The sequence below is a fragment of the Nocardia sp. NPDC023852 genome (assembly GCF_040639505.1).
Lineage (GTDB): Bacteria > Actinomycetota > Actinomycetes > Mycobacteriales > Mycobacteriaceae > Nocardia.
Genome location: NZ_JBFAAB010000003.1, coordinates 343,272 through 400,942, shown reverse-complemented (window position 1 = coordinate 400,942; position 57,671 = coordinate 343,272). Strand labels below are relative to the sequence as shown.

The 57,671-nt window shown below is 65.9% G+C and carries 47 protein-coding genes (1 of these 47 only partly in view); 21 read left to right on the top strand and 26 right to left on the bottom strand.

The window, feature by feature from the left end; genetic code table 11:
- Positions 1-115 precede the first annotated feature (115 nt).
- Complete coding sequence (locus AB0H00_RS09405) at positions 116-370, bottom strand: hypothetical protein (RefSeq protein WP_357263370.1); 255 nt, start codon at positions 368-370, stop codon at positions 116-118.
- Between the two features lie 166 nt (positions 371-536).
- On the opposite strand from AB0H00_RS09405, the gene AB0H00_RS09400 reads away from it, so the two are divergent.
- From AB0H00_RS09400 to AB0H00_RS09385, 4 genes are all read left to right on the top strand, one after another.
- Positions 537-2,468, top strand: coding sequence for a hypothetical protein (locus tag AB0H00_RS09400; protein ID WP_357263367.1), 1,932 nt, complete (start codon positions 537-539; stop codon positions 2,466-2,468).
- A gap of 83 nt (positions 2,469-2,551) precedes the next feature.
- Entirely contained in the window at positions 2,552-4,132 is a 1,581-nt protein-coding gene (locus tag AB0H00_RS09395) for a class I SAM-dependent DNA methyltransferase (protein WP_357263364.1), read from the top strand.
- Entirely contained in the window at positions 4,125-5,294 is a 1,170-nt protein-coding gene (locus tag AB0H00_RS09390; protein ID WP_357263361.1) for a restriction endonuclease subunit S, read from the top strand. Before AB0H00_RS09395 ends, AB0H00_RS09390 begins: the two co-directional genes overlap by 8 nt.
- Positions 5,294-8,500 (top strand): type I restriction endonuclease subunit R, encoded by a 3,207-nt coding sequence (locus tag AB0H00_RS09385; RefSeq protein WP_357263358.1) that lies wholly within the window; start codon positions 5,294-5,296, stop codon positions 8,498-8,500. The genes AB0H00_RS09390 and AB0H00_RS09385 overlap by 1 nt, the downstream gene beginning before the upstream one ends.
- A 114-nt stretch (positions 8,501-8,614) precedes the next feature.
- On the opposite strand, the gene AB0H00_RS09380 is transcribed toward AB0H00_RS09385, so the two are convergent.
- The 4 genes from AB0H00_RS09380 to AB0H00_RS09365 form a co-directional block, all read right to left on the bottom strand.
- On the bottom strand, positions 8,615-10,795 hold the full coding sequence (locus AB0H00_RS09380) for an N-6 DNA methylase (protein ID WP_357263354.1): 2,181 nt from the start codon (positions 10,793-10,795) through the stop codon (positions 8,615-8,617).
- A complete protein-coding gene (locus tag AB0H00_RS09375) occupies positions 10,792-10,989 on the bottom strand; it encodes a hypothetical protein (RefSeq protein WP_357263351.1) in 198 nt (65 codons plus the stop codon). Before AB0H00_RS09375 ends, AB0H00_RS09380 begins: the two co-directional genes overlap by 4 nt.
- Positions 10,990-11,998: 1,009 nt before the next feature.
- A complete protein-coding gene (locus tag AB0H00_RS09370) occupies positions 11,999-12,433 on the bottom strand; it encodes a PIN domain-containing protein (protein ID WP_357263349.1) in 435 nt (144 codons plus the stop codon).
- Positions 12,430-12,681, bottom strand: coding sequence for a ribbon-helix-helix protein, CopG family (locus AB0H00_RS09365; protein ID WP_357263346.1), 252 nt, complete (start codon positions 12,679-12,681; stop codon positions 12,430-12,432). Before AB0H00_RS09365 ends, AB0H00_RS09370 begins: the two co-directional genes overlap by 4 nt.
- A gap of 671 nt (positions 12,682-13,352) precedes the next feature.
- Between AB0H00_RS09365 and AB0H00_RS09360 the strand changes: the two genes are divergently transcribed.
- The 3 genes from AB0H00_RS09360 to AB0H00_RS09350 all read left to right on the top strand — a co-directional run bounded on the left by AB0H00_RS09360 (position 13,353) and on the right by AB0H00_RS09350 (position 15,593).
- Entirely contained in the window at positions 13,353-13,589 is a 237-nt protein-coding gene (locus AB0H00_RS09360) for a hypothetical protein (protein ID WP_357263343.1), read from the top strand.
- 800 nt (positions 13,590-14,389) lie between these two features.
- Positions 14,390-14,887 (top strand): hypothetical protein, encoded by a 498-nt coding sequence (locus AB0H00_RS09355; RefSeq protein ID WP_357263340.1) that lies wholly within the window; start codon positions 14,390-14,392, stop codon positions 14,885-14,887.
- 31 nt (positions 14,888-14,918) lie between these two features.
- Complete coding sequence (locus tag AB0H00_RS09350; protein ID WP_357263338.1) at positions 14,919-15,593, top strand: RNA polymerase sigma factor; 675 nt, start codon at positions 14,919-14,921, stop codon at positions 15,591-15,593.
- 3 nt (positions 15,594-15,596) lie between these two features.
- On the opposite strand, the gene AB0H00_RS09345 is transcribed toward AB0H00_RS09350, so the two are convergent.
- The 6 genes from AB0H00_RS09345 to AB0H00_RS09320 form a co-directional block, all read right to left on the bottom strand.
- Positions 15,597-19,778 (bottom strand): serine protease, encoded by a 4,182-nt coding sequence (locus AB0H00_RS09345; RefSeq protein ID WP_357263335.1) that lies wholly within the window; start codon positions 19,776-19,778, stop codon positions 15,597-15,599.
- Positions 19,779-19,951: 173 nt separating this feature from the next.
- Positions 19,952-21,343, bottom strand: a complete 1,392-nt coding sequence (locus tag AB0H00_RS09340) for a hypothetical protein (protein WP_357263332.1) — start codon at positions 21,341-21,343, stop codon at positions 19,952-19,954.
- Positions 21,344-21,681: 338 nt separating this feature from the next.
- Positions 21,682-22,107, bottom strand: a complete 426-nt coding sequence (locus tag AB0H00_RS09335; protein WP_357263329.1) for a HEAT repeat domain-containing protein — start codon at positions 22,105-22,107, stop codon at positions 21,682-21,684.
- 37 nt (positions 22,108-22,144) lie between these two features.
- Positions 22,145-22,945 (bottom strand): crotonase/enoyl-CoA hydratase family protein, encoded by an 801-nt coding sequence (locus AB0H00_RS09330; RefSeq protein WP_357263326.1) that lies wholly within the window; start codon positions 22,943-22,945, stop codon positions 22,145-22,147.
- Positions 22,938-25,109 carry an acetate--CoA ligase family protein gene (locus tag AB0H00_RS09325; RefSeq protein ID WP_357263324.1) on the bottom strand — a complete coding sequence of 724 codons (2,172 nt, stop codon included), beginning with the start codon at positions 25,107-25,109 and terminating at the stop codon, positions 22,938-22,940. Before AB0H00_RS09325 ends, AB0H00_RS09330 begins: the two co-directional genes overlap by 8 nt.
- Positions 25,110-25,111: 2 nt before the next feature.
- Positions 25,112-25,885, bottom strand: a complete 774-nt coding sequence (locus AB0H00_RS09320; RefSeq protein WP_357263321.1) for an enoyl-CoA hydratase/isomerase family protein — start codon at positions 25,883-25,885, stop codon at positions 25,112-25,114.
- 239 nt (positions 25,886-26,124) lie between these two features.
- Here AB0H00_RS09320 and AB0H00_RS09315 point away from each other — a divergent pair, with 239 nt between their 5' ends.
- Positions 26,125-27,504 carry an amino acid permease gene (locus AB0H00_RS09315; protein WP_357263318.1) on the top strand — a complete coding sequence of 460 codons (1,380 nt, stop codon included), beginning with the start codon at positions 26,125-26,127 and terminating at the stop codon, positions 27,502-27,504.
- A gap of 15 nt (positions 27,505-27,519) precedes the next feature.
- Here AB0H00_RS09315 and AB0H00_RS09310 read toward each other — a convergent pair whose 3' ends face one another.
- Positions 27,520-28,425: a MurR/RpiR family transcriptional regulator gene (locus AB0H00_RS09310; RefSeq protein ID WP_357263316.1), complete on the bottom strand. Its 906-nt coding sequence runs from the start codon at positions 28,423-28,425 to the stop codon at positions 27,520-27,522.
- Positions 28,426-28,602: 177 nt separating this feature from the next.
- On the opposite strand from AB0H00_RS09310, the gene AB0H00_RS09305 reads away from it, so the two are divergent.
- Both AB0H00_RS09305 and AB0H00_RS09300 read left to right on the top strand, forming a co-directional pair.
- A complete protein-coding gene (locus tag AB0H00_RS09305; protein WP_357263493.1) occupies positions 28,603-29,607 on the top strand; it encodes an adenylate/guanylate cyclase domain-containing protein in 1,005 nt (334 codons plus the stop codon).
- A gap of 154 nt (positions 29,608-29,761) precedes the next feature.
- The gene (locus AB0H00_RS09300) at positions 29,762-30,523 is read left to right on the top strand and encodes an RNA pseudouridine synthase (RefSeq protein WP_357263490.1); all 762 of its coding nucleotides are present in this window, start codon (positions 29,762-29,764) and stop codon (positions 30,521-30,523) included.
- Between the two features lie 10 nt (positions 30,524-30,533).
- On the opposite strand, the gene AB0H00_RS09295 is transcribed toward AB0H00_RS09300, so the two are convergent.
- A complete protein-coding gene (locus tag AB0H00_RS09295) occupies positions 30,534-31,130 on the bottom strand; it encodes a TIGR03086 family metal-binding protein (protein ID WP_357263314.1) in 597 nt (198 codons plus the stop codon).
- A gap of 51 nt (positions 31,131-31,181) precedes the next feature.
- On the opposite strand from AB0H00_RS09295, the gene AB0H00_RS09290 reads away from it, so the two are divergent.
- Positions 31,182-31,616, top strand: coding sequence for a MarR family transcriptional regulator (locus tag AB0H00_RS09290; protein ID WP_357263311.1), 435 nt, complete (start codon positions 31,182-31,184; stop codon positions 31,614-31,616).
- Between the two features lie 122 nt (positions 31,617-31,738).
- A complete protein-coding gene (locus tag AB0H00_RS09285) occupies positions 31,739-32,398 on the top strand; it encodes an SRPBCC domain-containing protein (RefSeq protein WP_357263308.1) in 660 nt (219 codons plus the stop codon).
- A gap of 78 nt (positions 32,399-32,476) precedes the next feature.
- Here the strand turns inward: AB0H00_RS09285 and AB0H00_RS09280 are convergent, their stop codons facing one another.
- A complete protein-coding gene (locus AB0H00_RS09280; RefSeq protein WP_357263305.1) occupies positions 32,477-33,451 on the bottom strand; it encodes a WYL domain-containing protein in 975 nt (324 codons plus the stop codon).
- Between the two features lie 62 nt (positions 33,452-33,513).
- On the opposite strand from AB0H00_RS09280, the gene AB0H00_RS09275 reads away from it, so the two are divergent.
- From AB0H00_RS09275 to AB0H00_RS09265, 3 genes are all read left to right on the top strand, one after another.
- The gene (locus AB0H00_RS09275; RefSeq protein ID WP_357263302.1) at positions 33,514-33,867 is read left to right on the top strand and encodes a nuclear transport factor 2 family protein; all 354 of its coding nucleotides are present in this window, start codon (positions 33,514-33,516) and stop codon (positions 33,865-33,867) included.
- Between the two features lie 317 nt (positions 33,868-34,184).
- Positions 34,185-34,970 (top strand): metallophosphoesterase, encoded by a 786-nt coding sequence (locus AB0H00_RS09270; RefSeq protein WP_357263299.1) that lies wholly within the window; start codon positions 34,185-34,187, stop codon positions 34,968-34,970.
- A 69-nt stretch (positions 34,971-35,039) separates the two neighbouring features.
- Positions 35,040-35,717 carry a phosphodiesterase gene (locus AB0H00_RS09265; RefSeq protein WP_357263296.1) on the top strand — a complete coding sequence of 226 codons (678 nt, stop codon included), beginning with the start codon at positions 35,040-35,042 and terminating at the stop codon, positions 35,715-35,717.
- Here the strand turns inward: AB0H00_RS09265 and AB0H00_RS09260 are convergent.
- Positions 35,714-36,775 (bottom strand): AraC family transcriptional regulator, encoded by a 1,062-nt coding sequence (locus AB0H00_RS09260; protein WP_357263294.1) that lies wholly within the window; start codon positions 36,773-36,775, stop codon positions 35,714-35,716. The two genes, AB0H00_RS09265 and AB0H00_RS09260, sit on opposite strands and share 4 nt — an antisense overlap.
- Positions 36,776-36,858: 83 nt before the next feature.
- On the opposite strand from AB0H00_RS09260, the gene AB0H00_RS09255 reads away from it, so the two are divergent.
- The 4 genes from AB0H00_RS09255 (at position 36,859) to AB0H00_RS09240 (ending at position 42,375) form a co-directional block, all read left to right on the top strand.
- Positions 36,859-38,331, top strand: a complete 1,473-nt coding sequence (locus AB0H00_RS09255) for an NAD(P)/FAD-dependent oxidoreductase (protein WP_357263291.1) — start codon at positions 36,859-36,861, stop codon at positions 38,329-38,331.
- A gap of 70 nt (positions 38,332-38,401) precedes the next feature.
- Entirely contained in the window at positions 38,402-40,528 is a 2,127-nt protein-coding gene (locus AB0H00_RS09250; protein WP_357263288.1) for an ATP-binding cassette domain-containing protein, read from the top strand.
- Between the two features lie 108 nt (positions 40,529-40,636).
- Positions 40,637-41,374 (top strand): energy-coupling factor transporter transmembrane protein EcfT, encoded by a 738-nt coding sequence (locus AB0H00_RS09245; protein WP_357263285.1) that lies wholly within the window; start codon positions 40,637-40,639, stop codon positions 41,372-41,374.
- A gap of 356 nt (positions 41,375-41,730) precedes the next feature.
- The gene (locus AB0H00_RS09240; RefSeq protein ID WP_357263282.1) at positions 41,731-42,375 is read left to right on the top strand and encodes an ammonium transporter; all 645 of its coding nucleotides are present in this window, start codon (positions 41,731-41,733) and stop codon (positions 42,373-42,375) included.
- A gap of 197 nt (positions 42,376-42,572) precedes the next feature.
- Here AB0H00_RS09240 and AB0H00_RS09235 read toward each other — a convergent pair whose 3' ends face one another.
- On the bottom strand, positions 42,573-43,847 hold the full coding sequence (locus AB0H00_RS09235; RefSeq protein ID WP_357263279.1) for a lipase family protein: 1,275 nt from the start codon (positions 43,845-43,847) through the stop codon (positions 42,573-42,575).
- Between the two features lie 254 nt (positions 43,848-44,101).
- Between AB0H00_RS09235 and AB0H00_RS09230 the strand changes: the two genes are divergently transcribed.
- Complete coding sequence (locus AB0H00_RS09230) at positions 44,102-44,746, top strand: isochorismatase family cysteine hydrolase (RefSeq protein WP_357263276.1); 645 nt, start codon at positions 44,102-44,104, stop codon at positions 44,744-44,746.
- Between the two features lie 67 nt (positions 44,747-44,813).
- On the opposite strand, the gene AB0H00_RS09225 is transcribed toward AB0H00_RS09230, so the two are convergent.
- The 4 genes from AB0H00_RS09225 to AB0H00_RS09210 are packed head-to-tail and all read right to left on the bottom strand — an operon-like array spanning position 44,814 to position 49,297.
- On the bottom strand, positions 44,814-47,123 hold the full coding sequence (locus AB0H00_RS09225; RefSeq protein ID WP_357263273.1) for an ATP-dependent DNA ligase: 2,310 nt from the start codon (positions 47,121-47,123) through the stop codon (positions 44,814-44,816).
- A gap of 47 nt (positions 47,124-47,170) precedes the next feature.
- Complete coding sequence (locus AB0H00_RS09220; RefSeq protein WP_327112347.1) at positions 47,171-47,386, bottom strand: antitoxin; 216 nt, start codon at positions 47,384-47,386, stop codon at positions 47,171-47,173.
- Between the two features lie 40 nt (positions 47,387-47,426).
- Positions 47,427-48,569 carry an MBL fold metallo-hydrolase gene (locus AB0H00_RS09215; protein ID WP_357263487.1) on the bottom strand — a complete coding sequence of 381 codons (1,143 nt, stop codon included), beginning with the start codon at positions 48,567-48,569 and terminating at the stop codon, positions 47,427-47,429.
- Positions 48,569-49,297 (bottom strand): enoyl-CoA hydratase, encoded by a 729-nt coding sequence (locus tag AB0H00_RS09210; protein WP_357263269.1) that lies wholly within the window; start codon positions 49,295-49,297, stop codon positions 48,569-48,571. Before AB0H00_RS09210 ends, AB0H00_RS09215 begins: the two co-directional genes overlap by 1 nt.
- Positions 49,298-49,387: 90 nt before the next feature.
- Between AB0H00_RS09210 and AB0H00_RS09205 the strand changes: the two genes are divergently transcribed.
- Positions 49,388-50,491 (top strand): NAD(P)-binding domain-containing protein, encoded by a 1,104-nt coding sequence (locus AB0H00_RS09205; protein ID WP_357263266.1) that lies wholly within the window; start codon positions 49,388-49,390, stop codon positions 50,489-50,491.
- A gap of 25 nt (positions 50,492-50,516) precedes the next feature.
- On the opposite strand, the gene AB0H00_RS09200 is transcribed toward AB0H00_RS09205, so the two are convergent.
- From AB0H00_RS09200 to AB0H00_RS09175, 6 genes are all read right to left on the bottom strand, one after another.
- Positions 50,517-51,374 carry an aldo/keto reductase gene (locus tag AB0H00_RS09200; protein WP_357263263.1) on the bottom strand — a complete coding sequence of 286 codons (858 nt, stop codon included), beginning with the start codon at positions 51,372-51,374 and terminating at the stop codon, positions 50,517-50,519.
- Positions 51,375-51,571: 197 nt separating this feature from the next.
- Positions 51,572-53,203, bottom strand: coding sequence for a carboxyl transferase domain-containing protein (locus tag AB0H00_RS09195; RefSeq protein WP_357263260.1), 1,632 nt, complete (start codon positions 53,201-53,203; stop codon positions 51,572-51,574).
- Positions 53,204-53,254: 51 nt separating this feature from the next.
- Complete coding sequence (locus AB0H00_RS09190; RefSeq protein ID WP_327112337.1) at positions 53,255-53,857, bottom strand: ATP/GTP-binding protein; 603 nt, start codon at positions 53,855-53,857, stop codon at positions 53,255-53,257.
- Entirely contained in the window at positions 53,838-54,212 is a 375-nt protein-coding gene (locus AB0H00_RS09185; protein ID WP_327112335.1) for a DUF742 domain-containing protein, read from the bottom strand. Before AB0H00_RS09185 ends, AB0H00_RS09190 begins: the two co-directional genes overlap by 20 nt.
- 7 nt (positions 54,213-54,219) lie before the next feature.
- Positions 54,220-54,633, bottom strand: coding sequence for a roadblock/LC7 domain-containing protein (locus AB0H00_RS09180; RefSeq protein ID WP_327112333.1), 414 nt, complete (start codon positions 54,631-54,633; stop codon positions 54,220-54,222).
- Positions 54,630-57,671 carry the 3' portion of an ATP-binding protein gene (locus AB0H00_RS09175; RefSeq protein WP_357263255.1) on the bottom strand. The gene runs 699 nt beyond the window's last position, so 3,042 of the gene's 3,741 nt are visible here — the last part of the coding sequence; the start codon falls outside the window, past its right edge; its stop codon occupies positions 54,630-54,632. Before AB0H00_RS09175 ends, AB0H00_RS09180 begins: the two co-directional genes overlap by 4 nt.

The following is a 57,671-nucleotide window of genomic DNA, read 5'->3' as shown; positions in this document are numbered from 1 at the left end:
GCACCGCATGGTGATAAGTGGACTTCTCGATCTAGGACAGGCCGAGGGTGAATGTTGTTCTTAGACTGAATCTTCCGTCGCTGCCGCCCGGTCATGGCGGTCCTGGCTGGTGAGATCAGCCAGGACACAGCGGGCACGGATAGACACGCTGTTCGCGCCTGTTCGGGTTCGATGCGTCGATACCGGCGAGCGCGAGGTCGGCGTCGGCGAAGGTGAAGTACTTCAGCTTCCCCGACCCACATCGAGCGATCCGGACCAGCGGCGGCAGCTGCGCCAGATCCGCGCCGGTGTGCAGGTCGAGCCTTCGGCGCACCGCCGCCAATCGGGGCGGGTACTGCTGACAGGGACGGTATGTGCGATGTCCGCTCATGGTGACTTCCTCGCTCGGTGTGCGGTGTGAGATCACCATGAGCTAGCCCACAACAACTGTCGATGCATTTCACTGATAAGCCCGTTTATCAGTGTTCTAGTTTTATGCCATTCACCGCAGGGGCGTAGTGTCGGTGCCGATCCACGAGGAAGATGAAGGGGTACCCATGGACCAGCCGACCAGCGAACCAACGCTCACGCTGCAAGACATCGCCGACCTGGCAAAAGTCGAGCGGGCTGTGGTGTCGATGTGGCGTAACCGGGAGTCGGTTCGTGGGCAGCTCATCCCGTTTCCGCAGCCGGTCGCCGAGGTCGGCGGCATCGCTCGCTTCGACCGATCCGAGGTGGTCGACTATCTCGAACGCACTGGCCGGGGCAAGAACGCCGAAGCCCGCTTGGACGCCGCGACTGTCGGCGCTCCCGAAGGCTGGTCCTTGGAAGACCTGGTGACGTTGCTGTGCGTGCGACACCTGGTCGGCGACCTGGCTCACCTGACCGACGAGGAATGCGTCAACCTCGCCTGGGAGCTCGATCCCGCCGACGAGTCCTTCGCCAGCGAGATCGCGGCCCTCGGCGACACCGGCGCGGCACGGGTGTTCATCGACGGCTTGATGGCGGCAAGCTTCGGTGGGGCGGACGCCCTCGCCAAGCTCGAATCCTCCCGTGCCGGACGTGAACTCGCGCTTCGGGACCTCACCTCGGACGCGATCGAACTGCTTGGCACCATTATCGGCGCGTGTCGAGCCGAACTGGGTACCGACGGTGTGCAACTGGTCTCCGGCGGTGACGCACCGGCGGTGGTACTGGCTCTGTCCGACGCGGACCCCGAACTCGAGATCCGCGCGATCGGCGATGGTCGCGACGCACGTGCTTTGCGACGCCGCATGGTGATTCGCGAACGGGAACACACCGTCGCGGTCGGTCCCCGAGTCCGGCTGCTGTCGGTGGTCGGCACCGAGTCAGCGCAGGCCGTCGACGACGTCGACTACACGCTCCTTGGGCTTGAACGGGACGAGATCGCGGTGATCATTGGCTCGGCCGCGGTATTGTGCGACGCGATTCCGCGCGTCGGGAGACGGCAGGACACCCTGGCGGGTAAGCGGGCGGAGACTCTGGGTTCTGGTGGTCTGATCGCCGCGTTCAAGCTGCCGCGCGGGCTGTGGAAGGAAGCACACCGGCAAGCACTCGGCGTCTGGGTATTCCACGGCGGCGCCAAGACCAGCCTTCCCATGGTCGCCGACCTCGGCACCATCCGGCCAACTGATCTCGACCACCACGCTCTCGCCGCTGACTTGGCCGCAGCGTTCGGCGATCGCACCGACCGGGAAGCGCGTGCCTACCGTTACGGCAAGGAAGTCCCGCTCAGCGACATCCGAGCTGGACGCGAGGTTGTGGCACCGGGCGCTTTGGCGGTGCGGCTGCGCACGCCTGAGACGATCGACGACCTGAACCGCGTGTATACCGCCACCTTGGTCACCTCCGAACTCGATCCGGGTTTCGACGTGCACGCCGGGGCCGCGGCGAGCTCACGCGAGATCGTCCAGCGACCACTCAGCGAGCTGTCGAGACTTGGGCTGATACACCTTCGTACCGGCAATCGGATTGACCCGTCACACGGCAGTCCGGAAGGCACTGTGACAGTGTTGTCAGCACACCACGGTGTCGAAGCGTTCCGGCTCGACCCGTTGGACGCGCAACGTCTTTATCCGCGCGCAAATCGCACCGAACCCGGCGATGTCGTCTTCAGCGATCACCCGCCGCGCGCGATCGTCGACCCCACTGGCGGGAGTCGGGTGCTGTCGCCGTCGCGGATCCTCCGACTGGCACCGGGGGCCGGGATCGGGCCGTATATCTTGGCCGCGCTGATCAACGATGTGCCGGCCCACCACACCGACTGGCGTGCCTGGGTAGTGCCACTTCTGCCCGCCGAGGAATCCGAGCGTCTGGAGTCGGTGCTCGCCGATGCCGCCGATTACACCAGACGCCTGCGCGGGCGGCAGGATGCGATGGAGGATCTGTGCCGCGCCCTGATCAGCGGGATCGGCGCTGGCACGGTGAGCCTGGATGTCCCGGCAGCAACGGCTGAAACCCGGGCGTGAAAGACATTGTCGGACAACGAGGAGAGGAGTCCCGGGTGCCCCCGAGGACGCGGAAAAACAATGTGGCGCAAGCACCGTCGACCATGAAGGAGCTCAAGGACACGCTATGGAAGGCGGCCGACAAGCTCCGCGGGTCGCTGTCGGCGGCCCAGTACAAAGACGTGATCCTCGGTCTGGTATTCCTCAAGTACGTCTCCGACGCCTACGACGAACGCCGTGAGGTCCTGCGTACCGAACTCGGCGGCGACAATGCCGATCCCGTGCAACTCGAGATGGACCTCGACGACCCCGACGAATACCAGGGCTACGGGGTGTTCCTAGTGCCCGACAACGCGCACTGGGACTACCTGTCGAAGTACGCGAAGGGCCGCAACGAGCCCGGCGAGTCGCCGAAGTCGATCGGCCTGCTCATCGATGAGGCGATGGACGCGATCATGGGAGCCAACGAATCCCTGCTCGGTACCCTCCCCCGCATCTACAACCGCGACAACATCGACCAGCGACGCCTGGGCGAGCTGGTCGACCTGTTCAACAGCGCCAAGTTCAGCCGCCACGGCAACCAGAAGGCCCGCGACCTGATGGGCGAGGTGTATGAGTACTTCCTCGGCAACTTCGCCCGCGCCGAAGGCAAACGCGGCGGCGAGTTCTTCACCCCACCCAGCGTGGTCCGCACCATCGTGGAAGTACTCGAACCGAGCAGTGGCCGCATCTACGACCCCTGCTGCGGATCGGGCGGCATGTTCGTGCAGTCGGAGAAATTCGTCGAATACCGCCATGGCGACGCTCAAGACCTCGCCGTCTACGGCCAGGAAGCCATCGAGGAAACCTGGCGGCTGGCGAAAATGAACCTCGCCATTCACGGCATGGACAACAAGGGCCTCGGCGCCCGCTGGGGCGACACCTTCGCCCGCGACCAACACCCTGGCGTAGCCATGGACTACGTCATGACCAACCCCCCGTTCAACATCAAGGATTGGACCCGCAATATCGAAGACCCCCGCTGGGTCTTCGGCGTGCCACCGGCCAACAATGCCAACTACGCCTGGATCCAGCATGTGCTCTACAAGCTTGCCCCGAACGGGTCCGCCGGCGTGGTGATGGCGAACGGGTCGATGGCGTCGAACTCCAACGGAGAGGGCGACATTCGCGCTCGAATCGTCGAAGCCGACCTGGTGTCGTGCATGGTCGCGATGCCCACCCAGCTGTTCCGGTCGACCGGGATTCCGGTGTGCGTGTGGTTCTTCGCCAAGGACAAGAAGGCCGGGCACGGTGGGGCTGTGGACCGGACCGGGGAGGTGTTGTTCATCGACGCCCGGGAGCTCGGGTACATGGTGGATCGGGCCGAGCGGGCATTGTCGGACGAGGACATCGCGAAGATCGCGGATGCGTACCACGCTTGGAGAGGGACGCGGTCGGCTGCGGTGCAGGGGCTTACGTATGAGGATGTGCCGGGATTCTGCAAGTCGACGACTGTGGAGGAAATCAAAGCGGCAGAGTATGCACTAACACCCGGGCGCTTCGTAGGAGCCACTGCCGACGAGGCGGACGACGAACCACTCGATTCGAAGGTAAGTCGACTCCGAAAGGAGCTTTTGGCGGCATTCGACCTCTCGGCACAGCTCGAAGCGACCGTTCGAATTCAGCTGGAGCGACTCAATGGATAACCTGATACATACAACATTTGGGCGCTTAGGTCAGCTCTTCGACGGCCCCCATGCAACCCCGAAGCGCCTGGACACAGGGCCATACTTCCTCAACATCTCAAGCCTTAAATCCGGACGTTTGGATTTGACGGATTCAGATCACTTGTCGGAGAGCGATTTCACACACTGGACCCGACGGGTAACACCAGAGCCTGGGGACTTGCTTTTCTCCTACGAAACACGACTCGGCGAAGCCGCGCTTATGCCAGAGGGAATCCGCGCCTGCTTGGGCCGTCGAATGGCCCTGTTGCGACCCGACAGGGAGCTTGTCGACCCGCGATTCTTGCTGTACTTTTACTTGAGTCCCCAGTTTCAACGCAGGATCGCACAAAATACAATTCACGGCGCGACTGTGCAGCGAATCGGACTCGCAACAATGCCAAGCTGGCCAGTTGCGATCCCAGCGTTGGCGACCCAGCGTGCGATTGCGGAGGTGTTGGGGGCGCTCGATGACAAGATCGCCGCTAATGAGCATTCGATCACCTGCGGCGAGAAGTTGGCGATTGCGTACGCCAGCGGTGCAACGAGCTCGACCGAGGTCGGTAGAATCGCGACACATTCTACCCGGCCAACAAGTCCAGACAAATTTCAAGAGACGGTCGCGCATTACAGCCTGCCCGCTTTCGACGGCGCCGCCCAGCCTTCGATCGAGCGTGCGCAGTCCATCAAGAGCAACAAATTCACGCTCACCAATCCGAGCGTACTAATCTCTAAGCTGAATCCTAGGATTCCACGAGTCTGGAACGTAGTTGAAATTGGACATAACCAGGCTGTTGCATCCACGGAATTTGTCGTGCTGGAACCGATCGGATATTCAACTTCAGTGTTGTGGTCACTTTTATGCCAGCCCGAGGTGATGACCCACATCGCAGGTAGAGTAGCTGGCACGTCAGGAAGTCATCAGCGCGTGAAGCCAGCAGAAATTCTGGCAGCTCACGTGGGCGACCCCGACTCCCTCAACGCGGAGGTACGCGATCTGATCGATTGCTTGGGAAAGCGTGTCGACAGCGCACGGAAGGACTCGCAAGTCCTCGCCAGAACCCGCGATGAGCTCCTCCCTCTACTTATGTCCGGAAAACTCCGCGTCAAAGATACGGAAAAGAAAGTGGAAGCGATAGCCTAATGACCGAAAATGTCGGTGTCAGTGAGAACCAGCTCGAGCAGATGATGATCGAGCGGTTGGGGGATTTGCACGGGTGGCAGCCGTTGGCTGGCACCGACATTGCCCCGGGTAAGGATTTGGGCCGGGAATCCTGGCAGGACCTGGTGATGCAGGGGCGTCTGTTGGAGCGGATGCGGCAGCTGAATCCTGGTGTGCCGGTGGAGTTCCTGGAGCAGGCGCGGGCGGAGGTGTTGGCGCCGAAGTCGCAGGGGGCGATCGAGGAGAACTTTCGGCTGCATCAGATCCTGATCAACGGGTACACAGGGATCAGTTATGTCGATCACCGTGGGGTGGAACAGAATCCGACCATCCACTTCATCGGTGGGCAGGTCGAGGACAATGAGTTCCTCGCGGTCCGGCAGGTCGATGTGCGCTCGCGTGAGCACCGGCGGCGTTTCGACGTGGTGCTCTACCTCAACGGTCTGCCGGTGGTGATCGTCGAGTTGAAGAACCCCGGTGCGCAGGCTGCCGACCTGGCGTCCGCGCACGCCCAGCTGGCGACCTATCTCGACGAGTTCCCGATGGCGTTCCGGTTCACCGTGCTCACCGTGATCAGCGACGGTGTCACTGCCCGCTACGGCACCCCGTTCACCCCGTTGAACCACTATTCGCCGTGGAATGTCGACGACAGTGGGGAGCCACTGGCGTTCGGCACGCGCATCGAGGAGGAGGACGCGGGCATCCAGTTGGAGTACCTGGTCGACGGGGTGTTGCAGACCGAAAGGTTCCTGCAATTGCAGCGCGACTATGTCGCCTTCGACAAGACCCCGCAGGGCCTGCAGAAGCGAATTGCCAAGCCGCACCAGTACTTCGCGGTTTCCAAGGCTGTCGGCTGCACCATCGAGGCGATGCGCAGTAACGGCAAGGCCGGGGTCGTCTGGCATACGCAGGGGTCGGGCAAGTCGATGGAGATGGAGCTCTACACCCATCTCGTCGGCACCAAGCCACAGTTGAAGAATCCGACCATCGTGCTGGTCACCGACCGCACCGAACTCGACGGTCAGCTCTACGCCGCGTTCTCGAAATCCGCACTGTTGCAAGAGGAACCGAAGCAGATCGGCAGCCGGGCGGAACTGCGGACCGCGCTGGCGGACCGGCAGACCGGCGGAATCCTGTTCACGACCTTGCAGAAGTTCGGGTTGACCAAGCAGGAGAAGGAATCCGGGCTGGAGCACCCGCTGCTCTCGGACCGACGCAACGTCATCGTGATCGTCGACGAAGCCCACCGCAGCCACTACGACGACCTCGACGGATACGCCGCGCACCTGAAGTCGGCGCTGCCCAACGCGACGCTGATCGCGTTCACCGGCACCCCGATCTCGTTCGAGGACCGCAACACTCGCCATGTCTTCGGCGAGTACATCGACGTCTACGACCTCGCCCGTGCCGTCGACGACGGTGCGACAGTGCGGGTTATCTTTGAACCACGGCTACCCGAGGTGAAGGTCGCCGCCGAGGTCACCGATGCCGAGATCGACGGTGCCGCCGACGCCGCGGTGGTCGGCTTGGACGACATCGAACGCCGACGCATCGAACAGTCGGTGACCGTGCTCAACGCCCTCTACGGGGCACCCGAACGGTTGAAGAAGGTCGCCAAGGACCTCGTCGAGCACTGGAAGAACCGCCGCGCGGTCATGGACGAGTACATCGGCGGCAACGGCAAAGCGCTGATCGTGTGCGCTACCCGCGAGATCGCGGCGAACCTCTACGAGGAGATCATCGCGCTCGAACCGGAGTGGGAATCGGACGCGCTGGACCAAGGCGTGATCAAGGTCGTGTATTCCGGCAGCGCCAAGGACCCGCAACCGATCCAGAAGCATGTGCGTCGCGAGTCGCAGAACAAGGCGATCACCAATCGACTCAAGGACGAGAACGACCCCCTCGAATTGGTGATCGTGCAGAACATGCTGCTCACCGGTTTCGACGCCCCGCCCCTGCACACCCTCTACCTCGACCGGCCGATCCAAGGCGCGCTACTCATGCAGACCCTGGCCCGGGTCAACCGAACCTTCGCCGGAAAACAGGACGGCCTGGTCGTCGCCTACGCACCGATCGCCGACAACCTCGAAGCCGCACTCAAGGAGTACACCCGCACCGCGGGCCGCGAACAGCCCGTTCAGTCGACACCCGACCAGGTCGTCGAACTCACCCGGCAACTAGTCGCCCAACTGGACGCCCTGTGCGCCGGCTATCCGTGGTGGACGAAACTCGTCGAAAAGCCCGGGCAATTCATGCGCGTCGTCACCAGCACTCTCGAGTACCTTCGATCCCCCACCACACCCGGCAACCAGGTCCCCGCCGGCGACCCGACCCTCGCCGACCGGTTCCGCGACCTAGCCAACCAACTCGGCCGCGCCTGGGCGGTCAGCCGAGGCTCGGAAACCCTGACCGACCTGCGACCCAAAATCCAGTTCTACGAACAGGTCCGGGTCTGGATGGCCAAATACGATGCCGAACAACGCAAAGCCGAAGGCCGACCGTTGCCCGCCGACATCAAACGCGCCCTCGACAAGCTGCTCGCCGACTCCACCGCCTCCGGCCAGATCATCGACATCTACGCAGCGGCGGGCATGCCCAAACCGTCGCTGTCCGACCTCACCGTCGACTTCGAGCAGCAGGCACGCGAAGCCGAACATCCCCACCTGGCTATCGAGGCTCTCCGCGACGCCCTGACGGCCGAGGTCAGCCACAGCACCCGCAACAACCTGGTCCGACAGAAGGCTTTCTCCGAACGCCTGCGTGAACTGATGAACAAGTACACCAACCAGCAACTCACCTCCGCTCAGGTCATCTCCGCGCTGATCGAGCTCGCCCGGGAAGCGGCGAAAGAACGCGACCGGGGGGGGACCTTCAACCCACGCCTGGACGAAGACGAACTCGCCTTCTACGACGCCGTCCACGAAAACGAGTCCGCTGTCATCGAGTTGGGCGACGATGTCCTCGGCGATATCGCCCGAGAACTGGTCGCCGTGATGAAGCGTGACGTGAAGACCGACTGGACCGTCCGCGACGACGTCCGCGCCAAACTCCGCTCGACCATCAAGCGCCTACTCCGCAAGTACGGCTACCCGCCGGACAAGCAGCCCGCCGCCATTCGCCAGGTCATCGACCAAATGGAAGTACTGGCACCGAAGTACGCCGAGGACAAGCGCCTGGCGACGCCATGAGGACAACATCGACGTGCTCGTAGCAGGTGGTTCTGTGTTAGCCCACACTGACATGCATGGCACTGCTTTGCTAGATGCGGAGACCGACTTCACAACTGCTGCATCACCGAGTCCTCATCCGCGGGGCAGGTTCGCGAAGAGAGCGACCGCTGTATCGACTCGCTGCTTGTCGAGGTCCTGAACTTTCCGGTGCAGCAATGCAATTTCCTCATCTGAGGCGGCTACCTCGGCTCCGATTCGTCGCTGCTCGCCTAGCGAGGGCAACGGTACGAACAACTTGCTGAGGTTCGAGGAGCTAATCGATGGGATGGAAGTTCCCGCAGCCTTGTTTTCGATCCACGCTACGGTCGATGAGAGAGACAGAAAAGCGATGAGATAGCGCGGGTCGACCACATCGACGACTTCAACCCGTAGCCGGATCAACCCCGTCGAAAACAGCATCCCCTCGCAGCCGGGATCAACAAGGGCACAGGGGCCGAGAGTTCCTGTTCTGACACACAGAATATCTGACGCCTGGACGCGGAATCGCTTCAGCCGGTCGGCATCGGCGTGGAGTACACGCCTGGCATGGTCAGCCGCGACGCGGCGGTGCCGCAGCTGCGCGGGCGCGATCAGCGGGACGCCCTCATCGACGATGTCCAGAGTCTTGACAATATCGTTGGAAGGCCCGGCCTTGACATCGCAGAGTTCGCCGAGAGAAACCATTTTCGCGGCGGTAGGTTCACCAGGAATCAGGCGGTAGTCAGCGGGGCTGAGAGAGTATCCGCGACGCCCGATCTCATCGCGACCAACAGCAAGAGCGATGTTGCCGCGACCAAGATTCACGGACCCGAGTTCCGTCCTGCCCGAGACCCACGCGCGATGACAGTTGACGATGGTCTGGACGTCGTGCTCGCTCAGATACCGTTGACCACTTCTCTTTTCGCCGACCGAACGCGCATCGATCAGCAGGACGGAATCTCGAACTTTCTTCGAGTGGGTCAAGATCCAAATACTCACCGGTACAGGAGTTGTCGCGAAGAGCCCCGCCGGGAGAGCGATAACGCACTCCACGACCCCTGCATCGATCATCGCCGCACGAATGGACAGTTCCGCCGGGTCTTCGGAAGTCCCGGCCTGATTCGGCATGACCACCCCTGCACGACCCCCGCCCTTCTTGAGCGACGCGTACACGTGTTGCAGCCAGGCGAAGTTGCCGTTCTTTTTCGGAGGCTTTCCGAAGGGCCAGTACCCGTTCGGCGCAGGCCATTCACCCGATGTCTTCTGGTTGAAGGGCGGGTTGGTCATGACGAAGTCAACGCCGACCGGCCGATTCACCGAACTCCCTAGCGGTGCTGCAGCACTCTGGAGCAATCCGGTGACGTCAGCACCTTGGAGGGCGCTACTCATTCCCGCCACTCGCAGTTGCTCTCTGTCGCGGCCAGCGCCGGATACTTTGACGTTCTCCGCCCCAGCAGCGGCTCCCGACAGGAACTCACCAAATCGCATATGCGGATCGTGACAGCGGAAGCCATCAGCAGCATCGCCGACCACGGTCGCGGTGACGAGCTCGACGATGCCAGCGGGTGTGACGAACTCGTTGTTAGCCCGCGGGCTCCACAGTACGAAGCGATCGAGCAGTGCTGGGAACGCGCTGCGGTCTAGTTCGCGACAGGTCCGCAGAACCTGGGCCACGTCCCCGACCGCAGTCGGGCGTAGCCGCGCGAAAACTGGGCCAAGCCCGGGCAACACGCCGCGCTCACGCATAACGCGGTCGATGACCGCTGCCACTGAGGCGAGGAGTATCGCTGGTTCGGTATGCGGCTGTGCGACTGCACGCTCGGCCAGATGACTGATTTCCCCCCAGCTCTCAGGATCCCGGACACGTACAAAAACCGCGCCAAGGACGAGTTGCAGATATTCCGTTGATGATCCGCCGCCGCTAATCCTCTCGGCTAGCGGCCCGTACAGTTCGGCGATGGCGTTGGCGTGACCGGAACGCGCTCGAACAGAACCATCGCTGGTTACCGGTCGGCTAGATCGGGAAGGCGCCCGTGTGCGGGAGTTCCGAGCTATCCGATCGGCGTAGGTAGAACCTGGCAGCTCATCGCTGGGCAAGAGGCTTGCAGCGGGAATCGGGCGATCTCTCAACCACTCGATCACCTCGGCGAGGACGTAGAACTCCCCCTCTTCCGATGACCGCGCGCGAGGGAAGCTGGCGTGCCGTCGCTTCCACGTCGACAACAGTTGGCTGCTGATACCACCCAGTGTCATGATCTCCCGCCGCGACACGACCCGCCCCTCGGTGATGTTCACTGCCCGAATCCGAACATGAAAATAATCAACGTCAACGCCAACGCGGTCGCTGCGCCAAAAGCACGGCCGCCACTCTTGACCGCCGATGCCGTCGAGGCGCCATCCGCAACCGCAAGGACTCCAGCGACGACTCCTACGAGCCCCCCGATCAGGATGGCGACCACCGCCAGTAGGACTCGGACAGATGGGAACATCGAACTCCTCCGTATGACCAAAGGCGAGAACGACCCCGCCTGCATGAGCATCACGCTATGCACCACAGAAACGAACGAGTTTTGCGCATTGCCATGCGCAATTACTGTTACATCACTCCAGCAGCGGAAATAGACACATCTCCGACCTGGGATAAAACTACCTCTACCTGAACATTTCAGCTGAGTAGCAGCATCGCGCGCGCCACAGCCCTACCGACAACTGTTAACTTGAGGTCCGCCAGGCTCGTCGAGGCGTCGCTCGATGAGGGACGTAGGGCAGTGATCAACAGAGGAGCGGCCGCGCTTCAAACCGAGCGCTCGATGAGCCCTGCTTGCGGGTCGGCCGTCTACTGTCCACCGGTACATACGGCCTGCGACCACTCACGCACAACAGCCCGACGCAACCACCTGTCATCGCGGTGATCCCGCGCCTGGACCAGACAAGGAAAGCCGAAAGTAGCGACCGCCCCAGCGGCGCGCGCTTGTTCCGCGCCTGTGCAGCAACGAAAAGCGGCCGGGACCGCTCCAGACCACGCAAACGTCCCAGCCCGCGCCAAACTCTACTCAACAGGAGAGAAATCGGCTTCGATCACAAGTTGACCGGAAGATATGGGCAGGTCACCCGCGTTCCCATCTACTTCGATGTGCCCCGCCGAGGGCACAAACCCTGCGCGAGGGCGTGCGGCATATGTTCGGCACCCTCGACCTGGCCACCGGGCGCGTGTACTACTGGATTCCGGGATCGGAAACGCTGGACGGAGTTAGTGTCGTTCCTGAAGTCGCTGCGGGTCCGAGGGAAAGCTGTACCTGATCCTGGACAACCATTTCGCTCATAAGCGCCGCGAGGTGTGCAAATGGTGCGCCGACCATCGCAGCCACGGCGAGCAGGACGACGCCATTGCCAGCTACATCCGGTGGCGCAACCAGCACGGCAGCCTGATACGGGACTTCTCCATAGGCTCGAGAATTCGCCATCCGGATTACCTACCGAACGTTGCTCGACACGGCACTAGAGATCATCGGGCAACAGGCGGAACGCGGCATCACCAGTGAGCGGGCTGATTGCGCGGAAATCACGTCGGTCGAGTGTCAATACCGCCACGGTTTCGTATCGTTCCGCCAATGAAACATTGGTGGCGTCTGTGAGATCCAGGCGCAAGGCCAGGTATCTGTTCTGCACCCTGCGTGCGACCCGCAACAAGTCCGCCGAGACCGTGGGCACTTCGATGCGTCCGGTGCGCTCTTGCGCCAATAACCAATCATTCACCGCATATGCGGCTCGACGATTGAGATTTCGGGTGGTGATGTGTTCGACTTCGAGCAACACGAGTGGAGAGACGATGGTCAGCGCCGCCTGCTGCAGCGCTGCGCGCGCGCAGACGTGCTCGGGATCCGCGGAGTTGAAAGCGGCGACCAGACCTGAGGTGTCGCCGATCACGATCATCCAGCATCGGATTCGGTGTTGGTGATCGCTTCTCGCACAGTGCTATCGATTTCATCCGCCGACACCGCATGCCCGTAGTCGAGTACGGGGATATCCCACTCCTCATCCCATCGGCGAGTGCGTATCGCGGCCAGGTGAAAAGCTTCACGAAAATACTCGGACTCCGGCCGCCCTTCACGTGCCGCGGCCTTCTTCACCAGCTCGAGGTCGGCCTCGTCGACCATGACCGTCGTCTTCTTCAGACCCATAAGGTTATGGTACCCGCACCATAACCTTGTGGCGAGCGCAACATATCACCCGCGCTCCTCAGATCCGGTATAAACCCACGATGACAAGGCGTTTTTCTGGTTGCCCATGGTTTTGCGTGTCCTGCCGAGGGCACATAGCTGTGACGTTGTTTCCGCGGGTCAGCAGGTTTTCCTGACCTGTGCATCGCTCTCGGATCACCACCAAAAACCGATATATGCAGGTCAAACCGTTGCCCTGGTACGAGCCCTCAGGAAACACAGAACATGGGCAACCAGGCCGGGCAACTCGCGGGATTTCAGGGCCGGCCGTCAGCCCGTCACACACTACGTCCACAGACCATAAGACAGGCATCCCGGCCCGGCGAAGGGCCAATATTTCGACGCCTGCCCGATGATCGACATCTACTCCCACTACCTTGTCAGCGATCACGTCCGCATTCACGAATCCGGTGTCCTGACAACGGAATCGATGAACGAGATCTTCGGCGTCCGCGCCAACCCATGAGGAGACATCCATTCGCCCCGGGCCGACCGCGGTGTTCCGTCAGCACGAATCGTCATGCGGAACGAGTAAATCTGATCCGTGGGTTCGGTCGGCAAAGGTACTGCGAGAAGGCATCTTTCACCGATGCTGACCAGGAGCGGCAGATACCGATGACAGGGGATCCACAATGACGAAGTCCAGGATCGGCGCGGTTCTCGGCGCGGTCGCCCTCCTCGCCGCTATCGGTGTGTCGGCAAGCGGGACCGCCGCGGCCGCGATGACCTGCGAGGAAGCTCGCGCCAACCTGAACAGGGCACAAGCGGACCTGCAGTACGCTCGCAGCCATCTCAATAAGGAAGGAATCGGGCGGGCCGAGGCCGCGGTCGCCGGTGCGGAAATAGCCAAGACGTCCGCCTGCCGGTAGACCTCGGGAGACCTCGCCCCGCGAGGCAGCGGTCGCGAAGTAGCGGCATATGAAGGCCATCGCAAGGTTGAGTCATGGCGCGCAGCTCGAGTCCCTGATCGGAAAGCCGGAGCGGCCCGACCTCTGGCTCGGGGTAATCCCGCCCGATGCCGAGTACCGCTCTCCCGCAACAAACTTGGTGCTGTACGGCCGAGGCCCGTCATCACCGAGACCGTGAGCGCCGAACTCACCGTGCCCCGGCGGTCCGAGATTGCCCTGTACGAGAGGACTTTTCGCCCTACCAGCAGAGCAAGCGGCCCAGGCAATGCTGCCCACACGCTGGTCGAGAACGCACTCGCGCTACGCATTGGGACCGCGTGAGCGCCGGTATCGGCGAAGACCGAGGTCGGTGCAGCGTCCGCAGCGGGAAATGGTGAAACGATCACAGACCGCCAGACAGATCCTGGCATGCAAGGCCGATGCTTCGCAGTCACTCCGTAATACGCGCCCAGGAATCTCGAACCGCCGCCAGCGCCGTCTCGGCGCTGATCACCAACCGAGGCTGCCCGGCCAATTGTGCGTTCCAGTTGTCTTCGTCCGGCGCACGATCGAACAATTGCGGGGTGGGGAGCCGATTGGTCGGACGTTCACCACACCGGATCTGTCGCCGGCCTGCATCGCCGCCAGACAGAGTGTGGTCGGCCACGCTCAGATCAGATAGGTTCTCCGCGATTCCATGAAAACCTTCTTACGGACCCAACGTTTCGTGACCCACGGCGGTTGATCCCTACGAACATCCAGTTCGATAGGAGGAATCCGCCATGATGCAGAGCCCCACCGCCCCTGACGACTTTGCCCATTCACACCCGGCACCGCCGCCAGGCGGCGGGACCGCCATCACGGCCGGGGTGCTCGCCTGCCTCGGCGGTACGCACCGGCTGCTGAGTATTCTTGTGCTCATCGCCGGGATAGCGATGTTGAGCGACCTCGACGCGGAGGGCGAAACCAAGGGGGCGCGATTGCTTTTCGCGATCTCGATCCCGGTCTTCTTGCTCGCCGGTTCGCTGTTGCTTGCCGGTGGCATCCAGATGTTTCGCAAGCATGCCTCGGCCCGTCGGCTGATCGTCATCGGCTGTGCGGTCGACATCGCCTACAGCATCATCGAGACAGTGGTCGTGCTTGCTGTTGCCGGAGCCTCCGATGACTACGGTGTAATCGGCAGCCCGCTGTTCGCCATATTCGTGGCCGTGTTCCCCATCGCCACGATCATCCTGACCTTGGCGACATCGACCACGCGGTGGCTCGAGTATCAGGCATAAGATACCGAGAGACGACAGGGAGCCAGACCACATGAGCGCGCCACTCGATCCCGCCCAGGCCCGTGATATTTCCTTTGCCGCCTTGCTGCGTGTGGTGTTGCACGAATGTGCGCAGGCTCCACTCTCGCTGCTCACCGCCGATACCGGATCGGCCGTCATCCGGATCGCCCGCGGTGGTGAGCAGCGGGAGCAGGCATTCGCCGAAATGCTGGTGGAGGCATACGAGTCGGCGAGCGAGATGCTGCTGGCCCGCATCACCAAGTTGACGCGTAGCCGCGCCGACGCCGACGACATAGTGCAGACCGCGTTCATGCGGGTGTACGCACGCTGGCCGGACCACATCACCGACGTCGAAGGGCTCCGGAGGTACCTGTGGACCACGGCGGAAAACCTGGTGAAGGATGCCATGGTCCGGGCCTCGAAGGACCGGGAAAGGCTGGATTCCGACGGACACGAACGCCTTTCGGTACTCGCCGACCATGCCGGCCTGCCGTTCGACGACATGATCGCCTTGCAGGACATGCTGATCCGGCTATTGGACGCACTGCCGCCGAGGGAACGCGAGGCGGTCATCATCTACACCTACGAGGGAAACACCTACAAAGAGACCGCTCGGGTCATGGGCGTGGCGGAGGGCACCGTCAAGGGATACGTCCACGACGGGCTGTTGCGCGTCCGAAAATACCTCGAAGAGCACGTCGCTTGATCGTCAGATCCCGTGGCAGGGTGGGGTGTTGTCGGCACCCACGGGTAGCTCGTCCCGTTCGGCCTGGGTGTACTCGCGGTCACTGATCGCGCAGAGCCGTCCCAGTACGTCATCACGGTCGAGATTGATCGAGTACCGTCCGACACCTCCGCTGCCGGAGTACCTGCCGGGATTCAGCGCGTACAGGGCATCTCCGGAGAGATCCCCGTACCGCTGGTCCGAGATCTTCACATCGAAGAGCTTTGCGCTGCGATCGAAGTCCCAGATCTCCAGTGTCCCGAGGTGATCAACCACCAGCAGACCATCATCGGTCATGCCAACCCCATTGCCCGATGGAAACGGTTGTGCAGAAGGAGATTCCACACCGCTGTCGAAGTTCTCCACGGTGTCTTCCCCGGACTCGTACCTGATGTATATCTGTGGAGCGGCAGGGCTGACGAAGGCATCCTGCCTCTTGCCGCGATCAATCGGTTTGACGGGTACCGAGCGGAGTACTCGTCCGTCATCCAGGGCCCGGACGGTATCGCCGTCGATGTTCTCGGTGAAGTACTGGTCGTTGTGCGTCGGGACGAGGGCCGCCTGCGCGCCAGCCCGTACCATCCACACCAGTTCGTCGATGTCGCGCCAAGTCCGCACGGTGTGGCCGAGCTGTTTCCCATCGCTGATCCGCCACCGGGTGACCGAGCCCGCATGGAAGAAGGCCAACTCGTCGTCGCCGGGCTGCATGATGGATGTCGGTCGCCGCAGTCCAGGTCCGAGTTCGGGCGGGACAGGTAACGAAATACGTTGCTCGACAGCGAGTCCGGGCAGCGAGAAGATGGTGATGCCACCCGTCGCACCGGCCACGACGAAATGCTTCCCGTCGGCAGTCATCCGGTAGGCAGATTCGGGCGGAATCGACCCACGCACGGCAAGGGTCACCGTGATACGCGCGACTTCCCTTATGGCGGGGGTCATTTCGACGACGCGCACCGTTGCGTTCGCAGCTTCTGGGCCGCATGCGACGTCTACAACGAACGAGCCGTCGGGACTCCACCGGACAATCCGCTGTTCGGTGGCCGGTCCGGCGAACACGTTCATGTCCGAGATCGCCACGGCAGGCGCGAAGCGGAGCAGGCCACTCGACGTGAACTGTGCCAGCCTCGGGCCGTCGTCGGCAGGGGCGACCAGTACCGTGGCCGACATATCCCGAGGGCTGGCTGTTTGGACGGCGAAGGCCTGGCCGGTCCGTAGGTCGATGAGGTGAGTCTGGCCGAGAGTATCGCCGGCGAGGATTCTCGTCGACCACGCGTACCGTCCACTGCTATCGACGGCCCACTTGCAGTCCTCGGTCGTCGAGCCCGAGCCGCGCGGCGTCCGCAGACGTTCGGCCCCCGTCAACGCGTCCGAGACGACCAGTTGGTCGCCGGAACATCCGACGACCAGGCCGGTCGAGGTGATATTACCGGCTGGCAATTCCCGAATCGGCTGTCCGGTCTTGGCGTCGCGCACGACGTTGTGCGTGATCCCGATTTTCGACTCGCGCATCGCGATCATGCTGCCGGTCGGGTCGACATAGTCCGGAAACTGGGCGAAATCTCCCAGCGGAGGCGGGGAAGAGACCAGGACGGGCCCGGCACCCGCCATGTCGTACACCTCCAGCAGGTCGGTGTGCTGTGCCTGCTGAAGCTCTGCCCGTTGGACCTGCGCTCGGTTGAGTCGCACCGCGAGCCAGCGCCCGGTCTGATCCCAGCCGGTCGACACGCCATTGGGCAGCAACGGCGCAGGCTCCGGCGGACGGACCAACGCAGGACCGGTGCGGTTTCGTACATCCCAGACGGCGACCGCACCATCGTCGGTCACCACGGCGAGTGCGGAGCCGTTCCGGCTGAGGTTCAGCGAGGCGACCTTACCGGCGGTCGGTGGAAGTCGCCACGGCATCGGCTCATCGCCGAGCACACCGGCCCAGACTGTGACGTCGCGGCCCTCGGCGACCGCGACCTCGGCCCCGTCGCCACTTGCCGCCCCGAATGTCGCATCGCGCCACAGGCCTGTCCGGTAATCCGTGACGGACGACATCCGCACTTGTTGATACAGCAGTGCCGTCCGCACCATGTCGTCGTCCGGCGCATACCGCGCTGCGGCCTGCGCGAATTGCAGCGCCTTGTCCAGGTCGGAGTCGGCCACCCGCATGGATTCCGCCGCGAGGCTGCGCCCCGCCTGCAACCGCAACTGCGCCGCGCGAGCCGCACTGCTCCGGTAGGCGACCACCGCCATCGACGTGGCCACGACCACCAGAACGGTGAGCGCTGCGGTCACCACTCGCAGGCGCCGCACCTCCCGCCCGCGCAGCCGGCGGCTGGCCGCGATGAATTCCTGATGTGCTTGCGGCACATCGGATTTCCGAGCTTCGAGCTGGTCCCTCGCGGTCTCGAGAGCGGTACCGCGCAGCAACGCGTCGTGCTCGCGACCGCGCCGTTCCCAGTTGTCCAGGTCCTGCGCGAGGTGTTGCTGCCAGGCGCGGAACTCGCGGTCGGACTGCAGCAGGTCGTGCAGCCGTTCCCAGTTATCGATGAGCGCTTGGTGTGCCAGCTCGACGGTGTCCGCGCCGTTCTTGTCACGGCCGACGACGACCAGGCGGTCGAGCGCCAGCCGCCCGACCACACCGCGGAGTTCGGGGTACTCCCGCATCGGCAGCACCGCTCGGAGGAATCCGGCGCCGCTCGAGGTCGGCACCGCGAGCAGCTTCAGGAGCCGTTCCGCGTCGGCCCGGTCGGCGGGATCGGTGAACTGCGCCATGACCTGCTCGGCCCGCCGGGCGATGGAAACCTCCACGCTGCCGACTTTTTCGTAGTCGGCGAGGGTGATCCGGCCGCCGGTGTGCCGGGCCCACAGGTCAGACAGCACCGACGCCAGCAACGGCAAACCGCCGGGCTGGTCGAAAACACCGTCGATCAGCCGCTGCACCACCGCATCGTCCAGCATCACTCCGGCACGGGTGGCGGGGCGGCTGATCACGTCGCGCAGTTGGGCACGGCTCAGCGGGGCCACCGCAACTGTTGTGCCGCCGAGGAATTCGGCGAGTTCGGCGTCGAGTAGGTCGTCCAGCGCGTCCCAGCGCAACGTCAGCACGATCGCCAGACGTCCCTCGGTGTCGGCGCGGGTGAGCTCGAGCAACGCCTGCAATAGCGCACGGGCCTGCCGCGGGGCCGCCACGGCCAGATCCTCGAACTGGTCGACGAACAACACCGTGCCGTACAGCGGAAGCTGTTGCAGCAGTGTGGCCGCTTCATCGGCGTCGGGCGCGGGCGCAGCCTTCTCGATCAACCAGGTCGAGAGTGGCTCGTCCGCGGCGATGCCGGAACCGATTGCGCGCACTCCGGATTCCGTCGCGGCGTCGCCGCTGAGCCGGAATGCGGCGACCTGCCACCCCTGCTGCCGCAATCGCGGTATCACCCCGGCTCGGATCAACGAGGACTTCCCGGTGCCGGAACGTCCGACCACCGCGGCGAAACCGGTCTGCCGCAGCGTCTCCCGCACCCGCGCAATATCGTCGTCCCGCCCGTAGAAGAACTCTGCGTGCTCCTCGTCGAACGGCGCCATACCGCGATACGGGCTCGACAGCAGCGCCGGATTCAGCCGCAGCACCTCGTCGATGGGAAGCATGAACGCGGTGCGGGTGTAGCGGCGGCGGTCGGCGGCGACCGCCATTCCGGTCACGGCATGCGCCTCGGTGTCCCACACGGCGGCGCCGCTGAACCCCTCGGTGATCGGCTGCCCGCCGGTCGCTGCCTGCAGCTGCACCCAGCCCTGGCTTTGCGGGGCTCGAAACTCGCCGGACACCCAGACGCCGCCGGGCATCTCGGCCGGAAATCCGAACATCCGGAACTCGCCACCCCAGGGCTGGCGGGCGGGCCAGAACGGCAGCGGCGCAATGGAATCCGGCGGCGAAGCGAGGAGCTCCAGGATGGCGATATCGCCGCGGCCGTCCTCGCGGACGCGGGACCAGTGCCGGATCCGGGCGAGTATCGGAACTGTGGCACCTGCCGACGGAAAATCCACGGCCACAGGCGCTTCGGGCACAATGTCGTCCGTCGGTTCCCCACCCAGCGCCGCCGATACGACGTGCGCGCACGTCGCAATCAGAGTGGGCCGCACCAGAAATCCCGCGCCGACCACATCGCCGGTGGGCGTTAGAATCCGCACTGAGGCCCAGCCGAGCCGACCGGTGTCCGCAATCCCTTGCACGCGTCGAGCCCTCCCGGGAAAGTTCGGCAAGCGTAGCAAATCCGCCGATGGTGTGAAGGAATCGTCGCCGAGCACGGGCAGGAGACGGAATTACCCGCGGACCGAACGGACTTCGGCGCGCACGGAAGGCCTCAATCCACAAGCACTGTTGCCACCATGACGGCCAGCATGACAAAGATTTCGATCAGGACGACGACCAGTCCGTGCGCAAACACCAAGATCACCAGCGGCACTCCTGCAACGAGGAGGGGGATCGCGAACTCGAGAACACCGGCCGGTGCTGTTCGAGCTGACCGCTGGTGCCGCGGCGGTGTCGGGCTCGCTGCCACAGGCCTCGGCAGAACAGGTCTCGAGGCCGGACCGGACAGCGAAGTCCGCAACGGGACAGGCCAGGGCGAGGGCGAGGCATGTCTGGGGGCGGCACTTTCCGACGAGCTGCCCACGGTGAGGCCCGAATAGGCACGAACCATGTCATCCACCTGTCGATACCGCTTGACCCCCGGTAACACGTCCACCACTCCGGGGGCCTGCTCCCACAACGCAATGACACGCGCCGCCTGCGCTCGCCAACCGGAGCCGCCCTCGACCACCCGGCCCTCGAGCGCAATCACACCGACGATCGTGGCGGACTCCGAATACTGCCGCCGCAGGTGGTTCAGATCTCGAAAGCTGTACACGCCACAGGTACAGCCGTCGGCCGGAGCTTGATGCCGCGCGCCCTTGCTGCACTCGGCGATACACGTTCCGTCGCGCCACGCGGTGCTGTCTCCCCGCTCGAACACCGGCCGCAGCTTCCCGTGGTCGACGGTGAACGTCCGGAGCCCGTAGACGCCGATCACCGGCTCGCCGGCGGGATCCGGCTCGGCGTAGAGCTTCCCCACGTCGGCATCGCGGGCTTGCAGGGAACCGACGACGCGAAGCACATCCTCGATCGGGATCATGTAGGCGGTGCGGGTGACCGATCGCCGGTCCGGGACCGTCGCCATACCGATCACTGTGTTCGCCGCGCCGTCCCATACGGGGGCGCCACTGCAGCAGTCGGAGATAGGTGGTATCTCGTGCGTGACTTCCAGCGCTACCACACTCATACCCGATGCCGGGGTCCGGAAGTCGCCGCGCACGGCAACGATACCGAATCCGCTGTTCCTTACTCCCAGCATCCGAAATCCGGTGGCCGTCATGCCGTCGGTCCCTCGCATCGAGGGTGGACTCGCTGCTGCCGGTGGTGCGGCATCGAGTTTCAACACAGCGATATCGCCACAACCGTCGGCATACTCCGGCACCCAGCCGCGCACTCGGGCGATTACCCGCCCGCCGGGAGCATGCCACGGGAAATCCACCCCGACGGGGACATAGGGTCGCAGCAGGGTGTGTGGATCGCCACCGATTGCCGCCGCGACACTGTGCGCGCACGTGGCTACCATCTGTGGACCGACGAGAAACCCGGTCCCCACCGGCCGATCGGACGCGTCCAATATCCGCGCCACCGCGGCTCGGTCCCGCGAGTCCTGTGCCGTGTTCACGAATCACCTCTGCGTGCAAAAGGCTGGGTATCACGCTGGATCACCGCGCGGGTGTGGGTTCACGCGGGGACGCGGCGGGCTCCGGCACCGTAGGTCGCTCCGGAGTCTCCGGTTCGTGCGGAACCGGCAGTACCGGTCGGGTCTCCGGAATCACCTCGATGCGCCGACGAACCGGTCCGATGTCTCCCATGGCTGTCCCTACCCTGTCCGACTCGGGAACGTGCTGATAGCGGGATCAACCGTGTTGGGACGCGAAAGGTTGGGACGGCGACGGAGTCGACCACTCGGCCCGCATCACAAACGTCGGCGACTGGGGCTCGGAAGCGGGTCCAGTCTGGTCAAGCGGGAAAGTGTGTGCCGAACAGTTCTTCGAGTTGGTCGAGTCCGGCGCGAGCGTCGGCGGTGAGCTCGGCCGTCATATCACGCGCGGTGCGCAGTATCGGCAGCTGTTCGAAGATTTGCAGTTCGCGAAGCCGGTAGGCGATATAGTCCGCGTCCGCGTCCGCGTCCTCGGCGCGTAGCCCGAGTTCGGTGAGGACGATCGCGAGCCCGGTTCGGCCGCCGTATCGGCTCAGAGATTCCGCGGCTTCTTGTTGTACGGCGATGTCCTCGTCGCGAAGCAGTGCGGTCAAGTCGGACAGCGCGTCGGAATCGGGGAGCAGTGTGCCGAGTGCGCGCGCGGCGGCGCGCCGGACATCCCATTCCGACGAGTTCAGGCTCTCGCGAATCCGATGCGCTCCATACACTCCTTCGCTGCGGCTCATGGTAAGTCAGGTCGGGCGGATCGGCGGCGCCGTCCCTTCAGCGCCCTGTGAAATCAGGCGCTCTGCGCTCCAGCATTGCTGCGACCGCCTCCCGGTGATCCTCGGTGTGATGAGCGGCGGCCTGCATCGCCGCGGCCAGCTCCAGGTGGCTTTCCATGCCCTGGTGCTGACCCTCGCGCAGTAGGCGCTTGGTCATCCGAAGCACGTGCGGCGGGTTGGCGCTCACCCGGGCCGCGAGCCGGTGGGCCGCGTCGAGGAGAGCGTCGGGTTCGACGACCTGGGAGACCAGGCCCCAATCGAGAGCGGTGTGCGCGTCGATCGATTCACCGGTGAAAGCCATTTCGCAGGCTCGGGCCATGCCGATCGCCCTCGGCAGCAGCCAGGAGCCGCCGTCGCCGGGAATGAGACCGACTTTCACGAAGCTCTCGGCGAATACCGCGGTGCTGGCGGCGATCCGCAGATCGCACAGCAGCGCCAGATCGCAGCCTGCGCCGATAGCGGGACCGTTGACAGCGGCGATCGTGGGAATCTCGCATTGGTACAAGGCTTTCGGGATGCGCTGGATGCCGTGCCGGTACCCCTGCCGCAGCTCCGCCGGTGTGCCGCCGAACATTCCCGCCCGATCGCGCATCTGTTTGACGTTGCCGCCGGAAGAGAACGCCGACCCCGCACCGGTGAGAATCGCCGCCCGCAGGCTGTGGTCTCGATTGGCCGCTGTCACCGCGTCCTCGAGGGCGGTGATGGTGTCGGCTTCGGATATCGGGTTGCGCACCGCCGGGTTGTTCAGTGTCCAGACGACGACATGGCCGATTCGGTCGATCAGGATCGGTTCACTCATTGCCATCTCCCGATGCGTTCTCCGACAAGATGATTCGGACATCAGCAAGGAAAAATCCGGAACTGGAAGCGATCACCGGATTGAGATCGAGTTCGAGTATCTCCGGGTGCGCGGCAACGAAATCGCCGATGCGGACAAGGAATCGGGCCAGCCCGTGCCGGTCGACCGCCGGAAGATGACGGTAGCCGTCGAGCATGCGCGACACGATCGTCTCGTCGATCATCTCGCGTGCCTCGAGCTCGGTGAAGGGAGCGGCCCGGAATGCGACATCCCGCGATGCCTCGACCATCACCCCACCGCCGCCGAAGGCCACCACCGGCCCGAAGATCGGATCGCGAGTGGCGCCGACGAGCAATTCGACACCGGCATCGGCCATGGGGGTGATGATCACACCGTCGATGTGGGCATCGGGCACGTGGGCATGCACGGAGTCGATGATCGCTTGGGCGTGCTGGGCCGCATCGGAGGCCACCACCCCGAGCCGGACCCCTCCGACATCGGATTTATGGATCACTTGCGGAGAAACGACTTTCAGCGCACACGGCCGTTCGTACTCGGCGACGGCCGCGACCACGTCCATGATGGTGCGAGCGAATGCCCAGGCGCCGACGTCGATTCCAGCGGCCGCGACCACCCGCCGTCCGGTCGGCTCGTCGAGAAGCCCTGATCCTTCGAGGGCCGGGGCCGCGGGCGGAAGTACGAGTGAGGATCGTTGCGCGGCATCGGCCAGCAGGCGGCCACGCCGCTCCAGGGCCGCCACGACCCGCACGGCGTGATCTATGGAGCTGAGCACCGGTATACCACCGGCCCGAAGGCGATCGTGGTTGGCGATCTCGAAACCGGCATAGCAGCTCTGGATCAGCAGAGGGATGCCGTGTTCGGCGATGAGCGCGAGCAACATGTCGCCGGTGACGTCCTCGATCTCGCGCAGTTCGGGATCAAATCGCAGGTGGTAACCGCCGTAGAGGCCGATGATCAGCACGAGACCGACCTCGGGATCGCGCATGAGGATATCGGCGGCCTTGGCGAACACCATCGGGTCGGTGTCGGTGGCGCCTGCTACGTCGACCGGATCGGCCACCGCGGCGGCGTCGCCGAGCAGTTGCCGCAGCTGCAGCTGGGTCCGCTCGCCGAGCCGGGCCAGTTCGATTCCACGGGCCGCCAGGGCATCGGCGGCCAACGTGGCGTGGCCACCGCCATCGCTGAGGATCGCGACCTTGCGCCCCGGGGCGATCGGGGCGCAGGTGGCAAAAGCGCCTGCGACGACCGCTAGTTCGTCGGAGCGGTCGACGAGTTCCACCCCGGCCTGCCGCAGCACGGCCGTCGCCACGGCGTCCGATCCGGCGATCGAGCCGGTGTGCGACCGCGCGGCGCGGCGCCCCACTTCCGACCGTCCGCCACGCAGCATGGCAACCGGTTTATCCCGCACGGCATGAGCGGCGGCGACCAGGAACGACCGCCCGTCGACGAATCCCTCGGAATGGATCGCCACGACGCCGGTGCGCGGATCGCGAGCGAATTCGGTGAGGCATTCGTCGTAGCGGACGTCGGCCTGATTGCCCAGTCCCACGTAGGCGTGGAAACCGGGGCCTTTGATCGCGCGATCGTCATTGACCAGCGATAGCAGCATGTTCCCGCTCTGCGTGATCACACTGATCGGTCCGCACGGAACGTCCTCGAGGCCGACGAGATTCGCACCCGAGAACACGTTGAGGAGGCCGGAGGTATTGGGACCGATGACCCGAATGCCGGTCTCGGTGATCGCCGCCGCGAGCGCGGCGGCGAGTTCGGCGCCGGCTTCCCCGATCTCTCCGAAACCGTTGGCGAGCACGACGGCTCCGGCGATACCGGCGGCGGCGCACTGGCGCAGCACGTCGGGGACTGCGGCGGCGGGCACAGCGATCAGCGCGACGTCGACGCTGTAGGGGAGCCGATCGATCGACGAGTACGCGCCGAGTCCGAGGATCTGCGGTGCTGTCGGGTTGACCGGGTAGATGGGATGGGCGTAGCCGGATTGCTGCAGAGCTCGGATGGCCTGAAACCCGCGCTTGGCCGGATTGGCGGACGCGCCGACGATGGCGATGGAATGCGGGTCGAACAGCCGCTCTAGTGCGGTGCGGGCGTGAGTGTCGAGACGGGATGTGTGCTCGTCGATGCTGGTCATGCCTATTTTCCTTCGAAGATCGGGGTGCGGCGTTCGGCAAACGCGGCGACGCCCTCGGCCCAGTCCCGGGTCGCCATCAATTCGAGAAGCTCCCTCGGCTCGGTGGCGAACGCGACATCGGGCGGATCGTCGCGGCGCAGTGCCGCTTTCATCCGGGCCAGGGCGAGTGGCGCCTTCGCCGCAAGGGTTTCGGCGAGCGCTCCAGCCGAACCGAGCAGGAGATCCTCAGGTACCGCGGAATGGGCCAACCCCCATTCGAGTGCCTGCCGACCGTTGAATCGCTCTCCAAGGATCAGCATGTCCGTAGCCCTACGTAGACCGACCAGACGCGGAAGCCGGTTGGTCACGCCACCGCCGACGAAGGTGCCGATGCTCACCTCGGGAAACCCCATCTGCGCGTCCTCTGCCATGACCAGGAAGTCCGCGCTGACGGCCAACTCCGCACCGGCGCCGAGGGCATATCCATTGACCGCTGCCACCACCGGGGTGCCCATCGTTTGGATCTGCTCGCAGGCGCGCTGGCCCAGCTCGACGTAGTGCGCCTGCTCCGCGGGAGTCCTGGTGCCGGACTTGTGCGCTTTCAGGTCGGCACCGACACAGAACGCCCGCCCGGTGCCGGTGAGGATGACACAGCGGATACCCGGATCGAAGTCGGCGGCATTCAGCTCGTCGATCAGCGACCGGTACAGCTCTGCGCTGACGGCGTTGAGCCGTTCGGGCCGGTTGAGAACGAGTGTTGCGGTGGAACCGGATCTGCTCACCAGCACGGTGGACATGCGCCTCACTTCTTCCTGATCGCTGCCTGACGCGTTGCGGCACAGGCAGATCGGCCGACCCGCATGCCCCGCGAACCGCGGCGCCGAGCTGTCGGCCTCGCGGTTCGATGCCTTCACTATGCCATCAAATTTGCATTATGCAATATTTATGCAACATCTGTTGCATGCACCGCACGGACCGTGTTTCATATCACTACCAGTTGTCGGGTCACGGCCCACGGCCCACGGAAGAAGGCATCGTGCCAACCTCGGGGAACCTGCAGCACAGCATCAACACTCGTCAGCTGACGATGATCGGTATCGGCGGAGTCATCGGCGCCGGATTGTTCATAGGCAGCGGTAAGGCGATCGCCGCGGCAGGGCCTGGCATCGTCTTCGTCTACCTACTCACCGGCCTCCTCATCATCCTGGTGATGCGCATGCTCGCCGAACTGGCGACGGCCAGCCCCGAGACGGGATCGTTCTCGAGCTACGCCTCCCGAGAACTGGGTTCCTGGGCTGGGCTGGCGGTCGGGTGGGTATACGCCTACCACTGGTGTGTCACAGTCGCTTTCGAGGCCATCGCCGGTGCGGCGATCGCCAACCAGCTTCTGCCGTCGGTGCCGACCTGGCTGTATTCTCTGATCTTCATGAGCGCCTTGACGGGCGTGAACCTCGCGGCGGTGACTTCCTTCGCGCGTTTCGAGTTCTGGTTCGCGATGATCAAGGTGATCGCGATCGTGGCCTTCATCGGAATCGGTATAGCGGCGGTCTGTGGCCTGTTCCCGCACTACCCCGCGCCAGGAACGGCGAACCTGCTCAGGCAGGGCGGCCTGTTCCCGAACGGATTCACGCCATTGCTCGTGGCATCGTTGACAGTCTTCTTCGCCTACTTCGGTACCGAACTGGTGACGATCGCCGCTGGCGAGGCGAAAGATCCGGTCAGTGCGGTGCGCGCGAGTATGCGCAGCGTCGCCGGGCGCATCCTGATCTTCTACGTCGGCTCCATACTCGTGGTGGTCACGCTATTGCCGTGGAACGCAACTCAAATCACCCAGAGCCCGTACGCCGCGGTGCTGAACCTGCTGGGAGTTCCCGGTACCCAGACCATCATGAATCTGGTCGTGCTCACGGCGGTGTTGTCCTGTCTGAACTCGGGTCTCTACTCGTCTTCACGGATGCTGTTCGCACTGTCGCGCCGCGGTGAAGCCCCCCGTCTGCTGGGCAGGACCGCCCGCTCCGGGGTGCCCGTCGCCGGTGTTCTCGCCGCCTCGAGTGCCGGATTCCTTGCGGTGGTGGCGAACTTCTTCCTGCCCACCGGAGCGGTTTTCACCTTCCTGCTCAGCTCCTCGGGCGCGATCGCGGTCGTGGTCTACCTGTGTATCTGCGCCACCCAGATCGTCGGACGTCGCAACAAGACCGCGGCGCAGATCGCCGCCCTTCCCGTGAAAATGTGGGGCAACCCTTACCTGTCCTACGCGGTCGGAGCCATCCTGCTGGCCATCGTCGTCGGGATGGCACTGACCTCCAGCACCCGGACTCCGCTCGCGTTGACCATGACGGTCACCGCCGCCGCCGTCGCCGCAGGCCTGATTCATCAGCGCCGGGCGGCCGCGGTACCGATGGCGACAGCGGAGTAGATCACCACGCCTGCGTTATTCGCCGGCGGTATCGGCGGCATAGACACCGAACTCGCCCAGCAGTTTTTCCTCCTCGAGCAGCGTCGGACGCACCTGATGCCCCAGAATGTGCGCGACCTCGCCCGTCATCGCCTGAGCAAGGGACGTGAAGGCGGTCATCGATCGCAGCACGCTGGCACTGGACGCCTCGATGTAGAACGTGTCGTGTGCCGAAACCGCCAGCGGTGAGACGGCGGTATCGGTCAATGCGATGACGTGGGCACCGCGCTGCCGAGCCCACTGCGCGGCACGCACGGTGTCGAGGCTGTAGCGATGGATCGACATCGCCACGAAGCAGTCGCCCGCACGCACCCGGCGCAGTTCATCGGTCAGGGTGCCAGCGGTGGCATCGATCGTCGCCACATCCTCACGCAGCATGCGCAGCAAGTAGCCCAGCAGATACGCCGGGGCGTGACATTTGCGCAGACCCATCACATGGACCCGGGGCGCATGGGCCAGCCGATCGACGGCCGACTCCCACATCGCGTCTTCGACGCGCGCGAACGTCCGGGCGATATTCGCCTGGTCCAGAGCCACGGTCTGTTCGCGCAGCCCGGCTCCCTCGGCTATGAGGTGCTCGAGATTGTCGAAGCGGCGCAACAGTTGCGCCTGCTCCTGCAGCCGTCCGCGACACAATCGCGTCAGCCCTGGGTATCCCTTCAAACCCAGGCCATTGGCAAAACGCACGACAGTGGCCTCGTTGACTCCCACCGCGCTCGCGAGCTCGGAGACGGTCATGAACGCCACCGCTTCGGGATCCGACAGCACGCGCTGAGCCAACTTCTTGTGTGAGGTGGACAGCGAATCCATCCGACCGCGGATTTCGACCAGCAGCTCGTCGAAGGTCGCAGGACCCGCCGCAACTTCCGCGTTCGCGTCCACCGAGCCTCCTCCGTCCACCCGTGCGGTCTGCCGTGGAATGGCAGTACTCTGCCAATTTAGCCGATTCCGGCGGTAGCACAGCCACCGAAGAGGTCGGCAGCGAGCACCCCGGAATGCAGCCGGTTTGTGCTGCCTCAGGCGCTACGAATCGGACACAACCGTAAGGTACCGATTATGGTGCCCACCGCGATGTCCGAGCTGGTGCAATCGGTCGTCGAGTCGTATCTGCTCGACGGAACGCGCCGGTACAACCGCCCCGAGGTCGCCGAGCGGACCGGGACGACGAAGGCGCTCACCCGGCGGCTCTGGATGGCGCTCGGTTTCCCCTCCAGCGTGGACGACGATGCGGTCGACTACACCGACGCCGACGTCGCGGCAGTCCGCAGCTTCCAGCAACTGAACGTCCTTTCCTCGGCTGATAAACGCCAACAGGCGGCGACTGTGCGCACGCTCGGGCAGGGTATGGCGCGGCTGGCGGAATGGCAGGTCGATTTGGTGCTCGCGGAGATCGCCGAGCGCATCGAGGAGGCGGGCCAGGGAGCCGACCCGGCCGAGGCGGTGCGCGCCGCGACCGAGGGCGCCATCGCCACGCTGGAGCAACTGAACAGCTATGCGTGGCGGCGGCATCTCGCCGCGGCACTGTCCCGCTCGCTGGACCCGGGAACGACGGCGGGCGAGTCGATCCGGGAGCTGGCCGTCGGCTTCGCGGACATGGTCGGCTACACCCGGCTGACCAGGCACCTGCATCCCGACGAACTGTCCATGCTGCTGGAGGCGTTCGAGTCCACCACGACCGCGGCGATCACCGAGAACGGCGGCTGGGTGATCAAGAACGTCGGCGACGAAGTGATGTTCGCCGCCGAGCGCGCCGCCGACGCCGCCCGGATCGCGCTGGCCATCCAGGAATCGACGATGATGGTCGGCGGTACCCCGGAGCTGCGCGTCGCCGTCGCCTACGGCCCGGTACTGCAGCGCTTCGGGGACCTGTACGGCTCGGTGGTGAACATCGCGTCCCGGCTGACCGGCGTCGCACGGCCGGGCACCGTGCTGATCGATGATGCGGCCGCCGTCGCACTGGACGGCGAGACGGATTTCGACATCAAGAACCTGCGCAGCGTCCGGGTGCGCGGCTTCAACCGGCTGCGCCCACACGTGCTGCGCCGCAACGGCAAGAGCAAGTAAGTCCCGCTCCGAAACCGCGCCGGACGGACCCAAGGCGGCTGCCTCGCCTTCGCTCGGCCCGGCGCATACGCGGCTACCTCGAGCCCTCGCTCGGCCCGGCGCGGGCGGTGGGCAGACTCGTCCGACTGCGCCCATTAGGCTCGTCCCGGTGAAGATGGACTGGTCACAGCTGCGCGCGCGTTCCCTCGTGGAAGAGGACGCGGCGATTCTCGCGTTGCACAAGCCAGCCGGAATCTCCGTTACCGGCGAACGTCATGACACCGACATAGTCGAGCTCGCGGCCGCTGCGGGGGAAACGCTGTATCCGGTGCACCGGATCGACAAGGTAACTTCCGGCCTGATCCTGTTCGCGAAGGAACTCGGTGCGCACGGTGAGCTGACCAGACAGTTCAACAAGCAGACCGCCGACAAGGCGTACCTGGCCGTCGTCGCGGCTACCGGACTGCCCGACACCGGTGTGATCGATCTGCCGCTCAGCGTCGGCCGCAAGAACCGGGTGCGGATCGCCGCGCCGCGGGAGCGCATACATCACGAGGCGGATCGGTGGTTCGTCGAGGAGGCCGATCTGCTCGACGCCAAGAACTATCCGTCGGTCACTCACTTCGCGACCGTGCTGCGCGGTGCCGCGCACACCGTTCTCGCTCTGCGGCCGGTCACCGGACGCCGCCACCAGATCCGGGTCCACCTGGCCTGGATTGGTCACCCGATCGTCGGTGACCCACTGTTCGACCGATCCGGAACGCATGAGCGAACCTATCTGCACTCCTGGTGTCTCGGTCTGACCGCGTCGTGGCGCACGCCCCCGGAACTCGTGCTTGCCGCCCCGCCCGACGCCGGATTCTGGCGATCAATAGACGGATCGCACGAGGCAGCGGCGCTCGAGCGAGCGAACGAGTTGCTGCACACCATCCGCTGAGCCGCTCGAACTAGCTCGGCGAACGCCCCAGCAAAAGCAGGATCCGATCCAGCACCGGCGTCTCATCGGGGACCACCGATCCCGGCGCGAAAGCCGCGCCAGGGGCCGAGCGTTCCGGACCGTTGGGCACGGCGAGCGCGACACGCAGCGCCTCTCTGCCCAGGTCTTCGTCCAGGGTGATGGCCTCCCCGATCGACTGCGCTACGTCCCAGGCGTGCACGACGCTGTCGATCAGGTGAAAGGTGATCGCGAGGCCGGCGGGGAAACCGTAGCCGGGCTGTATTTCCGGCAGCAGCAGCGCGCGCTCGAACACATCTTCGGCGGCGAACGCGGCGACCACGTCGTCGGCCGAGGCGCGATAGTCCGCGACCGGATCGGTAGCGGGGCGAACCGTCCAGAGCCCCGGATCGTCGCTGCCCCGCGCGGCGGCGGCGAAGCCGTGGTTCTGCGTGATCATGTGCTCCAGCAAGGCTTGCAGATTCCACTCGGCGCAGGGCGTTTCGGCGCCGAGCCGGTCAGGGGTCACGCGGTCGACGACGTCGACGCTCAATCGCACGGCACGGGCATGCAGGTCGCGCAGCTCCTGCTCATTTCCAATAGTAAGCATGAGCATATCGTATGCAATCGCTTATTACTTGCCAAGCGATATCTTCGATCCATGCCAGAATCTCGCCCCGACCTCGCCGCGATGATCGTGCCGCTCATACGGGCGCTCATGGCCGCGGAGGCTCCCGTGCTGGCCCGTCACGAGCTGTCGATGTGGGGATATGCCGTGCTGCTCGGCCTCGACGCCGAACCGGTCTACACCCAGGCCGCCCTGGCCAAGGCGATCGGCGCGGACAAGACCCGCATCATCGGTGTGCTCGACGAATTGCAGCGGCGTGGGCTCATCGACCGTGCACCAGACCCCGCGGACCGGCGAGTGAACCTGGTGTCCCTCACCGAGGTAGGCCGGGCGCTGCGCGATCGTGCGCAACGCGAAATCCAGACGCAAGAGAATCGGCTGCTCGATCAGCTCCCCGCCGCGGACCGGCGAGTATTCCTGCGCGCCTTACGCATCCTCTGCGCGGCCGTCGCCGAACAGCCGAAGTAGGACAACCCGCCACACCCGACACCACCATCCCCCAAGAGTCGTCCGTCGAGCAGGGCATCCACTACCGCGACGGGCCCCGCCAGCCTTGACAGGCAAGTACATACTTGCCTATTGTTGGTGCCGTGAGCGACGTTGACAAGGCGATCGCAGATCCGGCCGGTCTCGTGTTCGCGGTCAAGCAAGGCCGCTACAAATACCTCGACCCCACACCGCTGCAAGCTATCGCGATCAGTGGTCACAGACATGAAGGGACGCCCATGACCGACACCATGGCTTACGGAACACTCGAGACGATCGACGGACGTCCAAGCCTGCGTTTCGAGCGTTCGTACGCGTACCCGATCGAGCGCGTATGGCAGGCGGTCAGCGTGCCGGCAGAGCTCGAGCGCTTCTTTCCGGGCGCGGCGGACTGGACGCCGGCGGAGGGCGAGACCATCGAACTCGGCGGTGCGACCCTCGAGGTGACCGAAGTCGATGCACCGCATCGCCTGGCGTGGATATATGCCGGCCAGCGTCAGAGCTTCGAATTGGTCGAGGAGGAAGGCGGCTGTCGTTTGATCTTCACTCACGTCATCGATGACTTGCCGACAGCGCAGACCGCAACCGGTTGGGAGACCTACCTCTCACGGCTCGAGCCCCACCTTGCGGGCGGCCACCTCTCCGATGAGGCGGCACACAAGCCGTGGAAGGACATCCACGAACGCTACGCCGAGCGCTTCGGTGTCGACCCGGAACCGGGCCGGCGCTGGGCGGCGGAGAATCTGCCTGCCGATCAACAGTGAGGCCGGCCACTGCGGATTCGAGTCGAGTTCGAGCGTGTCCTCTCGTTGATCGGGGCAGCCCGCAGAAGGCGACAACTCTCAGGATGACACTCCGTAGCAGGCGGTGATCGCGGCGGCGCGGTTGCGCAGGGAGGTGCGCAACCACTGCGGGGTCAAGGCTTCCGCGTTCGTGCCGAGCTGCCACAGTGCCCATTCGGCGTGTCTCGGATCTTGGAATGTCACCTCCAGCCGCAGCCAGCCGTCTGCGTCGGCTTCCTCGGCGCGGACGGCCAGCGCGGTGCCCACCAGATCCTCCCGCTGTGCCGGGTTCACCCGCACCAGCACGGTGACTTGGTCGCCGCCGGTCCGAAACCGCGTGCCGCGTTCCTGCCAGGCCCGGTCCAGATCGACCCGGTCCGGTCGCTGTGCGGGTTCGGGGAGTTCCTCGGCGGCCAAGACCCGGGACAGCCGATAGGTGCGGTCCGCACCAGACCTCGTGGCCAGCAAGTAGCCCTGGTCGCGTACGGTGACCAGGCCGATCGGGTCCACGGTGCGCCACTTCGGGGTCTGGTCCACAGCCGCGTAGTGGATGCGCAGCTTGTGTCCGGCGAACACCGCGCGCCGGACCTCGGTCACTATGGTGTCGGGCACCTCCTCAGCGACCAGTCGGCGTGAGAAGAGGTCGGTCTCCGGGTCGATGAGCAATCGCTGGGCCGCGCCGGTCGCGGTGGCCCGATAGCTTTCAGGTAACGCGTCAACCACCTTGCGCATGGCCGAAACGAGCGCCGAGCCGAGGCCGAATACCTGCGCGCCACGCCGTGATCCGGCGACCAGCAGCGCGAGCGCCTCGTCGTGGTTCAGTCCGGTGAGCTCGGTCTGGAAACCGGGCAACAATGCGAAACCGCCGTGCCGGCCGCGTTCGGCGTAGACCGGGACGCCGGCCGCGGACAGCGCCTCGATATCGCGCAGCACGGTGCGGGTGGATACCTCCAGCTCGCGGGCCAACGTGGCCGCGGACAGCCGACCGTGCCGGCGCAGCAGCAACACCAGCGAGACCAATCGGTCGGCGCGCATACGGAAACCTTTGCGGAAATACACGACACAAGATGTCGTGATTCGTTGGGAGCCTTATCAGTATGACGAACAAGAAAGTGGCCACTGAGCCGAACGACCTGGGCAGGTATTTCATCGAGCGCGCCAACGCGGGCGACGTCGACGGGCTGGTGGCGTTGTACGAGCCGGACGCCGTGCTGGCGTTTCCGCCGGGCAACCTCGCGGGCGGACATGCGGAGATCCGCAAGGTGTATGAGCAGTTCGTCGCGGCCGCGCCGGTGCTCTCGCCGGGCAGGCAGCATCCAGCGCTGGTGAGCGGCGACCTGGCACTGACAGCGTCCACGCTGACCACCGGCGAGGTGACCGTCGAGATCGCCCGTCGCCAGCCGGACGGGTCGTGGCTTTGGGCCGTGGACCAGCCCGCACTCGTTCCGTAGCGGGGCGGCGGTGGGCCGGCGTGACCGGGCCCACCGCCGCGCAGTCGCGTGTGGACCTGCGGCCGGGACGCGGGGTTGTTGCTCGACCTCCGCCGGTGCCGCAGCGTTCGAAACTCGAGCGTAGTGCCGCTATCTGCGGTAACTCTCAGCGCCGGATCAGGCGGATTCGCTCCTCGACCCCATTCCGCCGAGCAGGTCCCGACCGGGGGTAAGCCTCCTGACGACGCGTAATACGCAGGTCATCTAGCCTGATGACGTGCCGCGGACGCGCCGTGAGCACACTATGGCGCACTGCAGCGATCCCCTAGTGAAAGCGAATGCCGATGATCCTGGTGGCTCAGGTCAGCGACACCCATTTCGATCTCGGCGCCCGCAACGCCGAACGTGTGGAGCGGGTCATGGCTTTCCTCGCCGACCTCCGTCGTAGGCCCGATGCCATCCTGGTGACCGGCGACATCACCGAGTGCGGAAAGCCGGAGCAGTACGCCGAGGCCAGGCGCGCCTTCGACGTCGACATCCCGGTGTACCCCATCCCGGGCAACCACGACGACCGCGCGGGCTTCCGCGCCACCCTGCTCGGCGAGCCCGTTTCAGACGCGCCGATCAACCACGCCCCTCGCATCGGCGACCTCACCGTCGCCCTGCTGGATTCGAGCATTCCCGGCGAGGCCGGCGGGCAGCTCACCGACGAGACCTACGACTGGCTGCGCGACGTTCTCACCGCGGCGCCGGCGGCCAAGCCGGTCCTGCTCGCCCTGCACCACCCGCCCGCCCACCTGTTCAGCCCGGTCGTCGACGAGATCTCACTTGCCGACCCGCAGCGGCTCGCCGCGCTGGTCGCGGGCGACGATCGCATCGTCGGCGTGCTCACCGGCCACGCGCACTCGTCGGCGACGACCATGTTCGCGGGACGTCCGCTGCTGGTGGGGCCGAGCACCGCGTCCGTGCTGGGTGGCGAATGGGAGCTCGAGCTCCCCGACCATGTCATGGACTACGCGCCGGACCCGGCGGTCGCCCTACACGTCATCGATGGGAACAACCGCATGACAACCCATTTCCGCACGATCCCGATGGGCGGCCGCATCGGGGTACAGCCCGGCTGAGTTCGGTTTACCCGCCGGGAGCCGGGGCAATCGGGAGACGACAGCAACGCCTACCCCCGGAGGGCCCGCATGGTCGACCTACCAGCCGCAGTGGTGAAAGGCGCGTTCGCGACCGGAGCGCGGCTCCGGCACGCGCGGGTATTCCACCCAGACGGCCTGCATCTGTCCGGGCGGCTGCACGCGGAGAGCGAGTTCGAGCCCCTTTTCGGCAGCGGCGAACGTGCCGTTATCGCACGATTGTCCAAGGGGGCGGGCACGCCGTCGGGCCTACCCGATGTGCTGGGGTTCGCGTTCCGGGTGCTCGACCGCGATAACGAGCCATGGGACTTCGCCTTGGCCACGACCGGTGGTGGACCGTTGAGCCGATTCGTGTTCACGCCTGCCCGAGGCTGGGCCAGCGCCCGATACGGCAGCCTGCTGCCCTATCGGGTCGGAAAGTCCACGCCGACCTGGTTCTTCGCCGAGCCGGACGCCGGCCAGCCCAGCTCGGCCTCGCTCGACGCGATGAACGAGCACCTGCGTGAACACATGGTGACCTTCACCCTCACCTCGAGCGGCATCGGTGTGCCGCGCCTGCGGCTCGCCGAACTCACGCTCCGCCACGAGGAACCCGCCGAGCACCGGACGGACTATTTCGATCCTATGCTCAACCATCCGCCCGAGGTGAAAATGTTCCCCGAGGCGGTCGGCAAGATTCGCGAGCTGGCCTACACCGGCAGTCGAAGCGGACGGGGCGAAGCGACCTAACGTTGCGCGGCGCGTTCGCGTCGATAGGCCGCGGGGGTATCGCCGGTCCACCGCTTGAACGCGTAGATGAACGTGGACGCTTCGGCGTAGCCGAGGCGGATCGCGACATCGCTCACCGAAAGCGGGGTGGCGGTGAGCATTTCCTCGGCCAAGGCACGTCGGACTTCGTCCAGAAGCGCACGGTAGCTGGTCCCGGCCGCGTCGAGATGGCGGCGCAGGGTACGCGTACTCATGTTGAGATCGCGTGACACGGTGTCGATTCCGGGTGGCGCGGCGAAGCCGTCGGTGCCGCCGCGCGGCACGAGACGAGCACGCACCTCGGCGGCGATGCCGGTGCGGGCCCTGCGGCGGTGCACCAAGTCCTGGCACTGGGTCAGGCACATCGCCCAGGTGTGCTCGTTCGCCTGGGGCAGCGGCTGCTCGAGCATCGCAGGATCGATGGCGAACAGGTTGTGCGGCATGTCGAACCGCGGCCGCACCACCGTGACCGCCCTGATCCGATCGGCGTAACTCGGTGCGGAAAAATGAAATTCGGCCCTGGTCAGCGGCAGATGCGTGCCGAGTAAGTCGCTCATCACCTGATGCATCGCGGTCACGTCGCGTTCGATGAGGAACTGCCGCACGTCGGCGGGCACCGACTCGTCGTGCACCCACGCGACGAACTCGGCCTCGCCCCACTCCGCCACCGGCAAGCAGAAGGTGAAGCTGAGGTCCAGGTAGCGCAGCGCGAATCTGATCGCCTCACCCAGCGTCGGGCTGCTGACGCAGGCGAAGCCGAAGATGCCGAACGTGGTGATCCGGTAGCGGCGGCCGACCTCGATACCGAGCGCCGGCAGGTCGGGCCGTGCGCGGACGAGATTGCGGATCACCGTGAGCTCGGTGTGCGCATCGATCTGCGTGTCCGGGTCGCGCAGCTGCTGCTCGGTGAGACCGGTGCCGCGCAGCATGCGCGCGGTAGGGACGTCGTGCTCGGCCGCGTAGCCGACCATCAGCGCCACGCTTGCCACGCCGCGCGGAAAATTCCAATCGCGGATTCCTGGACCTTGCACCCGCTGCACTCGGACATTATGGCCGGATATCTCGATACAGCTGGCAGAGGCTCCTACAGTGGAGTCATCCAGGGTCCTGTGAGGAGTCCCACATGACAGCAGGCAATGGGCCATCGATCCTCATCATCGGCGCGGGTTTCGGCGGCATCGGCATGGCGATCGAATTGCGGCGCCACGGTCTCGATGACATCACCATCCTGGAGCGCGCCGCCGACCTCGGCGGCGTATGGCGGGAGAACACCTATCCCGGCGCCGCGTGCGACGTGCCGTCCCCGCTGTATTCGTACTCGTTCGAACCCAAACCGGACTGGCCGCAGCGGTACTCGGGGCGGGTCGCCATCCACGGTTACCTGCGCCGTGTCGCCGAGCGGCACGGTGTACTCGACCTGATCCGGTTCGACACCGCCGTGACCGGCGCGGAATTCGACGACGCCACCGGACGCTGGACGGTCCGCACCGCGGACGGGGGTACCCGCATCGTCGATGTGCTGATCTCGGCGGTGGGCCAGCTGTCCCGCCCAGCCATGCCGAGCATCCCCGGTATCGACACCTTCACCGGCCCGTCGTTCCACTCGGCGGAATGGGACCACGACGTCGCACTCACCGGCAAACGCGTCGCCTGCGTAGGTACCGGAGCCAGCGCCGTCCAGTTCATCCCGAAGATCCAGCCGCAGGTCGCCCACCTCACGTTGTTCCAGCGCACGCCCGCCTGGGTGGTCCCGAAATTCGACACCGACTACTCGCCGATCCAGCACAGCCTGTTCGCGCGGGTGCCCGGCGCACTGCTGGTCGAGCGGTTCGGGTGGTGGTCGATCGCCGAGCTCATCTCGCTCGGGCTGGTCGAATTCCCCGCGATCGCGCGGCTGGTGGCGCGCATCGCGTCCGAGCACCTGGCCAGGCAGGTCGAGGACCCCCAGCTGCGAGCCGAACTCACCCCCGACTATCCGGTCGGCTGCAAGCGCGCGCTCTTCTCCAACGACTACTACCCCGCACTGACCCAGCCGAACGTACAGGTGGAAACCACCGCTATCGCGGAGATCACACCGGAGGGCGTACGCACCGCCGACGGTGTCGTACACGAAGCGGATGTGATCATCTACGGCACCGGGTTCAAAGGCACCGAATTCCTCTGGCCGATGAACATCTACGGCCGCGCGGGCCGCAAGCTGTCGGACGTCTGGGCCGACGGCGCGCACGCGTACTACGGCATCTCGGTGCCGGACTTCCCCAACCTTTTCCTGGTCTACGGGCCGAACACCAATCTCGGCGTCGGCTCGATCATCTACATGATCGAATCGCAGACCCGCTACATCCGCCAAGCCGTGCAACTGCTCGCCGACCGCCCCGGCCACTGTCTCGACGTGCGCGCGGACCGGGAGGCGACCTTCAACACCGCCCTCCAACAGCGCCTCGCCCGCACCCCCTGGAACTTCTGCTCCAGCTGGTACCGCAACTCCGCAGGCCGGATCACCAACAACTGGCCGGGCTCCCAGACCCGCTACCGCCGCTCCATTCGCAAACTAGACCCCACCGCCTACATCCTCACCCCGCCTCCTGACGCGTAGCACTCCACGGAGGGGCCCTCTCGAATTGCCGCAAACGATGCGACCCTCGCCGGGCTGGCAGACTTGTTCCGTGAGTGCACTGCCCTTTGAGGGCGATCCGGGGGAGCAGGGGCCGCTGCGTCCGATCGAGCTGGCCACCGGCGCCGTGCTGGGCGGCGCGACCGTCGGGCTGGTCACCGTCGGCTCGGTGATCCCGTTCGCCGCCGCTCTGCAACTGGTCGCCGCGGTGCCGATGGCACTGATCGCACACCGCTATCGGCTGCGGGCCCTGGTCACCGCCACCATCGCGGCCACGCTGGTCACCTTTGTCGCAGCGGGTGTGGTGCCCGCGATCGGATTGGTCTCGTCGGCGATGCTGGGCGGGATCATCGGCGCGGTGAAGCGGCGCCGCGGCGGTGTCATCGCGGTGTTCGGACTCTCGATGCTGACCGGACTGATCTGGGCATCGTTCTCGGTCGGGTCATTGCTGCTGCTCTCGGCGTCCCGCCAGCTGCTTTTCGACAACATCCGCAACGCCTCGCGCGGCGTTCAGGATCTCGCGGCGCGTCAGACGCAGCTGGAACCGCTCGGACGGGCTGCCGCCGACCTCACCGACTCGGTCTTGCGCTGGTGGTGGGCCTGGATCGGCGGCGGTGTCGCGATGGGCATGGTCGCCACCGGACTGTTCTCCTGGTACGTACTCGGCTCGGTGCTGGACCGGCTCGTCTGGCTGCCGGGTCGGGATCGGTTGGACGCGCCGCGCGACGACCGGCCCATCGCGCCGCTGCCGGTGCGGGTGCGCGGCGCCGGATTCCGCTACCCGGGTGCGGTACGCGACGCGCTGCACGACATCGACCTCACCGTCGAAATCGGCGAATTCGTCGCGGTGGTAGGACACAACGGATCGGGCAAGTCGACGCTGACGCGGCTGCTCGCCGGGCTGCCACCTACCTCGGGAACGGTCGAGCGTCCCGGGTCGGCCGGCCTGGGGCGTCTCGGTGGAACAGCGCTGGTGTCGCAGCGGCCGGAGAGTCAGACCCTGGGAGTGCTCGTCGCCGACGATGTGGTGTGGGGATTGCCCACCGAGCTCGCCGCCGACGTGAATGTCGACGGACTGCTCGGCGAAGTCGGTCTCGGCGGCATGGGGGCGAAGGAGACCGCCACGCTTTCCGGCGGGCAGCAGCAGCGTCTCGCCGTCGCCGCGGCGTTGGCCCGTCGCCCCGCCCTGCTGATCGCCGACGAGGCGACCTCGATGATCGATCCGGACGGACGCCGCGAACTCGTGGAACTGCTCGCGGCACTGCCGAAACGGCACTCGATGGCAGTCGTTCTCGTCACCCATCACGAGGCCGACGCCGCCGCGGCCGATCGAGTCGTACATCTGGCCGCCGGACGCTCGGTTGAGCGCCTGCCCGCCTGGCCTCGCCCGGTGCGCGACGCCAGGCGCAGGCCGATGGGCGAGACGATCCTCGAGCTACGCGGCGTCCAGCACACCTACAACCGTGGAACCCCGTGGGAGGCGCCGGCTCTGCACGGCGTGGATCTGTCGGTGCGCCGCGGCGAGGCGCTGCTCGTCGTCGGCGGAAACGGATCGGGAAAATCCACCCTGGCTTGGATCACGGCCGGACTGATCGAACCGAGTTCCGGCCGGTGCGAACTCGGCGGAAAGTCGATCACCAAGCAGATCGGACGCGTCGAGCTGGCCTTCCAGCATTCCCGCCTGCAATTGCAGAAGCAGACTGTCGGCGCGGAGATCGCGGACTGGGGCGGTCGGGCCACCGGGTCGGGCGCGGTCGGGCGCGCGCTGGACGCGGTGGGGCTGGATCGGTCCCTGGCCGCGCGCTCCATCGAGGAACTCAGCGGCGGACAGGCCAAGCGGGTCGTGCTCGCCGCGATTGTGGCGAGCCATCCGCAGGTCGTCGTGCTCGATGAGCCGCTCGCCGGCCTCGACCCCGAAGGTCGCGCCGACATCGTGGAACTGCTGGCGCGGCTGCGAGATTCGGGCCTGACACTGATCGTCATCTCACACGACGTAGCGGACATGGCCGCCGTGTGTGACCGGACGGTGCATCTAAGGTCCGGACGGATTCTGGCCGCCGAGTCCGCACGCGATACCGCGCTGCTTGCGAACAGCCCTGTGCCGCACCGCGACTACCCGCCCGCGCCGCTGCGCCCACCCGGCGATGCGGCGTGGCGGCTCGAACACGGAGGTCGATGATGTCCGCTGAGTCGCCCCGGGAATTGGGAGTCCGCCGATGAGTGAGCCATCAATCAGCACAGCCACCCGGGTGGCCGTGGCGGAGCCGAGCGCCAGCGAGGTGGAGTCATGAGCACCGTGCTGTTCCGCCAGGTTCCGGTCGCCAGCCCGGTGCACCGGCTGTGGGCGGGCACGAAGATGATCGGAGCGTTCCTGATCAGCCTGCTGCTGATGTTCCTGCCGTCCTGGCCGGTGCTCGGCGTGATGGTCGCCTTCCTGGTATTCGTCGGCGTGGTCGCCCGGCTGCCGCTCGGCACGCTGCCGCGTCTGCCGTGGTGGTTCTGGGCGCTGCTCGCCGCCGGAGCCCTGATCAACGTGCCGGTCGGCGGTGCTGCGGTGCTGCGGTACACGCAGGTGGTGGTGTTCGGACTGATCCTGGTGGCCGCCTCGTTCCTCATCGCGTGGACCACACCGATGAGCGACATCGCGCCTGCCCTGGCCAAACTCGGTGCGCCGCTGCGCAAACTCCGGGTGCCCGTTGACGAATGGGCTGTCGTCGTCGCACTGACCCTCCGCGGCCTTCCGCTGCTGCTGGAGGAAATCCGGGTCCTGCGTGCCGCGCGCCAACTCCGCCCCAAGGGCAGCCTGCTTTACCGCGCCGCCGAAAATCCCCTGATCGACATTCTCACCGCCGCCATGGCGGTGTGCACCCGCCGCGCCGGCGAACTGGGCGAGGCGATCACCGCACGCGGCGGCACGGGGCAGCTCACCGCCTACCCCAGTGCCCCCAGCCACCGCGACGCCATCGCCCTCGCGGTGGTCCTCGCCGTCTGTCTGGGCGCCATCGGCCTGCATTTGCTGCTCTGAATCCGGCGACGAGCAGCATGAAAGCGGCCACGCGACCACGCCCTGCATGGCCAGGTGGCCTCGGTGGCAATCGCTGATCCGTGCGGATCGATGGAAGAGGTGTGACGGCAAGGGTACCTGTCGACGGCGCCGGCCCGTTCGACAGCGAATAGGCAACGGCTATAACAAGACTGGCGCAATCAAAAAGAGGAAGAATACCCGTTCAATTCGACGTCCAAACCCTTCAGTCACAGTACAGTTGCTTGTCGAGAGCTGTCTTCTTGATCACATCACAGCTGTATGCGCGTGCGGGGGAAGGAATTTCGGCGCCCGCGGCGTTCCCCAGTGGTCAGAACCTGATGAGATTGGAACCGGAAATGATTGTCCATAAAATCGCGGCGGCTGTGCTACCACTCGTCGCCGCGCTGACGGTGGGCGCGGGCACCACCCACGCGGAACCAGCCGCGACCCCCGTCCCGAACATCGAGTACAAGGCCCAGTTGATAGGTGAGAAGATCGTCACGACCCTCACCGGGGGTACGTTCTCAGCGTCCGGCGGTTCGGTCGACGTCAAGGATGAAGCCGGAAACGTAGTGGTCACAATGCCGCTGGCCTTCCGGCAGGACGGGCTCGAGTACCCACTGCCCTATGCAGTGAAGGACGCAGACCGGGTGCTGGAGCTAACCGTAGTCAGGGATGCCGCGCACGCTCGCCCAGCCGCCACGCCAGTCGCCTCCCCGTATGAGAACCAGCTAGCTCAGCAAGCCTTCTTGACTCAGTTCGGCATCGCCACAGCCGTTGGCGGGTTCATCGGCACTGCCATTGGAGCGGCTATCGGACTGATCGGGATCGCCGGTGGTCCGATAGGTATCGGCACAGTGCTTACCGGCGCCGCCATCGGGGCTGTCATCGGGACTCTGGTTGCCGGCGGCCCCACGTTGATCGTCGCCGGTATCGACCTGCTCAATACTCTCAACGCCCCGCCGGGAACCACCCAGTGGGTGGACGCCGCCGGCCGCTAGAAGAACTGACACACACGCCCTCGACATGGCGCGCACCGAATCCCTGGTGATTCCGTGCGCGCCGTCTCGCTTCTCCGATGCGCGTCCTCCTCGCTTCTCATACAGCTATCGAGACACACCAGGATGCCTACTCACTCGGAGCAGCGCCACGGTCTCGAGTCGCGAACCCCACCCCTAGCGACAGCCCGGAGGCTGGACTATCGCGAATGACATCCAGCCGCCACCGGCACCCCCGCGAACCGATCCGCGAGGTACCCCATCGCCCCCGACGCCTCACCGATCGCCGTCGGATTGTGAGTCGGCAACATCGAGTGCAGCGACGTGATGGTCGCCCCCTGCGCGCAGTACCGGCCGAGTAGGTCGGTGAATCCGGCTACGGGTATCACGTCGTCGGTCGTGCTGTGGTACAGGTACATCGGTACGGTGGGGGCGCTGCCACCGAGCTCTTGTGCCGCGGTCGCGGCCCGAAAAGTGGGATGGCTCAACACATTCGGTACCGTGGAAAAGTCGTCGGCGCGCGCCCCGACGTACTTCGGCACCAGATCGGACCCGCAAGCCGCCGCGTCCTCGGCCAGTGCCGCCCGCCCATGCTCGTTGAGCAACTCCAGGACGCCGTCGGCGGGATTATTGCGGGCGACCGCGAACAGGATGAGGAGCGCCAGCCCGGCCTGCACACCGCCGTCCGCGTGCCGGGCGATGGCGGGCCAATCCGCGGGAACACCGCCTGAGGTGATCCCGGCGAACCGGACGTCCGGCGCGTAACGCGGTTGCATCTGCGCGGCCCACAACGTCGCGAATGCGCCGCCCGAATAGCCCCATGCCCCGATCGGTGTAGCGGGTCCGAGGCCGGCGGCAGGGAAATCGCGGGCCGCCCGAATACCGTCCAGCACGCCGCGTCCGGAATTCACGCCGTCCAGGAACCGGGACTGCGGGCCTTCGTAGTCACTGGCCACCACGGCCCATCCCCGTCGGAGCGCTTCGGCCATGAATGGTGTGTCGATCAGCGTGTTGACCACGCCGGTATCCCAACCTCCGCGCAGCGCGAACGAGGGCGCGCACCGGGTGCCGAGACTGTCCTCGGGGACCTGATAGGACAGCAGTGGCCGCGCCCCCGGTCCGAACCACGGCAGCATCGGTACCATCACCGTCGCGACGCCGGGCGCGGGACGGTCGCTCGCGTCGGTGGTCCGATACGCGACCTGCCACGCCGAGACCGGAAGGGGCAGACCGAACAATGCGATCGGCCGCGAGTCCAGAACGGCGCCGTTCGGGTACGAGGCGAGGTCGGCAGGTGCCGCGTAGAAGGGGTCGTCGTCCGGGTGTGGCACACCTGCGAACGCCGGCGGGGCGGTGACCAGCATCGTGGCGAGGAGGGTCAGCGCCGCGAGAACGGTTGCCGAAATGGTGCGTATCGCGCGCGGGCCTCGATGCGGCGACTGCCCAGTGGCAGACGTTCCGTGAATCTTGTTCATCACGGCCTCCCCAGTCCGGCGAGACAGAGTGACCGTGCGCCGGGCGTCGTTGGCCTCGACTCACCTCCTGCCTCTGGGTACCCACAGTACTGCCAGGTCAGAGACCCGGCAACGGGTCACTTCCAGGTCGGACCCACCGCCGCGGCTGTCCTCTCGGCTGGCTACAGTGGTGCGAAATAGCCCTTAACGCAACCCGATCGCCCCAAGTTCCGCGCCGTCGGCGACCAGAACGCAACGAAGAGGAGTGGCCGAACATGCGGCATGGCAACGGATTGGACATCCCACAAGGACTCGCCGACGTGTGCGCGCCGGACCGGCTGGCAGTGATCGTCTACGACATGCAGGTCGGCGTGCTCAGCCAGCTGCCGGACGGCCCGGAGATCATCGAGCGCGTGGTGCGGGTGGTGGACGCGGCGCGGGCAGGCGGTTATCCCGTGGTCTTCCTGCGTCACTTCTTCCTGCCCGAGCGCCTCAGCGGAACGTTCGCGCTGCGCATGGCCATGAGCTGGCAGCAGGTGGATTCGGTGGACAAGGTGCGCTTCATCCTGCAACGCGACACCCCGGCCTTCGAGCTGGTTCCCGAACTGCGGCCGCGCGAGGACGAGGTGGTGTTCGACAAGACGTCGATGTCAGCGTTCGAAGGCACTCCCCTGGCTTCGATGCTGCGCGACCTGCGCGTCGGCGCGTACGCGATCGCGGGCGTCGCACTGGAGATCGGCATCGCCCCCACCGTCACGCACTCCACCGACCTCGGTTTCGTTCCGGTGGTGATCAGCGATGCCTGCGGCGGCCGGGACAAAGAGGCCATGGCGCGCGCCTACGACGACTTCGAATTCCAAGGCCACACGCTGGTCACGGACATCGCCACCATCACACCGCTTCTCGCGGGCACCAACTGACGAAGCAGGGACATGTCGGCACGGCCGAATCGCTTCGGGCGGGCACTGCGACGCGGCGTGACAGCGCTCAGTTCGCGCCGTCCAGCCACGCCGGATGCCACAGCCGACCTGTCTCGGTCCAGTTCATGAACCGCACCGCGCCGCCGAGCTTCGGCGTCACCCACACCGCCTCCTTACGCTCCTCCGCGGTGAGATCGTTGTCGAACGGGCAGGTCTTGCGCTCCAGCTTGCTCAGCCGTCGGGCCAGATCCCGCATCTCCGGCTCGGTGAACCCGGTGCCGACCCGCCCGACGTAGTACAGCCGCCCCTCGTGTGGAATTCCGACAAGCAGCGACTTGAAGTTCCTGGCCACACTGCGCCGCCAGCCACCGATCAGCACACCCTGGGTGCGCCAGTTGCGCAGCTTCACCCACGAATGCCCGCGCTTGCCCGGCATATACACCGAGTCCTTGCGTTTCGCGACCACGCCCTCCAGCCCGTGTTCCTGGCTGTAGTGCACCGCGTCCGCGCCCGAACCGTCCAGCCGCGGCGGCACCAGCAGCGACGGGGCATTCGCCGCCAGCGCCTCCAATACCCGGCGGCGGTCCGAATACCGTTTCCGAACAAGGGAGGTGCCGTCCAGATACAGGACGTCGAAGGCGACGAACACGGCCCGCGCCGCGTCGGCCTGCAACAGCCCGAGGGTGGCGACGCCGTGATCGTCGAATACCACTGCCTCGCCATCCAAGACCACGCTGTGCCCAGCCAGTTCCCGCGCAAGCTTCCGCATCCCCGGGTAGCGATCGGTTACCACGTTCCCGGCCCGGCTGCGCAAAGTGACGGCGCCGGAGTCGATCTCGGCGATCAGCCGGAACCCGTCCCACTTGGTCTCGAAACACCATTCGTCGGCGTCGAGGTCGGCGACGTCGCCGGGGGTGGCCAGCATCGGCGCGAGACCGCGCGGGAACGGCGACGCCCCGCTCGACGGGCGGATAATTCGACCGGCAGACGCCTCGGTTTCTGAACCGTGCTCCGCGTCGTCCGGCCCCGCACCGTTCTGCTCTCGCATGAGGTGCATCAGCCACTGGTTGCCGTTGGTCTGGATCAGCGCGTACCGCCCATTGAGCCGTCTGCCATGGAACTGGACGATCACCTCGTCGTCGCGCCACTTCTCGGTGTCATAGGTGCCGGAATCCCAGATCGTCATCTCGCCCCCGCCGTACTCCCCTTTCGGGATGGCGCCGTGGAAATCCAGATATTCCAGCGGATGATCCTCGGTGTGCACGGCGAGCCGGTTCTGGCGCGAGGAGGTCGGCGGGCCTTTCGGTACCGCCCAGGAGACCAGCACCCCGTCACGCTCCAGCCGCACGTCCCAATGCAGCCGCCGCGCATGATGCTCTTGCACGACGTACCGGTTGTTCTCTGCCGACTCGGGCCCCTCGGCGGGAATCGGCTCGGGGGTGCGCGCCGGGTCACGCATCGACCGGTACTTCGCCAGCGCGTCCGCGCCCGATTCCGCCGAGGCCGAGCCCAGCGGCGGGTCGAGCTCGGCCAGCAGATCACCATCCGACCGATACCGAGCGAGGACTTCATCGAATGACAAGTGCCGCAACCGCTTTCGGTTCTCGATCTCCTTCCAGGTGCGCGGTGCCGCGACAGTGGGCTCCGGGCGCCCGCGCAGCGAGTAGGGCGCGATAGTGGTCTTGGCTGGATTGTTCTGGCTCCAGTCCAAGAAGATCTTCCCGCCGCGCGCCGACTTCGCCATCGTCGCGGTGACAAGATCCGGGTGCAGCTTCTCTAGATTCGTGGCCACCTGCTTGGCCACCGTGGAGGCGCCGCCAGGGCTCAGCTCCCGATCCAGCGGCACGTAGAGGTGAATTCCTTTGCTGCCACTGGTGACCGGGTACGTGCGCAAGCCGATCCCCTCGACCATGTCGCGTACCGCCAGCGCTACCCTGGCGCATTCGGCGAGCCCGGTCCCCTGGCCCGGGTCCAGATCGAACACCAGCCTGGTCGCCGAACCCATCCGGTCGCCGTCGAACCGCCATTGCGGCACATGGACTTCCAGCGACGCCTGCTGGCCGAGCCAGGCCAGCCCGGCCTCGGAATCGATCACCGGGTAGACGACCGTGCGTCCGGAATGCCGCATCGTGTGTCGCTCGAGCCAGGATGGCGCATGCGCCGCGAGATTCTTCTCGAAGAAGGAGGCCTCGTCGACTCCGTTAGGCCAGCGCTTCCTGGTAACCGGACGCCCCGCGATATGCGGGAGCATGGCGGGCGCGATCGCCGAATAGTAGGCGATGACTTCGCCTTTGGTGGTGCCGGTTGCCGGATACAGCACCTTGTCGAGGTTGCTCAGCTCAACCTCGACACCACCGAAATTCCGGCGGGAAACCATATCCGCAGTGTAGAGGCGGAGACCGACATTCGGCCCCCGCCACGACCTCAGGCCTGCGGCCCCTGCTGGCCGGACTGGTCGGGCGGGACCACCTTCTTGGCGGCCTCTTTGCCCTTCTCGATCTTGTCCGAGTACTTGCCGTGCGTCTTCTGGTCGATGAAGTCACCGGCCTTGTCGACCGCGTCGTTGATCTTGTCGGCGTTCTTGGCCGCAGCTTCCTTTCCCTTGCCGACCAGGCCCTTCAGAGTGTCCGCGAAACTCATCGCCGTCATTCCCTTCCTGTCGCCAACTATCCCGAGTAATTCATCCAACATTCTCCCACCAGGAATCCCCTGGGGAGACACCCTGCGGATCCACACGCTGCCCCGGCATCGGCACGGCGACGGTGGTGCCTCCGGCTCGAGCGGCCGCCACCATCCGCCGCACCGGCTCGGACCACCCGTGGAAGGCGAGGTTGAATGTCGCCCAGTGGATGGGCACGAGCAGGCCGCGCCCGGGATCGCCGGCACACAGATCGGCGTGCGCCCGGACCGCCTCCTCCGGGTTCATGTGCACATCCGGCCAACGCTCGTCGTATGCGCCGATCGGCAGCAGCGTCAGATCGAACGGACCGAGCGCCGCGCCGGCCTCGGCAAAAGCCTTGGTGTATCCGGTGTCACCGCCGAAGTAGGCCCGTCGCGTCGATCCGACGATCGACCACGACGCCCACAACGTGGTGTTGCGGATCAGGCCGCGGCCCGAGAAGTGCCGTGCCTCGGTACAGGTCAGCACCAGATCGGCACCGTCTCTGCCACGCCCCAGCGCGGAGAGCGATAGAGAACCTCCCCAATCCAATTCCACGATCCGATCTTCTGGGACACCCCAGTGCCGCAGGTGCGCGCCGATACCGATCGGGACGAGGAACGGCGCGCTCTGGCGTAGCACCAGTTCCCGGACGGTCTCCTTGTCCAGGTGGTCGTAGTGATCGTGCGAGATGATCACCGCATCCACCGCGGGCAGTTCGGACAGCGGCTGCGGCACAGGGTGCATCCGCGCAGGTCCTACCATGGCCGACGGAGAAACCCGTTCGCTCCATACGGGATCGGTGAGAATCCGATAGCCGTCGACTTCGATCAGCGTGGTGGCGTGGCCGTACCAGGTGACAGCGAGGTCGGCCGCCTCGGGTGGCGCCTTCGGGGTCTGCAATGGGATCGGCCCTGGCGGCCTGCCCACGTTGCGCTTGGTCAGGGCTGAGACCAGCAGGGAGGGAGCCGAACCCGCGGCAAGCTGGCTGCTGGGCTCGGTGTTGTGGAACTGGCGGTCGCGGTAGCTCGTCGCACCCGCCGCGTACGGCTGGATCGCCGAGATCGAAGCGCCCATCGCAGAGGGGATGCCCCACACCGCCCGCACCACCCAGCTGATGCCGAGCGCACCCGCGGCCGCACCGGCGATACGTCGAGGGTTCATCATCGCCCCACAAACTTCGCCGCACGCTTTTCTTGTCGGGCCAAGCGTCCCTCCCTGGCGTCCTCGCTCGTCCACGCCGCCTCCAGCGCCGCGCGCTGCTGCGCGTTCTCCGGATCGCGGGTGCCGTCGTCGTTGAGCACCAGTTTCATGTGACGCAGCGACAGCGGCGCGAGCTCGGCGATCTCCTTCGCCCAGACCTGCGCCTCGGCGAGGGTGCCGATACGGTTGGCGAACCCGAAGGCGTAGGCGTCGGCGGCCGACACCGGTTCCGCGCCGAGCAAGACGGTCCTGGCCGGACCACCACCGATCAGCGAGACCAGCCTGCGCATAGTCCAGCGGTCCACCGTGATGCCCAACTTCGCGGCCGGGATCGCTATATAGGCATCGGGCGCGAGCACCCGCAGATCCGAGGCCAGCGCCAACTGGACACCCGCACCGAACGCGCCGCCGTTGATCGCCGAAATAACCGGGATCGGCGCCGATTCGATCGTGTGCAGCATCTCCTGCAAGCCGGAGAGGAATTCGTCGGAGCGCACGCCGGACAGATCGGCGCCCGCGCTGAAGATCGGGCCTCGCCCGGTCACCACGATGACCCGCGCCTGATCGGCGACGGCGGCAAGGACGGCTTCGCGCAGCAGCGTGACGAGCTCACTGTCGAGCGCGTTACGACGCTCCTCCCGTTGAAGTTCGATGGTGACCACGTCACCATCGCGGCTGACGCCGAGCATGCGACCTCCCCAACTGAACGGTCCTTCTGATTCTCTTCACTCTGCCACAGCCGACCGCCCATTCCGTGCTGGGCGATACGATCACCGGCTGTGCCGACAGACTTCGACATCCTGGTGATCGGCGCTGGTCAGGCGGGGCTGTCGGCCGGTTACCACCTCCAGCGTCTCGGGCTGCGTCCCGAACGGGAATTTCGGATCGTGGACCATGCACCAGGCCCCGGCGGCGCCTGGCAGTTCCGCTGGCCCTCGCTGACCCTGAACACGGTCAACAAGGTGCACGACTTGCCAGGCATGTCGTTCGCGGAAACATTGCCGCCTGGTTCGGACACCGCCCCCGCCGCGACCGCGGTTCCGCACTACTACGAGCTGTACGAGGAGCGGTTCGACCTGCGGGTACACCGGCAGGTGTCGGTCACGGTGGTCTGCGATCGCACCGAGGACGGTAGCCCGGCCCAGCGCGGTCCGCTGCTCAACGCGGAAACCGACGCGGCGGGCACCATCCGGGTGCGCGGCCTGATCAACTGCACCGGCACCTGGGAGCATCCGTTCGTCCCGCGCTATCCCGGCGCGGAGACCTTCGCCGGCCACCAGCTACACACCCGCGGCTACCGCACCGCCGAGGAGTTCGCGGGCAAACACGTCGTCGTGGTTGGCGGCGGTATCTCGGCGGTGCAACTGCTCGACGAGATCTCCCAGGTCACCACGACCACATGGGTGACGAGGACACCACCACACTTCCGCGATAGCGCGTTCACCGAGGAAGTCGGACGTGCCGCCGTGGCGATGGTCGAGGACCGGGTGCGGCACGGGCTGCCGCCCGGCTCGGTGGTTTCGGTGACCGGTCTGCGCCTCGACGAGCGGTTGCGGGCAGCGCGGATGCGGGGCGCCCTTACGCGGCTGCCGATGTTCGAGCGCATCGAGCCCGGCGGGGTGCGCTGGGCCGACGGCACCTTCCAGCGGGCGGACGTGATCCTCTGGGCCACTGGATTCCGCAGCGCACTCGATCATCTGGCGCCGCTGCGGCTGCGCGGGCACGGCGGCGGGATCACCATGTCCGGCCGGCTGGCCACACAAGTAGCCGCCGATCCTCGGATCCATCTGATCGGTTACGGGCCGTCGGCGAGCACCATCGGCGCCAATCGCGCGGGGCACGCGGCGGCGATCGAACTTGCCGACCACCTGGGGCTGCGCTGACCGGCCAGACCGGCGACCGGCTGGGTCAGTCCGACAAACCCATCGTGAAGGTGTCCGGGTCCGGACCGATCCGTTCGCCGCTGTCCAGCGACTTGATCGCGTCCATCTGCTCCGGGGCGAGTTCGAAGCCGAACACGTCGAAGTTCTCCGCGATCCGCGAAGGCGTGACCGACTTCGGGATGACGATGTTGCCCAGCTGCAGGTGCCAGCGGATGATCACCTGAGCCGGGGTGCGATCGACCGCGGCGGCAACGGAGACGATGGTGCTGTCATCGAGCAAGGTGCCTTGGCCGAGCGGGCTCCACGCCTCGGTGGCGATCGCGTTCGCCGCGTGGAACTCCCGCAACTCACGCTGGGCCAACCGGGGGTGCAGCTCGATCTGGTTCACCGCAGGGATCTCGCCGGTCTCGCCGATCACCCGCTGCAGGTTCGCGACCGTGAAGTTCGACACGCCGATCGACTTGACCCGCCCCTGCGACTTCAGCGCCTGAAAGGCGCGGAAAGTGTCGACGAACCGGCCGGCGGCGGCTACCGGCCAGTGGATGAGGTAGAGGTCGAGGTAGTCCAGGCCGAGCCGGTCGAGGCTCGCGTCGCAGGCGCGCAGCGTGGAGTCGTAGCCCTGCTCCGAGTTCCACAGCTTGGTCGTGACGTAGACCTCGTCACGCGGTACGCCGAACTCGCGGATCGCACGGCCGGTGCCCTCTTCGTTCCCGTAGATCGCGGCGGTGTCGATGCTGCGGTAGCCCGCCTCGAGCGCGGCGGTGACAGCCGGGAAGACCCCCTCGGCAGGCACCTGGAATACGCCGAAGCCGAGCTGCGGGATCACGTTCCCGTCGCTCAGCACGATCGAGGGAACGGCGCTGGTCTCGCTTTTGAAGGTCACATTTCGACGGTAGAAGTGCGGCGGCGAACCGTCAATCACGGCCTCGGGCGTGTTGGCTTACAGTTTGCTGGATGCACCCGACGTTCTTATGAGTACGTTCCGGGCCGACTCGCGTCCAAGACGCCCTGATCATCGCACTCCAGCCCCTTACGAGCACGTTCGCGGCGCCGCGGGCGCTGCAGAACGAACACCGTCGGTCAGTCCGCCACGCCGGGCAGGCCCAGCCTGCGGTAGCGCGCCCTCCGCGCGGCAAGCAACTCCGTTTCGGATCGGGCACGCAGGCCGGCGAGTTCGCCTGCGACCGCGGCCACCATCCGGCGCGCGAAGTCCACGGGCTCGTCGGCGGCATCCGGATACTCGGGCACGATTCGGTCGACCACACCGTCGGCGAGCAGATCGGCGGCACTGATCCGTTGGGCCGTAGCGAGCTCCGCCGCGTGGCCGGTATCGCGGTACACGATGGCGCTGGCGCCCTCCGGCGGCAGCGGAGCGAGCCACCCATGCGTGGCGGCCAGCACCCGGTCCGCGGGCAGCAGGGCCAGCGCGCCACCGCCGGTGCCCTGGCCGAGCAGTACCGAGATAGTCGGTGTGTCCAAGGCCACCAGGTCCGCGATACAGCGTGCGATTTCGGGTGCGAGGCCACGCTCCTCGGCCTCCTTCGACAGTGCCGCGCCCACCGTGTCGATGACCAGCACCAAGGGCAGCCGCAGCTCCCGGGCAAGCGCCATGCTGCGCCGCGCCTCGCGTAACGCCGCCGGCCCCATGGTGTTCTCGCCCTCCTGGCCACGTCGATCGTGGCCGAACACCACGCACGGCTGACCCCGAAATCGCCCGAGCGCGTGCGCAACCGTGCGATCCGACTCGCCTTGCCCGGTGCCGCTGAGCGGAACACGTTGCGTCACATGACGCAAAAGGTCACGGATGCCTGGACGTTCCGGGCGGCGCGAGATCAGGACCGACCGCCACGCCGAACCGTCCTCGGGCCCGTCGCCACAAGGATTTCGCTCCGGCACAACCTTTTTCGAATCGCGGTCTGGTCGCTTCGCCGCGTCGGACAACTGTAGCGCGGCGTCGCGTGCCGATTCTTGTCGAGACTCCGATGCGAGCGGGCCGCGATCATGTGTCGTGTCAGGTCGAGCAGCAGCGGAATCCGGTGGCTCGACGCCGCTGAACACGCTCAGAGCGCGATGGGCTATGCGGCGGAACACCGAGATCGGGAGGACGCCATCGATAACGCCGCGGCGGTAGAGGTTCTCCGCGGTCTGAACATCTTCCGGAAAGGGTCTGCCGTAGAGGGTTTGATAGACCCGGGGACCGAGAAACCCGATGAGGGCGCCCGGTTGGGCAAAGGTGATGTGCCCCAGCGAACCCCACGAGGCGAAGACACCACCCATAGTCGGGTTGCGCAAGTAAACCAGATACGGATACCCGGCGGACTTGTGTGCCGCGACCGCACCCGCGATCTTCACCATCTGCACGAAGGCGACGGTGCCCTCCTGCATCCGGGTGCCGCCCGAGGTCGGCGAGGCGACCAGGGGCACGCCGAGTTCGGTGGCACGCTCCACCGCAGCGACGATCCGCTCCGCCGCGGCAACCCCGATCGAACCCGCCAAGAACTCGAACTCGCAGGCAATCACGGCCACACGGCGACCACGCAGCAGCCCTTCGCCGGTGAGTACCGACTCATCGGTGCCCGCCGCTACCGCCGCATTCCGCAGCGCATCGCGATACCGCGGAGTCGCAGCCACCGTCACCGGCGGCCGGTCCCAACTGACGAACGATTCCGTGTCGAGCAGTTGCTCGAGCAGCTCCCGCGCCGAAATACGCATCGGCCGAGCCTATCCGGCAGAATCCGATGCGCCAGGGTGCCGCGCGAACACTCAGTAGCCCTGCATCACCTTGCGCAGCGCGTACTCGGTGAGTGTAACCAGCGCATGCTTGGCGGGCTCGCGACGCCGAGCATCGATGGAGAGAATCGGCACATCGGCGGGCACGGCCAGTGCCTGCCGAATGTCCTCGATCGGGTACCGCGGTGCGTCGTCGAATTCGTTGAGCGCCACCAGGAAGGGTAAGCCGCGCGCTTCGAAGTAGTCGACCGCCGCGAAGCTGTCCTCCAGCCTGCGAGTGTCTACCAGCACCACGGCGCCGATGGCGCCGCGGATCAGGTCATCCCACATGAACCAGAAGCGGTACTGGCCCGGCGTACCGAAGAGGTACAACACCAGATCGTCGGCGAGACTGATGCGGCCGAAGTCCATCGCCACCGTGGTGGTCGACTTCATCGGAATGCCGGTCAGGTTGTCGATACCGGCGCTGGCATTGGTCACCAATGCCTCGGTGCGCAGCGGAACGATCTCCGAGACAGCACCGACCAACGTGGTCTTGCCGACACCGAAGCCACCCGCGACCACGATCTTCGCCGAGGTCGGCTTGCTGGTACGGGTGTCGACCTGCGCCGTCGAATTAAATACGCCGGAGTCCACTGAGAACCCTTTCGATCAGCTCGCGACGTTCATCGTCGCTGGAATCGTCTTTCAAAGTTGCCGAAACGCGCACGTGCCCGGCCTCGATCAGGTCGGCCACGAGTACGCGGGCTACCCCGATGGGGATACCCAGTCTGGCTGCTACCTCGGCAACGGACGGCGATTCTCTGCACAACTCCACGATTGACGTCTCGATGTTGCTCAGTTCGAACTGCCGCTCCAGGGCGACCGGATGCGATGCGACAAGGGCCTCCAACGCCAACTCGACCGCGGGCCTGGTGCGGCCTGCGGTCAGCGAGTATGGCCGTACGAGGCTCGGCTCGACGCTCCTCATGCGGTGATCTTCTATGTCCATCCCACCATCAGGAACCCATCGTGACGCGTGGTGTGGCCTGAACCGACTGCCCCACACGTTCGACCAACAGAGCCATCTCGTAGCCGACCTGACCGATGTCACAGGACGTGTTCGTCAGCACCGCGAGATAGGAGCCATCGCCAACTGCCATGAGTAGCAAGTAGCCGTGCTCCATCTCGACGACGGACTGCAGCACGGTTCCGCCCTCGAACAGATTCGAGACGCCCACTGACAGACTGGCCAGGCCCGCCGTCACGGCCGAGAGCTGCTCGGCACGATCGACGGGCAGCTGGGCGCTCGCGGCCATGAGTAGGCCGTCAGCCGAGACCAGGACAGCATGGGCTACGCCAGGAACCTCGTTGGCAAAGTTCGAAACCAGCCAATCCAGCTGACGATTCGTACCACCTAGATCGGGGTTCATCGGTCTCCTTTATCTCCGGTTAGGTTCATTGCTCTCATTGCGCGGCCATCCCGGACGCCCTGCTGGTGACGACTCAAGCTGGACCTGATTGTTTCTGGATCGCGATGCGGCGCCCGGTCCACCGCACCACTTACGGCGCCCGGGACAAGCCTTCCGCCCGGATTGCGTTGCGGCAACCCGGCCGCCGTTTTCGTTTCGGACTGCGCCTCGCTCGCCCGACGAGCCGCCTGCCAGCCTTCGTCACCCGGGGAGTCGAACGACTCGGCCATCTGGGACCGGTCGCTGTTGGGATCCGAAAGCCATGCCGACATCATCTCAGCGAAGATCGGCGTACCCATCGACGGCCCCGACTCGGGCGCGGGTTGCAGCCTCGTCTGGAAGAAAGAGGCTGTCTTCGCCGGGTTGGACCGGTAGCTGTGCTTGCCAGGATCGCGCGCCTGCGAGACGGCGGGCTGCTCACTACTGGCACTCGCTGCGGGCTCGGTGCTGCGATCCCGTTGCGGCAGACCGACTCCCGGCGGCACGGGCTCGCGCCGCGGCACCTGGGCGCCCGGCTGCCGCTGCGGCAGGCCGGTCGGACCGGCATTGCGTTGCGGCAGGCTCGCCGCTGTGGACGAACGCTGCGGCAGACCACCGATGCCCGAATCACGCTGCGGCAGACCATCGCTGCCCGACTCGCGGCGGTGCAGACCGTTTGCGGCCGGATCCCGCTGAGGCAAACCGTTCACGGCCGGATCCCGCTGAGGCAAACCGTTCACGGCCGGATCCCGCTGAGGCAAACCGCTCGCGGCCGGATCTCGCTGAGGCAAACCGTTGGAGGCGGAATCCCGCTGGGGTAGACCGTTCACAGCCGGCAGCGCACCCGAACTCGGCTCCCGGCGGTGCAGACCGTCCGCCGGCGGATCCCGCTGAGGCAAACCGTTCACGGCCGGATCCCGCTGAGGCAAACCGTTCACGGCCGGATCCCGCTGAGGCAAACCGTTCACGGCCGGATCCCGCTGAGGCAAACCGTTCACGGCCGGCAGCGCACCCGAACTCGGGTCGCGCTGCGGCAATCCGGTGGGAGCGGAAGCACGTTGCGGTAGACCGTTTGCGGTTGCGTCGCGCTGCGGCAAACCGGACGCGGACTCACGCTGCGGCAAACCGGACGCGGACTCACGCTGCGGCAAACCAGACGCGGACTCACGCTGCGGCAAACCAGACGCAGACTCACGCTGCGGCAAACCACCCGACGCGGACTCACGCTGCGGCAAACCAGACGCAGACTCACGCTGCGGCAAACCAGACGCAGACTCACGCTGCGGTAGGCCGTTCGCGCTCGGCTGGCGCTGTGGGAGGCCGGTGCTGGGCTGCGGTACACCGTTGATGCCAGGGTGACGCAGCGGTAGTTCGCCCGAATTCGGCTGGCGCGGCGGCAGTCCAGTGCCAGTCGGCTCGGACGGACCATCCGGCCTGCGCGGCGGCGGACCGCCCGGTCCGAGGTTGCGTTTGGGCAGGTTGGCCGCGGCCAGCTTGCCGCGCTGCGGCATGCTCGAATTCTGGCCGGGCGTTCCCGGCGCGGGACGCAACGACGCACCCGACTGTTGAGCGTCCGAATGTGAACCGGACGACATCGACGAACCCGGCTGACGGCGCGGCAGACCGCCGGGGCCTGACGGGATCGGCCCGCTGGATGGTGCGCTGGGCGCGGGGTTGGCTGCCGGAATCGGCCCGCTCACCCGGGGATCGACTGTGACCATGACATTGCCCCCCGGGGTGCGCGTGATCGCCCGCGTCTGCATGGACGACTGCGCCGACGGCCGCTGCGGCGCGGAGAGCTGCGGTGCGGGTTGCGGGGCGACGGGCTGCCCCGCGATCGGCTTCTCCGCGACGATCAGACCGATCGGCACATGCACGGTGACGGTCACGCCGGGATCGCGGGCGGTATCGAAGGTGGGCCGCAGCCGCACCGAGAGGCCATGCCGCTCGGCGAGCCTGCCGACGACGAAAAGACCCATATGGCGGGCGGTGTCGGGGCCCGGCTCCGCGGTCTGCTCGAGCCGCCGGTTGATGTCGGCCATCTCCGCGGGCGGCATACCGATACCGCGGTCGGCGACCTCGATGAGCAACCCTTGGTCATGCGCCTGCGCGAAGGTGAACTTGACGTCGGTCTCCGGCGGCGACGCCCGCAGCGCGTTGTCCAGCAGCTCAGCAAAGAGATGCGCGAGGTCGGAGGCGGACGGCTCTTTCAGCGAACCGCGCGGCGTCGCGCCGAGTTTCACGCGCTCGTAGTCCTCGACCTCGGAGATCGCGGCACGCAGCACGTCGCCGATCTCGACCGGAGCCGACTTCGCGCGGCGTTGCCTGGTACCCGCGAGAATGAGCAGGTTGTCGCCGTTTCGACGCATACGCGCAGCGAGATGGTCCAGCCGGAACAAGTTCTCCAGCAGGCGCGGGTCCTTCTCGTCGTACTCCATTGCCTCGATGAGGGTGAGCTGGTGGTCGACGAGCGACTTCGACCGCCGAGCCAAGGTCTCGAACATGTCATTGACCTGCGAACGCATCTTCGCCTGATCGCTCGCCAGCCGCAGCGCCTGACCATGGATGTCGTCGACAGCGCGGGCCAGCTGACCGATCTCCTCGGTGCTGCGCACCGGCATCGGCTCCAGCGGAACCTCCTCCGGCGAGGCACCGTTGCGCAGCTCGGCGACCTCCTGCGGCAAGTCGCTCTCGGCCACGCGCAGCGCGGCGAGACGCAGCCGGTGCAGCGGGACGATCATCGAGCGGGCGACGAAGACCGCGAGCAGGAGCGCGGCAAGGATGGTCACGATCACGACCGCGGTGTAGGTCCACGCGCCGCCCTGGGCTGTGGACACCAGCTCGTTCATCGCGGAATCGATGTCCTTGGTCGCCTTGCCGACGACGTGCTCGTAAACCGCGAGACTGTCCTGGAGCGACTTCTTCAGGTCACCGACCGGGAGCTGGCCCGCCTGAGCCTGCGGGCTGGTCAGCAGCGCGATCCTGGTGTCGATGCCGGCACGCAGATCGGCGATCGAGGT

Coding starts and splice junctions, on each gene's coding strand:
- AB0H00_RS09405 (WP_357263370.1), bottom strand. CDS start 370: ATGAGCGGACATCGCACATACCGTCCCTGTCAGCAGTACCCGCCCCGA.
- AB0H00_RS09400 (WP_357263367.1), top strand. CDS start 537: ATGGACCAGCCGACCAGCGAACCAACGCTCACGCTGCAAGACATCGCC.
- AB0H00_RS09395 (WP_357263364.1), top strand. CDS start 2,552: ATGAAGGAGCTCAAGGACACGCTATGGAAGGCGGCCGACAAGCTCCGC.
- AB0H00_RS09390 (WP_357263361.1), top strand. CDS start 4,125: ATGGATAACCTGATACATACAACATTTGGGCGCTTAGGTCAGCTCTTC.
- AB0H00_RS09385 (WP_357263358.1), top strand. CDS start 5,294: ATGACCGAAAATGTCGGTGTCAGTGAGAACCAGCTCGAGCAGATGATG.
- AB0H00_RS09375 (WP_357263351.1), bottom strand. CDS start 10,989: ATGTTCCCATCTGTCCGAGTCCTACTGGCGGTGGTCGCCATCCTGATC.
- AB0H00_RS09370 (WP_357263349.1), bottom strand. CDS start 12,433: ATGATCGTGATCGGCGACACCTCAGGTCTGGTCGCCGCTTTCAACTCC.
- AB0H00_RS09365 (WP_357263346.1), bottom strand. CDS start 12,681: ATGGGTCTGAAGAAGACGACGGTCATGGTCGACGAGGCCGACCTCGAG.
- AB0H00_RS09360 (WP_357263343.1), top strand. CDS start 13,353: ATGACGAAGTCCAGGATCGGCGCGGTTCTCGGCGCGGTCGCCCTCCTC.
- AB0H00_RS09355 (WP_357263340.1), top strand. CDS start 14,390: ATGATGCAGAGCCCCACCGCCCCTGACGACTTTGCCCATTCACACCCG.
- AB0H00_RS09350 (WP_357263338.1), top strand. CDS start 14,919: ATGAGCGCGCCACTCGATCCCGCCCAGGCCCGTGATATTTCCTTTGCC.
- AB0H00_RS09335 (WP_357263329.1), bottom strand. CDS start 22,107: ATGAGCCGCAGCGAAGGAGTGTATGGAGCGCATCGGATTCGCGAGAGC.
- AB0H00_RS09330 (WP_357263326.1), bottom strand. CDS start 22,945: ATGAGTGAACCGATCCTGATCGACCGAATCGGCCATGTCGTCGTCTGG.
- AB0H00_RS09325 (WP_357263324.1), bottom strand. CDS start 25,109: ATGACCAGCATCGACGAGCACACATCCCGTCTCGACACTCACGCCCGC.
- AB0H00_RS09320 (WP_357263321.1), bottom strand. CDS start 25,885: ATGTCCACCGTGCTGGTGAGCAGATCCGGTTCCACCGCAACACTCGTT.
- AB0H00_RS09300 (WP_357263490.1), top strand. CDS start 29,762: ATGGACTGGTCACAGCTGCGCGCGCGTTCCCTCGTGGAAGAGGACGCG.
- AB0H00_RS09295 (WP_357263314.1), bottom strand. CDS start 31,130: ATGCTTACTATTGGAAATGAGCAGGAGCTGCGCGACCTGCATGCCCGT.
- AB0H00_RS09290 (WP_357263311.1), top strand. CDS start 31,182: ATGCCAGAATCTCGCCCCGACCTCGCCGCGATGATCGTGCCGCTCATA.
- AB0H00_RS09280 (WP_357263305.1), bottom strand. CDS start 33,451: ATGCGCGCCGACCGATTGGTCTCGCTGGTGTTGCTGCTGCGCCGGCAC.
- AB0H00_RS09275 (WP_357263302.1), top strand. CDS start 33,514: ATGACGAACAAGAAAGTGGCCACTGAGCCGAACGACCTGGGCAGGTAT.
- AB0H00_RS09270 (WP_357263299.1), top strand. CDS start 34,185: ATGCCGATGATCCTGGTGGCTCAGGTCAGCGACACCCATTTCGATCTC.
- AB0H00_RS09265 (WP_357263296.1), top strand. CDS start 35,040: ATGGTCGACCTACCAGCCGCAGTGGTGAAAGGCGCGTTCGCGACCGGA.
- AB0H00_RS09255 (WP_357263291.1), top strand. CDS start 36,859: ATGACAGCAGGCAATGGGCCATCGATCCTCATCATCGGCGCGGGTTTC.
- AB0H00_RS09245 (WP_357263285.1), top strand. CDS start 40,637: ATGAGCACCGTGCTGTTCCGCCAGGTTCCGGTCGCCAGCCCGGTGCAC.
- AB0H00_RS09240 (WP_357263282.1), top strand. CDS start 41,731: ATGATTGTCCATAAAATCGCGGCGGCTGTGCTACCACTCGTCGCCGCG.
- AB0H00_RS09235 (WP_357263279.1), bottom strand. CDS start 43,847: ATGAACAAGATTCACGGAACGTCTGCCACTGGGCAGTCGCCGCATCGA.
- AB0H00_RS09230 (WP_357263276.1), top strand. CDS start 44,102: ATGCGGCATGGCAACGGATTGGACATCCCACAAGGACTCGCCGACGTG.
- AB0H00_RS09225 (WP_357263273.1), bottom strand. CDS start 47,123: ATGGTTTCCCGCCGGAATTTCGGTGGTGTCGAGGTTGAGCTGAGCAAC.
- AB0H00_RS09220 (WP_327112347.1), bottom strand. CDS start 47,386: ATGAGTTTCGCGGACACTCTGAAGGGCCTGGTCGGCAAGGGAAAGGAA.
- AB0H00_RS09215 (WP_357263487.1), bottom strand. CDS start 48,569: ATGAACCCTCGACGTATCGCCGGTGCGGCCGCGGGTGCGCTCGGCATC.
- AB0H00_RS09210 (WP_357263269.1), bottom strand. CDS start 49,297: ATGCTCGGCGTCAGCCGCGATGGTGACGTGGTCACCATCGAACTTCAA.
- AB0H00_RS09195 (WP_357263260.1), bottom strand. CDS start 53,203: ATGCGTATTTCGGCGCGGGAGCTGCTCGAGCAACTGCTCGACACGGAA.
- AB0H00_RS09185 (WP_327112335.1), bottom strand. CDS start 54,212: ATGGACATAGAAGATCACCGCATGAGGAGCGTCGAGCCGAGCCTCGTA.
- AB0H00_RS09180 (WP_327112333.1), bottom strand. CDS start 54,633: ATGAACCCCGATCTAGGTGGTACGAATCGTCAGCTGGATTGGCTGGTT.